60 protein-coding genes, 1 tRNA gene, 1 pseudogene and 1 riboswitch (1 of these 63 running past the window's edge) are annotated in these 57,671 nt (G+C 39.6%); of the genes and pseudogenes, 24 read left to right on the top strand and 38 right to left on the bottom strand.

Going from position 1 to position 57,671, the window contains the following annotated elements:
* Positions 1–189 carry the 3' end of an antibiotic biosynthesis monooxygenase family protein gene (locus tag IRB43_RS14205; RefSeq protein ID WP_203364148.1) on the top strand. It extends 327 nt beyond the left edge of the window, so 189 of the gene's 516 nt are visible here — the last part of the coding sequence; its start codon lies beyond the left edge, outside the window; the stop codon is at positions 187–189.
* A 35-nt stretch (positions 190–224) separates the two neighbouring features.
* Here the strand turns inward: IRB43_RS14205 and IRB43_RS14200 are convergent, their stop codons facing one another.
* Both IRB43_RS14200 and IRB43_RS14195 read right to left on the bottom strand, forming a co-directional pair.
* Entirely contained in the window at positions 225–1,448 is a 1,224-nt protein-coding gene (locus tag IRB43_RS14200) for an ABC transporter permease (protein ID WP_203364147.1), read from the bottom strand.
* On the bottom strand, positions 1,445–2,182 hold the full coding sequence (locus tag IRB43_RS14195) for an ABC transporter ATP-binding protein (protein WP_203364146.1): 738 nt from the start codon (positions 2,180–2,182) through the stop codon (positions 1,445–1,447). The genes IRB43_RS14200 and IRB43_RS14195 overlap by 4 nt, the downstream gene beginning before the upstream one ends.
* Before the next feature lie 148 nt (positions 2,183–2,330).
* Between IRB43_RS14195 and IRB43_RS14190 the strand changes: the two genes are divergently transcribed.
* Positions 2,331–2,756: an HIT family protein gene (locus IRB43_RS14190; protein WP_203364145.1), complete on the top strand. Its 426-nt coding sequence runs from the start codon at positions 2,331–2,333 to the stop codon at positions 2,754–2,756.
* A 63-nt stretch (positions 2,757–2,819) separates the two neighbouring features.
* Here IRB43_RS14190 and yhzF read toward each other — a convergent pair whose 3' ends face one another.
* The gene (yhzF, locus tag IRB43_RS18305) at positions 2,820–3,017 is read right to left on the bottom strand and encodes a membrane protein YhzF (RefSeq protein WP_481748156.1); all 198 of its coding nucleotides are present in this window, start codon (positions 3,015–3,017) and stop codon (positions 2,820–2,822) included.
* A 336-nt stretch (positions 3,018–3,353) separates the two neighbouring features.
* On the opposite strand from yhzF, the gene IRB43_RS14185 reads away from it, so the two are divergent.
* The 5 genes from IRB43_RS14185 (at position 3,354) to IRB43_RS14165 (ending at position 6,550) form a co-directional block, all read left to right on the top strand.
* Positions 3,354–3,728 carry a YtxH domain-containing protein gene (locus tag IRB43_RS14185; RefSeq protein WP_203364144.1) on the top strand — a complete coding sequence of 125 codons (375 nt, stop codon included), beginning with the start codon at positions 3,354–3,356 and terminating at the stop codon, positions 3,726–3,728.
* Positions 3,729–3,865: 137 nt separating this feature from the next.
* Positions 3,866–4,432 (top strand): HTH-type transcriptional regulator Hpr, encoded by a 567-nt coding sequence (locus tag IRB43_RS14180; protein WP_203364143.1) that lies wholly within the window; start codon positions 3,866–3,868, stop codon positions 4,430–4,432.
* 216 nt (positions 4,433–4,648) lie between these two features.
* Positions 4,649–5,185, top strand: a complete 537-nt coding sequence (locus IRB43_RS14175; RefSeq protein ID WP_203364142.1) for a DUF3267 domain-containing protein — start codon at positions 4,649–4,651, stop codon at positions 5,183–5,185.
* Positions 5,186–5,310: 125 nt separating this feature from the next.
* A complete protein-coding gene (locus IRB43_RS14170) occupies positions 5,311–5,490 on the top strand; it encodes a hypothetical protein (RefSeq protein ID WP_203364212.1) in 180 nt (59 codons plus the stop codon).
* A gap of 151 nt (positions 5,491–5,641) precedes the next feature.
* Positions 5,642–6,550 carry a peptidylprolyl isomerase gene (locus IRB43_RS14165; protein WP_203364141.1) on the top strand — a complete coding sequence of 303 codons (909 nt, stop codon included), beginning with the start codon at positions 5,642–5,644 and terminating at the stop codon, positions 6,548–6,550.
* Between the two features lie 47 nt (positions 6,551–6,597).
* Here IRB43_RS14165 and IRB43_RS14160 read toward each other — a convergent pair whose 3' ends face one another.
* The 5 genes from IRB43_RS14160 to IRB43_RS14140 all read right to left on the bottom strand — a co-directional run bounded on the left by IRB43_RS14160 (position 6,598) and on the right by IRB43_RS14140 (position 11,307).
* Positions 6,598–6,774, bottom strand: coding sequence for a sporulation YhaL family protein (locus IRB43_RS14160; protein WP_203364140.1), 177 nt, complete (start codon positions 6,772–6,774; stop codon positions 6,598–6,600).
* Between the two features lie 80 nt (positions 6,775–6,854).
* Positions 6,855–7,799, bottom strand: a complete 945-nt coding sequence (gene yhaM, locus IRB43_RS14155; RefSeq protein ID WP_203364139.1) for a 3'-5' exoribonuclease YhaM — start codon at positions 7,797–7,799, stop codon at positions 6,855–6,857.
* Positions 7,800–7,848: 49 nt separating this feature from the next.
* Positions 7,849–9,048 carry an MFS transporter gene (locus IRB43_RS14150; protein WP_203364138.1) on the bottom strand — a complete coding sequence of 400 codons (1,200 nt, stop codon included), beginning with the start codon at positions 9,046–9,048 and terminating at the stop codon, positions 7,849–7,851.
* 119 nt (positions 9,049–9,167) lie between these two features.
* The gene (locus IRB43_RS14145) at positions 9,168–10,415 is read right to left on the bottom strand and encodes an ABC transporter permease (protein ID WP_203364137.1); all 1,248 of its coding nucleotides are present in this window, start codon (positions 10,413–10,415) and stop codon (positions 9,168–9,170) included.
* A complete protein-coding gene (locus tag IRB43_RS14140; RefSeq protein ID WP_203364136.1) occupies positions 10,408–11,307 on the bottom strand; it encodes an ATP-binding cassette domain-containing protein in 900 nt (299 codons plus the stop codon). The genes IRB43_RS14145 and IRB43_RS14140 overlap by 8 nt, the downstream gene beginning before the upstream one ends.
* A 115-nt stretch (positions 11,308–11,422) precedes the next feature.
* Between IRB43_RS14140 and IRB43_RS14135 the strand changes: the two genes are divergently transcribed.
* The gene (locus IRB43_RS14135; protein ID WP_203364135.1) at positions 11,423–11,608 is read left to right on the top strand and encodes a YhzD family protein; all 186 of its coding nucleotides are present in this window, start codon (positions 11,423–11,425) and stop codon (positions 11,606–11,608) included.
* A gap of 83 nt (positions 11,609–11,691) precedes the next feature.
* On the opposite strand, the gene IRB43_RS14130 is transcribed toward IRB43_RS14135, so the two are convergent.
* Both IRB43_RS14130 and IRB43_RS14125 read right to left on the bottom strand, forming a co-directional pair.
* The gene (locus tag IRB43_RS14130; protein WP_481748157.1) at positions 11,692–12,468 is read right to left on the bottom strand and encodes an enoyl-CoA hydratase; all 777 of its coding nucleotides are present in this window, start codon (positions 12,466–12,468) and stop codon (positions 11,692–11,694) included.
* A 141-nt stretch (positions 12,469–12,609) separates the two neighbouring features.
* Entirely contained in the window at positions 12,610–14,100 is a 1,491-nt protein-coding gene (locus tag IRB43_RS14125; protein WP_203364211.1) for a coproporphyrinogen III oxidase, read from the bottom strand.
* 136 nt (positions 14,101–14,236) lie between these two features.
* Between IRB43_RS14125 and IRB43_RS14120 the strand changes: the two genes are divergently transcribed.
* Positions 14,237–14,494: a hypothetical protein gene (locus IRB43_RS14120; protein ID WP_203364133.1), complete on the top strand. Its 258-nt coding sequence runs from the start codon at positions 14,237–14,239 to the stop codon at positions 14,492–14,494.
* 172 nt (positions 14,495–14,666) lie between these two features.
* Here IRB43_RS14120 and IRB43_RS14115 read toward each other — a convergent pair whose 3' ends face one another.
* The 3 genes from IRB43_RS14115 to IRB43_RS14105 all read right to left on the bottom strand — a co-directional run bounded on the left by IRB43_RS14115 (position 14,667) and on the right by IRB43_RS14105 (position 17,169).
* On the bottom strand, positions 14,667–15,530 hold the full coding sequence (locus IRB43_RS14115; protein WP_203364132.1) for an HAD family hydrolase: 864 nt from the start codon (positions 15,528–15,530) through the stop codon (positions 14,667–14,669).
* 85 nt (positions 15,531–15,615) lie between these two features.
* Entirely contained in the window at positions 15,616–15,969 is a 354-nt protein-coding gene (locus tag IRB43_RS14110; RefSeq protein ID WP_203364131.1) for a YlbF/YmcA family competence regulator, read from the bottom strand.
* A 63-nt stretch (positions 15,970–16,032) separates the two neighbouring features.
* On the bottom strand, positions 16,033–17,169 hold the full coding sequence (locus IRB43_RS14105; RefSeq protein WP_343070884.1) for a DUF445 domain-containing protein: 1,137 nt from the start codon (positions 17,167–17,169) through the stop codon (positions 16,033–16,035).
* 153 nt (positions 17,170–17,322) lie between these two features.
* Here IRB43_RS14105 and IRB43_RS14100 point away from each other — a divergent pair, with 153 nt between their 5' ends.
* Positions 17,323–17,517: a hypothetical protein gene (locus IRB43_RS14100; protein ID WP_203364130.1), complete on the top strand. Its 195-nt coding sequence runs from the start codon at positions 17,323–17,325 to the stop codon at positions 17,515–17,517.
* A 64-nt stretch (positions 17,518–17,581) separates the two neighbouring features.
* Here the strand turns inward: IRB43_RS14100 and IRB43_RS14095 are convergent, their stop codons facing one another.
* On the bottom strand, positions 17,582–17,842 hold the full coding sequence (locus tag IRB43_RS14095; protein ID WP_095479911.1) for a metal-sensitive transcriptional regulator: 261 nt from the start codon (positions 17,840–17,842) through the stop codon (positions 17,582–17,584).
* A 274-nt stretch (positions 17,843–18,116) separates the two neighbouring features.
* On the opposite strand from IRB43_RS14095, the gene IRB43_RS14090 reads away from it, so the two are divergent.
* Positions 18,117–18,332 carry an alpha/beta-type small acid-soluble spore protein gene (locus IRB43_RS14090; RefSeq protein ID WP_203364129.1) on the top strand — a complete coding sequence of 72 codons (216 nt, stop codon included), beginning with the start codon at positions 18,117–18,119 and terminating at the stop codon, positions 18,330–18,332.
* A 184-nt stretch (positions 18,333–18,516) separates the two neighbouring features.
* Here the strand turns inward: IRB43_RS14090 and IRB43_RS17915 are convergent.
* From IRB43_RS17915 to IRB43_RS14040, 10 genes and pseudogenes are all read right to left on the bottom strand, one after another.
* Positions 18,517–18,641 (bottom strand): annotated as a pseudogene (locus IRB43_RS17915) (hypothetical protein); the annotation flags it as partial.
* Positions 18,642–18,851: 210 nt separating this feature from the next.
* Positions 18,852–19,433 carry a 3-isopropylmalate dehydratase small subunit gene (gene leuD / locus IRB43_RS14080; RefSeq protein WP_203364128.1) on the bottom strand — a complete coding sequence of 194 codons (582 nt, stop codon included), beginning with the start codon at positions 19,431–19,433 and terminating at the stop codon, positions 18,852–18,854.
* Positions 19,434–19,446: 13 nt separating this feature from the next.
* The gene (gene leuC, locus IRB43_RS14075; protein ID WP_203364127.1) at positions 19,447–20,859 is read right to left on the bottom strand and encodes a 3-isopropylmalate dehydratase large subunit; all 1,413 of its coding nucleotides are present in this window, start codon (positions 20,857–20,859) and stop codon (positions 19,447–19,449) included.
* Positions 20,860–20,943: 84 nt separating this feature from the next.
* Positions 20,944–22,053, bottom strand: coding sequence for a 3-isopropylmalate dehydrogenase (gene leuB, locus IRB43_RS14070; protein ID WP_203364126.1), 1,110 nt, complete (start codon positions 22,051–22,053; stop codon positions 20,944–20,946).
* Between the two features lie 18 nt (positions 22,054–22,071).
* Entirely contained in the window at positions 22,072–23,619 is a 1,548-nt protein-coding gene (locus tag IRB43_RS14065; RefSeq protein ID WP_203364125.1) for a 2-isopropylmalate synthase, read from the bottom strand.
* Positions 23,606–24,631 (bottom strand): ketol-acid reductoisomerase, encoded by a 1,026-nt coding sequence (gene ilvC, locus IRB43_RS14060; RefSeq protein ID WP_203364124.1) that lies wholly within the window; start codon positions 24,629–24,631, stop codon positions 23,606–23,608. The genes IRB43_RS14065 and ilvC overlap by 14 nt, the downstream gene beginning before the upstream one ends.
* A gap of 30 nt (positions 24,632–24,661) precedes the next feature.
* Entirely contained in the window at positions 24,662–25,183 is a 522-nt protein-coding gene (gene ilvN, locus IRB43_RS14055; RefSeq protein WP_203364123.1) for an acetolactate synthase small subunit, read from the bottom strand.
* Entirely contained in the window at positions 25,180–26,895 is a 1,716-nt protein-coding gene (gene ilvB / locus IRB43_RS14050; protein ID WP_203364122.1) for an acetolactate synthase large subunit, read from the bottom strand. Before ilvB ends, ilvN begins: the two co-directional genes overlap by 4 nt.
* A 370-nt stretch (positions 26,896–27,265) precedes the next feature.
* Positions 27,266–28,930 (bottom strand): dihydroxy-acid dehydratase, encoded by a 1,665-nt coding sequence (gene ilvD / locus IRB43_RS14045; RefSeq protein ID WP_203364121.1) that lies wholly within the window; start codon positions 28,928–28,930, stop codon positions 27,266–27,268.
* Positions 28,931–29,317: 387 nt separating this feature from the next.
* A complete protein-coding gene (locus IRB43_RS14040; protein WP_203364120.1) occupies positions 29,318–31,273 on the bottom strand; it encodes a transglycosylase domain-containing protein in 1,956 nt (651 codons plus the stop codon).
* Between the two features lie 159 nt (positions 31,274–31,432).
* On the opposite strand from IRB43_RS14040, the gene IRB43_RS14035 reads away from it, so the two are divergent.
* Positions 31,433–32,833: an FAD-binding domain-containing protein gene (locus IRB43_RS14035; RefSeq protein WP_203364119.1), complete on the top strand. Its 1,401-nt coding sequence runs from the start codon at positions 31,433–31,435 to the stop codon at positions 32,831–32,833.
* 139 nt (positions 32,834–32,972) lie between these two features.
* Here the strand turns inward: IRB43_RS14035 and IRB43_RS14030 are convergent, their stop codons facing one another.
* Positions 32,973–33,146 (bottom strand): twin-arginine translocase TatA/TatE family subunit, encoded by a 174-nt coding sequence (locus IRB43_RS14030; protein WP_203364118.1) that lies wholly within the window; start codon positions 33,144–33,146, stop codon positions 32,973–32,975.
* A gap of 279 nt (positions 33,147–33,425) precedes the next feature.
* On the opposite strand from IRB43_RS14030, the gene IRB43_RS14025 reads away from it, so the two are divergent.
* On the top strand, positions 33,426–33,731 hold the full coding sequence (locus tag IRB43_RS14025; protein WP_203364117.1) for an ArsR/SmtB family transcription factor: 306 nt from the start codon (positions 33,426–33,428) through the stop codon (positions 33,729–33,731).
* 235 nt (positions 33,732–33,966) lie between these two features.
* The gene (locus IRB43_RS14020) at positions 33,967–34,383 is read left to right on the top strand and encodes an arsenate-mycothiol transferase ArsC (protein WP_203364116.1); all 417 of its coding nucleotides are present in this window, start codon (positions 33,967–33,969) and stop codon (positions 34,381–34,383) included.
* Positions 34,384–34,439: 56 nt separating this feature from the next.
* On the opposite strand, the gene IRB43_RS14015 is transcribed toward IRB43_RS14020, so the two are convergent.
* Positions 34,440–35,849 (bottom strand): SpoVR family protein, encoded by a 1,410-nt coding sequence (locus IRB43_RS14015; RefSeq protein WP_203364115.1) that lies wholly within the window; start codon positions 35,847–35,849, stop codon positions 34,440–34,442.
* Between the two features lie 177 nt (positions 35,850–36,026).
* On the bottom strand, positions 36,027–37,331 hold the full coding sequence (locus IRB43_RS14010; RefSeq protein WP_203364209.1) for a Na+/H+ antiporter NhaC family protein: 1,305 nt from the start codon (positions 37,329–37,331) through the stop codon (positions 36,027–36,029).
* 62 nt (positions 37,332–37,393) lie between these two features.
* A riboswitch (SAM riboswitch) is annotated at positions 37,394–37,501 on the bottom strand.
* A gap of 213 nt (positions 37,502–37,714) precedes the next feature.
* On the opposite strand from IRB43_RS14010, the gene IRB43_RS14005 reads away from it, so the two are divergent.
* Positions 37,715–37,933 (top strand): YhdB family protein, encoded by a 219-nt coding sequence (locus IRB43_RS14005; RefSeq protein WP_203364114.1) that lies wholly within the window; start codon positions 37,715–37,717, stop codon positions 37,931–37,933.
* 46 nt (positions 37,934–37,979) lie between these two features.
* Here IRB43_RS14005 and IRB43_RS14000 read toward each other — a convergent pair whose 3' ends face one another.
* Positions 37,980–39,710 carry a phospho-sugar mutase gene (locus IRB43_RS14000; RefSeq protein ID WP_203364113.1) on the bottom strand — a complete coding sequence of 577 codons (1,731 nt, stop codon included), beginning with the start codon at positions 39,708–39,710 and terminating at the stop codon, positions 37,980–37,982.
* 155 nt (positions 39,711–39,865) lie between these two features.
* Between IRB43_RS14000 and IRB43_RS13995 the strand changes: the two genes are divergently transcribed.
* Positions 39,866–40,282: a disulfide formation protein C gene (locus IRB43_RS13995; RefSeq protein WP_203364112.1), complete on the top strand. Its 417-nt coding sequence runs from the start codon at positions 39,866–39,868 to the stop codon at positions 40,280–40,282.
* A 1-nt stretch (position 40,283) separates the two neighbouring features.
* On the top strand, positions 40,284–40,751 hold the full coding sequence (locus tag IRB43_RS13990; protein WP_203364111.1) for a thioredoxin family protein: 468 nt from the start codon (positions 40,284–40,286) through the stop codon (positions 40,749–40,751).
* 53 nt (positions 40,752–40,804) lie between these two features.
* Here the strand turns inward: IRB43_RS13990 and IRB43_RS13985 are convergent, their stop codons facing one another.
* On the bottom strand, positions 40,805–41,206 hold the full coding sequence (locus tag IRB43_RS13985) for a DUF5365 family protein (protein WP_203364110.1): 402 nt from the start codon (positions 41,204–41,206) through the stop codon (positions 40,805–40,807).
* A 115-nt stretch (positions 41,207–41,321) separates the two neighbouring features.
* Here IRB43_RS13985 and IRB43_RS13980 point away from each other — a divergent pair, with 115 nt between their 5' ends.
* Positions 41,322–42,233 carry an RluA family pseudouridine synthase gene (locus IRB43_RS13980; RefSeq protein ID WP_203364109.1) on the top strand — a complete coding sequence of 304 codons (912 nt, stop codon included), beginning with the start codon at positions 41,322–41,324 and terminating at the stop codon, positions 42,231–42,233.
* 71 nt (positions 42,234–42,304) lie between these two features.
* Here the strand turns inward: IRB43_RS13980 and IRB43_RS13975 are convergent, their stop codons facing one another.
* Positions 42,305–43,141 carry an aldo/keto reductase gene (locus IRB43_RS13975; protein ID WP_203364108.1) on the bottom strand — a complete coding sequence of 279 codons (837 nt, stop codon included), beginning with the start codon at positions 43,139–43,141 and terminating at the stop codon, positions 42,305–42,307.
* 211 nt (positions 43,142–43,352) lie between these two features.
* On the opposite strand from IRB43_RS13975, the gene IRB43_RS13970 reads away from it, so the two are divergent.
* The 4 genes from IRB43_RS13970 to IRB43_RS13955 all read left to right on the top strand — a co-directional run bounded on the left by IRB43_RS13970 (position 43,353) and on the right by IRB43_RS13955 (position 47,308).
* Complete coding sequence (locus IRB43_RS13970) at positions 43,353–43,973, top strand: DUF47 family protein (protein ID WP_203364208.1); 621 nt, start codon at positions 43,353–43,355, stop codon at positions 43,971–43,973.
* A gap of 14 nt (positions 43,974–43,987) precedes the next feature.
* Positions 43,988–44,986, top strand: coding sequence for an inorganic phosphate transporter (locus IRB43_RS13965; protein ID WP_203364107.1), 999 nt, complete (start codon positions 43,988–43,990; stop codon positions 44,984–44,986).
* Positions 44,987–45,226: 240 nt separating this feature from the next.
* Positions 45,227–45,838: a nitroreductase family protein gene (locus tag IRB43_RS13960; protein WP_203364106.1), complete on the top strand. Its 612-nt coding sequence runs from the start codon at positions 45,227–45,229 to the stop codon at positions 45,836–45,838.
* Between the two features lie 168 nt (positions 45,839–46,006).
* On the top strand, positions 46,007–47,308 hold the full coding sequence (locus IRB43_RS13955) for an NCS2 family permease (protein WP_203364105.1): 1,302 nt from the start codon (positions 46,007–46,009) through the stop codon (positions 47,306–47,308).
* A 35-nt stretch (positions 47,309–47,343) separates the two neighbouring features.
* Here IRB43_RS13955 and IRB43_RS13950 read toward each other — a convergent pair whose 3' ends face one another.
* On the bottom strand, positions 47,344–47,463 hold the full coding sequence (locus IRB43_RS13950) for a 3-methyladenine DNA glycosylase (RefSeq protein WP_203364104.1): 120 nt from the start codon (positions 47,461–47,463) through the stop codon (positions 47,344–47,346).
* Positions 47,464–47,535: 72 nt separating this feature from the next.
* A complete protein-coding gene (locus IRB43_RS13945) occupies positions 47,536–48,240 on the bottom strand; it encodes a pirin family protein (RefSeq protein WP_203364103.1) in 705 nt (234 codons plus the stop codon).
* A gap of 236 nt (positions 48,241–48,476) precedes the next feature.
* Between IRB43_RS13945 and IRB43_RS13940 the strand changes: the two genes are divergently transcribed.
* Positions 48,477–50,156 (top strand): thiamine pyrophosphate-dependent enzyme, encoded by a 1,680-nt coding sequence (locus IRB43_RS13940; RefSeq protein ID WP_203364102.1) that lies wholly within the window; start codon positions 48,477–48,479, stop codon positions 50,154–50,156.
* A 175-nt stretch (positions 50,157–50,331) separates the two neighbouring features.
* Here the strand turns inward: IRB43_RS13940 and yhbH are convergent, their stop codons facing one another.
* A complete protein-coding gene (gene yhbH, locus IRB43_RS13935) occupies positions 50,332–51,477 on the bottom strand; it encodes a sporulation protein YhbH (RefSeq protein WP_481748155.1) in 1,146 nt (381 codons plus the stop codon).
* Positions 51,478–51,561: 84 nt separating this feature from the next.
* On the opposite strand from yhbH, the gene IRB43_RS13930 reads away from it, so the two are divergent.
* Positions 51,562–51,735 (top strand): hypothetical protein, encoded by a 174-nt coding sequence (locus IRB43_RS13930; RefSeq protein WP_203364101.1) that lies wholly within the window; start codon positions 51,562–51,564, stop codon positions 51,733–51,735.
* Between the two features lie 70 nt (positions 51,736–51,805).
* Here the strand turns inward: IRB43_RS13930 and IRB43_RS13925 are convergent, their stop codons facing one another.
* The 5 genes from IRB43_RS13925 to IRB43_RS13905 all read right to left on the bottom strand — a co-directional run bounded on the left by IRB43_RS13925 (position 51,806) and on the right by IRB43_RS13905 (position 56,936).
* Positions 51,806–53,701, bottom strand: a complete 1,896-nt coding sequence (locus tag IRB43_RS13925; protein ID WP_203364100.1) for a PrkA family serine protein kinase — start codon at positions 53,699–53,701, stop codon at positions 51,806–51,808.
* Between the two features lie 442 nt (positions 53,702–54,143).
* Complete coding sequence (trmL, locus tag IRB43_RS13920) at positions 54,144–54,617, bottom strand: tRNA (uridine(34)/cytosine(34)/5-carboxymethylaminomethyluridine(34)-2'-O)-methyltransferase TrmL (protein ID WP_203364099.1); 474 nt, start codon at positions 54,615–54,617, stop codon at positions 54,144–54,146.
* 62 nt (positions 54,618–54,679) lie between these two features.
* Positions 54,680–55,543: an amidase domain-containing protein gene (locus tag IRB43_RS13915; RefSeq protein WP_203364098.1), complete on the bottom strand. Its 864-nt coding sequence runs from the start codon at positions 55,541–55,543 to the stop codon at positions 54,680–54,682.
* A 72-nt stretch (positions 55,544–55,615) separates the two neighbouring features.
* Positions 55,616–56,749 carry a tRNA epoxyqueuosine(34) reductase QueG gene (gene queG / locus IRB43_RS13910; RefSeq protein ID WP_203364097.1) on the bottom strand — a complete coding sequence of 378 codons (1,134 nt, stop codon included), beginning with the start codon at positions 56,747–56,749 and terminating at the stop codon, positions 55,616–55,618.
* Between the two features lie 113 nt (positions 56,750–56,862).
* Positions 56,863–56,936: transfer RNA gene (locus IRB43_RS13905), tRNA-Gly, on the bottom strand.
* Positions 56,937–57,671 lie beyond the last annotated feature (735 nt).

Genomic DNA, 57,671 nt, shown 5'->3' with positions numbered 1-57,671 from the left:
TCAAATACGTATATTATTATGACCCAATGGAAAGATCAGCAATCTTTTAAAGGCTGGCAAAACTCGCAAGCGTACAACAAAGCTCACGAAAAACGCGGTTCAGAAGAAGGAATTGATCAACAGCCAAAAATCTTCTCAAGCCCATCATATGTCACCACTTACAACGTGCCTAAAGAAGAGGAACAATAAATAAATGGCGACACCATCAGCGGTGCCGCCATTTTTTATAGTTCCTCCATCTTCTTTAAGCGTGATGGCGCGTATAGCTTAATAAACACAACTGCCCAAAACAGACCTGCTACTAAAACAACGCCTCCCTGCATCAGCGTTTGACTAATCACAGCTATTGCTCCAAAAATAATGGCTTGCATGATAAGTAAATTACTTAAAAGTCGCAACAAAGCCTTTCTTTTCTCCACAGACGGCACCGGATAAAGCGAGACCCATATTTTCATTTCATGACGCCGAATCATTGGTAACAGCTGAAAACCTGTTAAATAAATAAACAATAACGCAATAATCAGCTGCAATATCATTTGATCACTAAAACCAATCACCAGTGCGGCAATCACTGTCAAGCGAACAAATAAACCGAAGTATTCACTCATCCGGACAAATGTACGACGGAATAAAAAAGCGTAGGTAGATGTTTGGCTAAATGGTAGCCTACCTAGAGTTGGATCAAGCCATTGACGGCGCTTGACTGTTCCCTTTAGATGAGGAACATCGGTAAATAAATTGGCGAAGCGATAAAAGGCGGCCATTCTTTTCTCTTCAAGATCGACAAGTATCTCCCACTTTAATGTCATCCGTTCGGCTGCTTTTTTAAAATAAATGAAATAACCGATCATCATCACAGCTACAGCCACGACAAAGAAAAGATTTGAACTAGAAAATAAGAAATAAAGCAAGACGCCATTAAGAATAAAACGGATCGCTAAATCACTCCAATGGCTTTCTCGCTCTTGCTGTTTAAGTACGTACCAGCGAACATGTAAGTTCCATAGTTTCAAGGCTAATAAGACGAGCAAACCAAGGAAAAATGACTGAGCGGAACCCCCTTTCACTTGAGCATACATTGGCATAAAGAAAGCTAGGGCTGCAATCAGTACATAGATTTGCGAAAAGAAGCTTGTCCGAATCGCTTTTTGAAAATAACCATTCATCTTTTCCTCTAGCGGAAGTAAAAAGACGGTATCTGCACGCATTAAAAACGTATAAACTGGGCTCCAAGCCAACAGTCCCCCAAGCGTCACAGCCATAATGATTGGCGCTGGAAAGGTCTCATCGAGCGTCTTCACCCAGCCGCTATAATAATAAAGCAAGGCTCCGAGACCAAATACAAGCACAAATAAAAGATGATCATTTAGCATATAACGCAAGTATTTACGCAGTTCACCATAATAGGACTGTAGCCTATTTGTCCATAATTGCTCAATATTTTTCATGATTCTTCTTCCTTCGTCAACTGAATATAAATATCATCTAAAGAAGCATCAGGTAAATGAAATTGCTCACGAAGCTCATCAATCGTTCCTTGAGCACGAATCTCGCCATTATGCAAAATAATGAAAGAATCACAATATTTCTCGGCTGTCGCCAAAATATGTGTAGACATCAAAATTCCCGCTCCATTATCACGCATTTTATTCATCCACTCAAGCAAGGATTGAATGCCGAGCGGATCGAGTCCAACAAAAGGCTCATCAATAATATAAAGAGAAGGCTCTGTTAAAAAAGCGCTCATAATCATTACCTTTTGCTTCATCCCTTTGGAGAAATGAGCGGGGAACCAATTCATTTTCTCCTGCAGACGAAATTCTTTTAACAAAGGATCAATCCGCTGTTCATACTCCTTCTCACTCAATCCGTAAGCCATCGCTGTTAATTTCATATGCTCTTCTAACGTTAATTCCTCATATAAAATCGGTGTTTCTGGAATATACGAAAATTGCTGGCGATACTTTTCCGGACCTTCTTGCAAGGTTTGTCCGTTAATTCGCACACTTCCTTGCTTCGGCTCCATCAAGCCGATGATATGCTTAATCGTTGTACTTTTTCCAGCTCCATTTAACCCAATCAACCCGACGATGCTCTCTTTTTCAACCGAAAACGAGATATTTTTTAATACTGGTTTGCGCGTGTATCCGCCAACCAAATCGTCTACTTTCAATAAAGACATAGACAACTTCCCTTCTCATAATGTGATTATCCCTATTTTAGCAAATCTTTTCATAAAACTCATGGATTGTCTTATAGCTTGTCTATTTCATAATCCTTGGTTATGTGATAAAATTTTGACAATTATATAATTAGAAAGGATGAAAGAAATGAGCGACTGCATTTTCTGTAAAATTATTAATGGAGACATTCTTTCCGCTAAGGTGTATGAAGATGAACATGTGTATGCATTTTTAGATATTAGCCAAGTCACGAAAGGACATACTCTCGTTATTCCGAAAGTTCATAAGGAAAATGTCTTTGAATTAACATCTGAGCAAGCCGCTCATCTTTTTGAAGTTGTACCGAAAATCGCTAATGCTATCAAAAAAGAATTCCAAGCAGAGGGATTAAACATTTTAAATAATAACGGTGCAGTAGCTGGACAAACCGTTTTCCATTTCCACATGCACTTAATTCCGCGTTACGGAAAAAATGATGGATTTCATCCAATCTTTCAAGACCACAGCGGCGAATATTCTAAAGAGGAGTTTCAACAAATCGCTCAAAGTATTGCTCAGCATCTTCCAAACTAATCGATAGTCTCTATTTAGGGTCAGGCTCACTGCTTGAGCGCTGACCCTTTTTCAGCCAACTGACTATCCATTCCACATGTACGTAAAAAAAATAGACAAGGCTAGAAAAACGATACCTGCTATTCCTAAAAGTTTGATTCTTTGTTTCATGACATGCCTTGTCATAGAGATTCCAGGTTTGCACATTTCTCGAATGCAATGAATCATGCTCATTAGAAAGACAAAACTAATTGCATAGCACGCAAAAATAACGCCTTCCATTCCTGTCACTCCTCTACTTCTTTCCTTAATTATTGCTTTCCCATGATGATAACAATTACAATAAAGTGAAACTTCAATCAGTGAGGAGCTTCATAGCCCACTGATTGTTAGTTGAACCAATCGGGCGTTTATGGGCTGTTGATCCCCGCCTACACGTCTGCGCTTCTTTCTGCCATGTTGTTGAGGTGGAGGTCTTACAGCCCGTTAATGCGGGATAAAGGATGAAGTTTCTTACATACTATGCAAACAAAGAGACACAATGAACCTGTCCTTGCCCGGAAGTGAAGGAATTTTACAATGGATGAAGAATTAAATAAATGAATGAGGTGATTACATATGGACAAAAAAGCACTACTATTCGGATTAATCACTGGTGCCTTAGCTGGAATGACTACAACTTTGTTTAATGCACCGTTATCTGGTAAGGAAACGCGAGAAAAGATGAAAACTTCCCTAAACTGTGCTAAAAATTCTATCAACACCATTGGCAATGATTTTATTGAAGTGAAAAATTCCGTAAAAACTCTCTCTGAAATTAGTAAAGAGACATTCAGCGACGTTACGGGCGGCTTAAAAACGAGTGTATCTGTATGGCAGGAAAGTACAAAGCCAAGCATTCAAAAGCTGCAGCAAGAACTAGTAGAGATGCAATCGACAGTGGAAGAATTAACTGAATTACAAAATCAATTACCTAAAAAACAAGGAGTCTAAAATAGGCTTCTTGTTTTTTTCGAAAATTTAGTAAATTTATATCTTTATTATTTTTTATTTTATTGGCATAATAATATTAACTATATTCATATTTTTTGTTTATTGGGAGTGAATAATTTAAAAAAGAAGGTGCACATATGGCTAATCATCAATACTCTATGAAAGAAGCGCTCATATTCAGTCAGCGGATGGCACAGTTAAGCAAGGCTTTATGGAAAGCTGTCGAAAAGGATTGGCAGCAATGGATTAAACCATACGATTTAAATATTAACGAGCATCATATTTTATGGATTGCTTATCATTTGCGAGGAGCCTCTATCTCCGATGTTGCTAAGTTTGGCGTCATGCACGTCTCAACAGCTTTTAATTTTTCAAAAAAATTAGAAGAGAGAGGTTATTTAAAGTTTTCTAAGAAAGAAAATGATAAACGAAATACGTATGTAGAAATCACTGAAACAGGCGAACAAGTCTTACTTGATCTCATGGAAAGCTATGACCCTCACCACAACTCTGTCTTTGAAGGCTCAGCTCCACTACGTGAACTTTTCGGTAAATTCCCTGATTTAGTGGAAATTATGACGATCGTCAAAAACATTTACGGAGAAGATTTCATGGATATTTTTGAGACATCGATCCATAATATCGATAAGGACTTTTTTGAAAATGACGGAAAACTCGTCAAAACAACCACTCACCCAAGATAACCACTCCCAATAGTTCCGTGGTACGGAAGAAGCTTCTTCCGTGCTTTATTCCATTCAACTTTGTTCATTTCTTCACATATGTTTACCCCATTTTTAATCATCTTGATTCATATTGCTCTTATACTCTCATAAAAATATATATTGATTTTTCCTTGCAATCATCGTAAATTAGTGAAACAGTTAACTCACTTTTCGTCAATTGGAGGGACGATTCCTATGAAGTGTTGGCGGACATTTGATTTTGAAAGAAGGTACGGTTTCAATAAAATCATGATCTTTTCATTCATTCTCATGATGATATTTTTTAGTTTCAGTTTTGCACTTATGCAATCCATGTATTCTGAAACCTTGTATTCTTCTTATTTTGAATTATTTTTGATGGGATTGCTCGCTGTTTATCCACTCCATAAATTGATTCATATGTTGCCAATTTTGCGGTATTTCCCGCACATTGCGTTCAAATATAGTTTAAAATTAGGCTGTCTTCCGATTATTTTTATTTCAATTAAAAAGCCCGTGCCAAAGAAAAGGTTTATGCTAAGCTTAGCGCTGCCCTTTTTTACACTTAACCCTATTTTACTACTAAGCGGTGTGCTATTCCCAAATTATTTGCATTATTTCACAATGCTCTCAGCTTATCACACCGGAATCTGTGTCATGGATTTTATTTATTTAAAAGCGTTAGTTACCTCTCCGAAGTCAGCTGTTATTGAAGAACATGACCGGGGATACGAAATTTTAATTCCTCAATAGATCAAGCAAACAGTTTAGTAATGAGAGGAAACACTCTCGTACTAACTGTTTTTCTATCTTTTTGGAGCACTTTTTGGTATGTTATTTACATATAACTAAAAAAGGAGGGAAAGCATTTGATTAGCATTATCGTTGTATTCGTGATATTTTCTGCACTCATCTTGTTTAACATTAACCGATTAACGAACATTCTTTGTATTCAAAAAGAGATTCCGGAAGAGAAACACCCGAAGATCTTCCGTACAATAAATATTTATATCACCATTTTATTGATTTCCTCTTATGTAGAGATACTTTATACATAAAGCGAGCCTTCTTTCCAACCTTGGCTCGCTTTTATTAGTGCAAATTTTTGGCTACTTCATGAAAATATGTTATAGTATGTCCTAGAATAAAATTGCAGAAGCCGCAGCTTACCAAAAAGCCGGCTAACTTACCAGGGAGTTGTTAATAAGAATGAAAAAATGGTTACTATCTATTTCTTTAGCAGCAGGGGCAGTCGGCCTTGCTGGATGCGGTGCAAGTGACGATGTCGTTGTCACAACAAAAGCAGGCGATGTGACAAAAGACGAGCTTTATGATGCCATGAAACAAAACAACAAACAGCAAATGGAACAAACTCTTCAAGAGCTTGTGTACGACAAAGTCCTTTCAGAAAAATATTCTGTATCCGATAAAGAATTAGATAAAGAATTAAAGAAAGCAAAAGAGCAACTAGGGAGTCAATACGAAATGTTCCTAGCTCAATACGGTATAGATGAAAAAGGCTTTAAAAAATTAATTAAATCACAGTTGCTACGTGAAAAAGCAGCTACGGAAGATATGAAAATTTCCGACAAGGAATTAAAAGCATACTACGACAAGTGGGAGGCACCAGTCGAAGTTAGCCATATTTTAGTAGAAGATGAAAAGAAAGCGAAAGACATTAAGGCACAACTAGATAAAGGGGCAAAGTTCGAGAAATTAGCTGAAGAGCACTCTGAAGATCCAGGCTCAGCTGCAAACGGAGGAAGTGTAGGTTGGATTGATAACCAAACACGCCAACAATTCGCTCCTGAATTTGCTGCGGCACTGCCTAAATTAAAAGTCGGACAAATTAGCGAGCCAGTAAAAACTGATTTTGGCTACCATATTATTAAAATTACTGACAAAAAAGAGAAAAAATCATTTGAAGATATGAAGGCGCAATTAACGGACGAACTCAAATCTGCCAAAATAGATCCTGCTAAGCTTCAGAAGAAACTAGATAAGGAATTAAAAGCAGCAGACGTTAAAGTAAAAGATACTGACTTAAAAGGCGCTTTCGAAAGCAAATCAGCTCCTGCTGAAGGCGGACCGAAAGAAGAAAACAAAGAAGAAAAATAAGCCACAAAAAGAGATGGTTCCTTTTACACATGGAACCATCTCTTTTATCATTCATTTTTCATTTTCAAGGCTCTCTCTTTTTCCATCCTTTGAATATATACTTGCCCTTCTTGCTCAATATAATCCATCTCAGCCTTTCTTTCAGCCTTCGATGTCTTCACTGTCATAAATGCGCTGAAAAAAATTCCTGCTACTACGACATACATCCATAATGGAAATGTCATGGCTCTCTCCCCTTTCTTGGACTCGCATTCGTTACTATATATATTAGGAATAAAAAAAAACATGTCCCATTCAGGACATGTTAGGAAGAAAAATTCGGTTTATAGAAAGATCGATTATCTAAAGCAAATACTCGCTCTGAAAACTCCCCTGGCTTCGTTCGCTCTAATACCCGATCTAGCATATTCATTTTCGCATCTAAATTATCGATATAATGAAGAATTTCCGCTTCTTTCACCATTGGCGGTTTCGGACTACCCCATTCTGCTTTTCCATGATGAGAGAGAACAATATGCTGTAAAATCATGATCTCTTCCCCTTCAATATCAAGCTCTTCTGCCGCCTTGCCAATTTCATTCACCATAATCGTAATATGCCCAAGCAAGTTTCCTTCTACCGTATAAGCCGTCGCTACAGGACCAGAGAGCTCGATCACTTTTCCTAAATCATGCAAAATCACACCGGCATATAATAAATCGCGATCTAATGACGGGTAGAGATCTGCGATAGACTTTGCTAGCTTTAGCATAGACACAACATGAAAAGCAAGACCTGAGACAAATTCATGATGATTTTTCGTCGCAGCTGGAAATTCAAGAAACGCCGCATGATGCTTTTTTAATAGAAAACGCGTCATGCGCTGAATATGCGGATTTTTCATTTCAAAAATAAATTGCGTAATAATATCTGTCATTTCCTCTTGTGTCATCGGAGCTGTTTCAATAAACTCACTGACTTTCACGCCATCCTGCGGATTAGCAGGACGAATTTGGCGAATTTTCAATTGCATTCTTCCGCGGTAATTTTGAATCTCCCCTGTTACTTTTACAATCGTTTGAGGCTGATATTGTTTTTCCGTCTCTTCTTTCGCATCCCATAATTTCGCTTCAATTTCTCCGCTTTTATCTTGCAGGATCAGCGTTAAATACGGATTGCCGTTGACTGCAATGCTTTTCATAGAAGATTTAATAAGTAAATAACAATCCACACTTTGTCCAGCTTCATAATGTGTAATTCCTTGAGACATGCCTGCTTTTCCCTCCTTCAACTCGATAAGTAAATGATAACATAGAATGTTATCTTGCTTCTTGTACTTTATGTTTCATTGCAAAACGATACGTCAATATGAATCCAACCAACATCACCGCTCCACCAAATAAATAAGGCAAGTGGATATTCCATTCAAATAACATACCGGCCACAAGCGGACCAGCGACATTGCCAAGACTTAAAAATGAATTATTTAATCCCATAATATACCCTTGGTTCGAACCGGCGTATTTGGAAAGCAAAGAATTAACGGATGGCCGCAGCATCGAGTTTCCGATAAAAAACACTCCCGTTGTGATGATGACACCGACAAAATTGGTAGCCGTTGTCATCATCACAAAACCAATTGCACTCAGCATTAATGAGCCAAGCACCGTATTGCGATCGCCAAATTTTTTTGTTACTTTTCCAACCCCATATCCTTGCACAAATGTGCCGATTAACCCAATGATTAACATAATCAGACCTACATCTTTCGGTCCATAGTTATAACGCTCCCATGAATAATAACTAAAGATCGATTGGAAATTAGCAAGACCAAAACTTAATAAGAAAACAAGAAATAGCAGAAATCCAGCAGGGCTCCATATCGTCTGTTTAAATTGTTCCCATTGGTTGACCGATGGTTCATTTGCTTTTTTCTGTGCATCTTGCGTCCGCTGTTCTTTCGAATACGATTCCGGCAAAACAAGCACAGATACAACGGCCGCAACAATGGCTGCGATTCCAGCGAAAATAAACGGATATGATAAATCATATTCAGCGAGCCAGCCGCCAATACCAGGACCGATGACAATTCCAAGTCCCATAGATGCCCCCAAAATCCCCATCCCTTTACCGCGCTCTTCAGGCGTGGTCACATCGGAGACATAAGCCATCGCAGTTGGCATTAAGGCTGAGCCAAATATTCCGGCTAATATTCGCGCAATAAATAACATCCATATTCCCGCAGCAAAGGCAAACAGAAACTCTGCAGCCGCAAACCCAAGCAAACCAGCTGTAATTAATGGTTTTCGCCCAATTTTATCGGATAGCTTGCCCCATACTGGCGCGAACAGAAATTGCATAAAAGAATACACAGCAATCAATGCCCCAAGTGTTCTTGCCCCCGCTCCAAACTTCTCCACATAAAACGGCAAAATCGGAATGACAAGACCGATTCCAACCATGATGATAAATAAATTAAAGCTGAGCAATAATAATGGACCTTTTTTCTTTTTTTCCATAATAGCTTCCCCTCTTACTTATAGCAGTATTGTTATTTTAACCAATTATTACTTTATGTGCGAGTGGTTACATAGAAAAAAGACAGAAAAGAGGCCCTTTATAGCAGGCCCCTTTCTAATCATTGATGTTTCGATAATTGAATTGCTTTTTTGATATCTTTCAATGAACTAGATTTTCCGTATATTAACACGCCACCCCGGTAAATTCTTGCCCCAATCACGCCTAATACGATAATGGAGACGAGTAAAATCCCAATTCCTGTCGCAACCTCCCACGTCGGAATGTTTAACATGCCTACACGGACAAACATAATCATCGGTGTAAAGAATGGGATAAAGGAGCTAATCGTAATAAACGAAGACTCTGGATTTCCAAGGCCATACATCGACAGAAAGAAACCAATCATTACCGAGAAAGTCAACGGCATCATCATTTGCTGAACATCTTCTAACCGGCTAACGAGCGAGCCTAATAATGCCGAAATTGTAGCATATAAAAAATAGCCAAGAAGGAAAAATACAGCCGCATAAATGAGCAGCGGAGCGGAAAGCGTTGTTAACCCTAATAAACTGACAACAGAATCCTCTGATTGACTGGAGAATGCATAATAAGCAACTCCAAGCCAAACGGCCATTTGTGTCATCCCAAGCAAACCAATGCCGATGATCTTAGCAAACATTTGCTTCACCGGGGACACGCTTGAAATCAAAATTTCCATCACTCTTGACGACTTTTCAATCGCTACTTCAGAAGCAATCATATTTGCGTAAATAATCACCGATAGATAAATAAAGAACAATAAAACATATACAAGTGCTTGAGCTTGCATCATTTCTTCTTCTGATTTTGCTTCTTTAGCTAGTGCTACTTTTTCGACATCTACAGGAGCATTCCAAAGAGCCATTTCTTCTGGCGATAACTTTAACTTACTCGCCATCTCTTGACCTTTAATCATTTGTAAGGCTTGACTAATCTCGTTAACTAGCGTACTATTTGCCACACTTAATGCTTTATATGTAGCTGTAGGTAAACCTTGTTCATTTCTTTTTAAAAGGATATATCCCTCATATTTTTCGTTCTCTACATCCTTTTTTAATTGAGCCTCCGTTTGCTTTGGCGCTTTCGTTAATTCGATCTCACTCTTTTGCATCGCAAGCTGTTGCTTAAGCGGTTGAAAAAGTGTTCCATACTCATCAACTACCGCAATCTTCGTCTGTTCATTTTCCCCCTCAAACAGATCAACTATTTTTTCAAAGTTTGCACCCGCCATAATAACGATCGCAACGATGATCGTCGTTAGTAGAAAGGCTTTCGTTTTAAATTTATTTATATACGATTGAGACAGCATTAACCAAAAACTATTCATACGAAGCACCTACCTTTTCAATAAAGATATCGTTTAAAGAAGGCTCTTCTAATTCAAATTTCTGTACGAAACCTTTCCCTTGCAGCTCAGAAAAAATTCGCTGTGAGATCTCTTCCTCAGCAATTTGCAAAATGATCCCTTCAGCTGTCTTTTTCGATTTCAACACTCCTGGAGCGCTCGCTAAAAAGCTCACATCAAAATCCGCATGCACTTTCACATTCTTCTTGCCAAACGAACGTTTAATTTCACTCAAGTTCCCATGCACCACTGGTCGACCGTGATGCATAATGCATAAATGCTCACATAGCTCCTCCACATGCTCCATTCGGTGACTAGAAAAAACAATCGTCGTCCCGTTCTCCTTTAATTCAATGACCGCTTGTTTCAATAATTCAACATTGATCGGGTCTAAACCGCTGAAAGGCTCATCAAGAATCAATAGCTGCGGTTGATGAACAACTGACGCTATAAACTGTATTTTTTGCTGATTCCCCTTCGACAGCTCTTCTACTTTTTTATTCGCATAATCTGGCACATTGAACCTTTCTAGCCATTGATCCGTTTCGCTCGCTGCTTTTTTCTTATCCATTCCACGCAATCTTGCTAAATAAACAATTTGTTCCTTCACTTTCATTTTTGGATACAGTCCTCTTTCTTCAGGCAAATAGCCAATATGAGCACTCATATCGTAATTAATTGATTGGTCTTTCCAAGTAATACGACCATCCGTTTGCTGCATCAACCCTAAAATCATGCGGAAAGTTGTCGTCTTCCCTGCCCCATTTGCTCCTAAAAAGCCGAAAATATCCTTCTCCGGAATGTTTAGTGACAGTTGATTGACCGCTATGAAATCTCCAAATTTTTTTGTTACATGATCCAAAACTAGCATCACTTAATCACCTCCTTATGTTCTACGAATCAAATGCCAAAAAGTTCCGCAAAGATTATTTTTAAAATTTTCTAAATTCATGTAAAATAAATATATACAACGATAAGGGGGAAACCGTATGCAAACTTACAAACTAACAGTCTTTGAAAAAAACGGAGAAAAATTATTAGACGAAGCCTTTGAAGCCAAAAACGATGAAGAAGCAAAAACAATCGGGCAAGAAATCCTTCATCGTCATGCTTACGAAGAACACACCCATCGCTGCACCTCACCTCTGGGAAAACTAGTACTATTTCATGTGTAATGACTAAATTGGAAGTGCCCTTTTGATCTAAAGAAAAGCATCCATTTTGATCAACTATCAAAATGGATGCTTTTTATTCCATATTAACGCCCTGTAAACACCGGTTTACGCTTTTCGATAAACGCTTGAATCCCCTCTTGATGATCTTCTGTTTGTCTCATATCAAGCTGAGCTTGTTTTTCTAATTGCAATGATTGGATTAGTTTGTCCTCTTGAAGCTCTACATATATTTTCTTTGTGGCAATCATCGCTTTTAGAGGCTTTTGCTTAATATAGTTAATCAACTGCTCCACTTTTGTAGCCAATTGGCTATCTTCTGCCGTTTGGTCCACCAGTCCAATTGCTTCCGCTTCTAAGCCGCTCATAACTTTCCCTTCCCAAATGAGCTGTTTCGCCTTCACTTCCCCTACTCGCCTTTCCATCATAAAGTGGCCGGCTCCGTCAGGAATCAAACCTATACCGATAAAATTCATCGCAATCTTGGCTTGATCCCCACAAATGACATAATCAGCGGCAAGTGCTAAGCTCAAGCCTAATCCTGCTGCGGCACCATGAATCGCTGCAATTGTTACTTTCGGCATTTTGTACAACGTCATAACCAAGGCTGAAATAGTATCCATGACTTTAAAGAATTGCCGCTCATCTAAGCCCGTGAGCATTTGCTTAATATCTCCTCCTGAAGAAAACGCATGTCCTTCTCCTGACAGCACGACCACCTTTACATGCTCTTTTTGGCTAACTTCTTGTAAACAAGTAAGCAATTCTTCCATCATTTGCACATTGAGTGCATTCATTGATTGTGGACGACTCAAAATGATTCGTGCCACTCCCCCAGTAATATCATATTTAACCGTTTCCAATTCACTCATTTTACTAATCCCCTCCTTAATATTAAGGATACAAAAAATGAAGCATCATTCATAGGTTATTTTTTAAAAATTTAGAATTTTTATAATAAAAAACTTACTTCTTTAAAGAAAGAAGTAAGAAAAAGTTTTCCTTTATTTGAATAACTCATTTAAAATGGCAATTTTTTTATTCGTATACTCTTCAAACCGTTCGTTATATGTTTTCGGATCTTTCGGGTTAGCAAAATGCTCAATTTTTCCCGTATTCGGATCAATAAATTTACTTGCTGCTCCACAGCCAATGCCGATAATCGTTTGTACTTCTTCCATAATTACAATATTATAAATGCTCTCTTGTCCAGGCATACAATAGCCGACATTTTCTAAATTTCCAAGGATGTTTTTCTGACGGTACAAGTAATAAGGTACATATCCATGATCTTTTGTCCACTGTTCTGCCATGCTCATCATTTGTTCGACCTCTGAGCGATCCGCTACTTTATACTTTTCTTTATTTTGCGTCATTTCTGAAGCTCTTTTAAATGAAAGCGTATGAACTGTTAACGACTCCGGCATCAGCTTTTCCGTCTCATCCAACGAATGCTTAAACTCCTCGCATCCTTCACCCGGCAAACCGATAATTAAATCCATATTAATATTATTCATGCCGTTCGCTCTAGCTAGCTGATACTTATCAATCGTTTCTTCCACTGTATGATGACGCCCGATTGCTTTCAACGTTTCTTGGGTATACGATTGCGGATTAATACTAATCCGATCAATCTTCCACTTCTTTAATACGTCTAGCTTTGCTTGCGTAATTGTATCTGGTCGCCCAGCTTCAACCGTAATTTCACGAATGTTCTCTACATCAGGAAACACTTGATACATGAGCTCATAAAGCTCATCCATTTCCTCGGCAGTGATAGCCGTCGGTGTTCCTCCTCCGTAATAAACCGTCGTAATACGTACACCTTTTTCTTTCAACCAGCGGCCAATCGCTTCCATTTCAAAATGCAATCCGCTTAAAAAGGAGGACACACGCTCTTGCTTTCCTTGAATAGCAAAGGCTGGGAATGTACAATACGCACACTTCGTCGGGCAAAACGGAATTCCGATATAAATACTGACTTCCTTCTTTAAATCATATAGATCAGGAACGATCGCTAATTGCCGTTCTAAAATTCGTTGCATTAACTCCGTTTTCTCTGTTGTCATTAAATAATCTTCCTGCAACTTTTGATGAGCAATCTCAGCTGGAACACCCGCTTGATTTTGACGATGCAATAGCTTCGTTGGGCGAACGCCCGTTAAAATGCCCCATTTTTGTACAATCCCCGTATATTCCTGCAACACATGTAAATACACGCGCGACACAACATTTTTTAATTCCTTAAAATACTCCTTTTCATGATCAGCAGTGATTCGTTTCTCATATTGAGCAACGAATTGTTCTCCGCTTTCCTTTATCGTTAAAACAGCCTCCGCTTTCACATCTGTTTCTCCAGTCACGGTAAAAGCTACTTCAAGAGAGCCGTCCATTCCACTCATATCAATCTCTGTTTCCTCAAAAAATAAATTGGCAATCAGCCGCAACGGCCGTTCATACCGCTCATCATCTAAACCTTTCACACTAATTAACAAATCCAATCACCCTTCTACACAATTTGCTCCATCTAGCATACTGAAAACCAAACAACAAGGTCAAGTCTAGAAAAGCGGAGGGCACCGATGAGCGACGTATGAACTGGAGCCAGCCGTATGAGATAAAGGAAACACGATGAACGTTAGTGAATCGATGTTGACTTATCGTAAGGAGGATGGCGGAAGCACACTAGTCGCTGGTGCCTACAGCTGGACAAGAAAAGCGGAGACGACTGTTCAGACACGACAAGCAAATGACAGAATGACGGAATGGCGTTCTTCAGCCATGCAGTCAGGCTGGCATTTGACTCGAGTGTCTAGGAGGCGGAGCTGGACAACAAGAAAAGCGGAAGGCGCTCGATCATCGGCGACAAGCAAAAGACAAGTCGGCTGAAAGGTTGCTTTTTAACCTTTTGGCCGGCTTGGCTTTTGACCTCGAGCCGATAGCGCCTGGAGCTGGACAATACGAAAAGCGGAAGGCACCGATGAGCGACGTATGGACTGAAACCAGCCGTATGAGATAAAGGAAACACGTTAAACGAAAAAAAGCGGCTTGTTCGCACCGCTTAATCCACTTTATTCATTTCTTCAGCTGTATTTTTACGCTGATGTCGTAAAAGTTCTTTCACTACGTAGGCAATGCCCTCTTGTCTATTCGTTCTTGTAATCCAGTCGGCTGCTTCCTTTACTTCTGGATCGGCATTCCCCATAGCAATGCCCATTCCTGCTTGTTGAACTGCTTGCTGATCATCCGTGCTGACACCAATTACGGCAATTTCTGATCTTGAAATGCCAAGCTGTTCTGCTATATATACAATACTGTTCCATTTCGAAACACCAGCCGCTACAATTTCAATTTTATTATGATCTCTGCTCATAAACTGAACATCAGCAAACATATTGATTAATGCTTGTAACGCTTCATCTCTCTCTTCTCTATTTTGAAAAGTTGCTTGGATAGATAACGGCGAAATTCGTTCATCTAATAAATGGTCTTCTAAAGAGTCGACAAAGTATTGTGAGTAAAGAAACTTTTGAGTTCGCTGCCACAAGGTCCTTTTCACTAATGTCGCTGGCAGTCTTCCTTTATTACTTACAGAAAAATTTTCACTTTCTAACGTCACTTGGCAATCAAACGATTCCAAAAATTGTATTAAATCAAATGTATCCTCTTCAGAAATCCTCTGAATATACATTGGTTTATTTTCACTTGAAATAACATATGCGCCATTATGGGCAACAAGGTGACTTTCTGACTGTAAAGCTTTCGCTATTTTTTTAACAAATGGGTACTGTCGCTCAGAAAATAATAAAATCGACACCTTCTTCTTATTTGCATATTCAATCGCCTCTTTCGTCGCTCTGCTCACACGCCCATTGTCTTGTGAGAAAACTCCGACTACATTTATTGCTAGTAACCGATAAGCCATCTTCGTTCCCCCTTCATGTTGTCTTACGTTAAAAATATGAAGCACAAAATAAAAAAAGAACACCCAATTGGGTGCTCTTCTCTACTTAATCAACAACAGGACCGTACATTTCCTCAAGCGGCTTTAAAATAATTTTGTTTAAATCCGCAATCACCATGCTCATTCGCTGTTCCGCTTCCATTAATTTAGCAATTTTCTCATGTTGCTGAATAAGTGCAACAGATTGTTGTGCCTGTTGAACTTCTGCTTCAGTAATGTCTTGTCCTGTCATTTGCTTTTCCTGTAATTTCATTTGAATATCCCGGAAATCAGAAAAGACTTTATTTGCTTCTGGATCATTATTTACTTCTGCATATAATTGCTTTAACTGCAAGTACTCTGGGCTTTGACGTACACCTTTCTCTAATTCATAAGCTAAATCATATAAATTGATTGCCATTGCTGTTCCTCCTCATATTTTGTGAATTCACTTTAACAGACTGTATCATGATTATGCGGGACTTTAAGAAAATAGTCCAACAATTATCCCTTGAAGCAATCCGATGACTCCCCCTAACAATCCGCCAAGGAAAGTGATCATTTTCAATTCTCGTCTCGCGATTTCTAGCACCATTTCTTCTAACCGCTCTAATGAGAAGGTTTCCACTTGTTGACGCACAATTTCAGCAATGTGAAGTTTTTCCATCATCGCTGGAATACGTGCCGCCACAAAATGACCGCCTTTTGCCACTACAGTTGGAATGATGTCAGAGATAATTTTCTCTTCAAATGGCTTCATGACATCTGACACAGATTTCTCAAATAAAGCATGAAGGTTCAGCTGTCGAAGGACAAACGCTTTTCCTTTTTGTAATGCTTTTTCATCAGAAAATTGAGTCAGAACATAAGACCATTTCCAATCGATAATTTTTTCCCATTCATTTCTTAGCAGTGTATCCATTAATTCTTTTGTGCCAGGGCTTCTTAAAAACTTTAATATTTCTGGCTGAATTTTGTCTTCTAGCGTCGTATTGCCAAGAATCATTTGTAGCATGCTACCAAGCTTGCCCCACTCGGCCAGAAAATCATCCGTCATTTTTTTGATTCGTTGACGCCCTTCTAAGCTAGAGAAATAATCGATGCCTTTATGAATGATGTAATCGGATACTTGTGGAATTTTCACTTCCATTTTATCTAACCATTCAGAAGGAAGTGATTCTCTAACGGTTTGATCGATATAAAAATCTTTTATGTAACGATATTTTTTATCAATCCATTGCTCTACCCATTGTTCTGCTTTTTGTTCTGGTTCATCGATATGCACCTTCTCCAGCACTTCGGCGATCGTCTTATCTGAAGCAAGAAATGGCCTTGCTTCTTGCTGTAAAAGAGAGACGATATCTTTTTGAAAATCGGGGTGACTTAACTTCCGCTCAATACTTTCTGGCGTTAGTAAATATTCCGAAACCATCTTTCCAAGCTGCTCTGCCAATTCGCCCCGCCTTTTCGGAATCAATCCAGGTGTAAATGGCAGTTGCCACTTTCCAATATAGTACGGACGATACGGATGAAACAGCATTCTAATCGCAATGGAGTTCGTCACCGCTCCAATAGCTGCCCCAATGACAACCATAAATACAAGAACCCAAAAGAAATTCACTTCCTATTCACCTGCCAACATGTTCATCACCGATCATAATCGGCTCTTCCATTATAAGTTTTTTTAGTGAATCTTAGCAAATTTTGTCCTCTATAAGACGACTGCATAAAAACTTTGATTATGCACAAATTAATGGTAAAGGAGGTTGTTTTAATGAAGAAAAAAGATACGGAATTTTCCTTTCTTCCAGATACTCAATTTGAAGGAAAGGATAAAGCCTTTTTAGACGTCGATCGCATGATTAATGAGGGACTTTCTGGAGGGTCTGTTCATATGAGAGAAGACGAAATCACTTCTAATATTGAAGAGGCACATATTTTCGTTGATGAAACGCTTCCTGGAGAATAAAAAAAGCTGTCCTGTAAGTGCTTGATACCTACAGAGGATGTCAGGCACTTACTTGTTGGACAACTTATCTACTTTTAACAATCATATTGACTGCTTCTTGAATCGCTTCTTCGGCATTTTGACCTTTTTCATTTGCCTCACGAATACAACTTTCAAGATTTTTAGCAACGATTAACCCAATCGAGCGGTCAACTGCTGATCGAATAGCAGATAATTGAGTCACGACTTCTTTGCAGTGCTTCTCTTCTTCCATCATTTTAATCACGCCGCGAATTTGGCCTTCAATCCGTCGCAATCTATTTGTTACTTCACGATTATGATCCATCTTTCCCCACCTCGTTCAAATTACTCTGTAATCGATAGTTTCTGTAACAACAGTATAGCATAGAGCTGAAAAAAACGCTTTTCTCAGCAAAACAAAAAAAGGAATAAATTACCACAAGTTATCAGTGAATAAACAGTAAAAAAGAAAACATAATAGTAATACAAGCAGCAAGTCACTCATATTAATGGGCTTACCAGATAGTCTGGCCTCTTAAAAAAGGACTGGTGCAATTCCAGTGGCCCAACCAAAAATCATACAACAGGAGATGACAAACATGACAAATTCAAATCGCAGCAACAACAGCAATCAATTACTAGTTGCAGGTGCACAACAAGCTATCGACCAAATGAAGTATGAAATCGCTTCTGAGTTTGGCGTAAATCTTGGACCAGATTCGACTTCACGTTCTAACGGTTCTGTTGGTGGAGAAATCACAAAACGCTTAGTAGCAATGGCTCAACAACAAATGAGCGGCTTCCAACAAAAATAACATCTTCACAACTTCATATTTATGGCTAGAGCCCTTGAATCTTTTCAAGGGCTCATCTTATTTTTTCAAATGAACCATCTCTATTGGATTGACCCAGCTGTCAGTTTGTTTTTTGATTTGCTCTGTCACTTTAGGGTCGAAAGAAGGATCCGTATTAATCCCCTTTACATCATCATTTGGATGAATCCAGTGGCATTTTTTCAATCCCAATTTGAAAATTTTCTTTGCTGCGCTGCGTTTGCGCTCCCCAATATTTATCAGTTTCAACCTGTACTTACCTAAAGTAGCTCTTTCTATTCGATATTGCACATCAATTCTCCCTCTTTGTAAACTTTACCTCTATCACTTTTCCCTCTTTTCCCATAAAACATTCATTAAAAAAAGAAAAGAGCTCATTATTTTTATGTAATAAAATCTATCAGCATTGTGAAGAAATTAGTCGTTTTTCTAAATAAACAGCTGCCCCATCCTATCTGTAAAAGAAAAAGAAGGCATCCCTCTGGACACCTTCTTTCCTCTTTATTGCTGCTGTTCATATGCAGCAATTTCTGCTTCTAAATTCAACGTAACAGCAATTTCATCCCAGCCGTTTAATAACATCTCTTTCCAATAAGGATTAATATCAAATGAAGCCTCAAAGCCATTTTGATCAGTAATATGCTGCTCTTTCAAATCAATGAACAAACGGTACTCTGGCTCCTCTGCCTTTTTCATAATCGTTTGAACTTCATCCTCCGTTAAACGAATCGCTAAAATGCCGTTCTTCACACAGTTGTTATAAAAGATGTCAGCAAAGCTTGGGGCAATGACGACGCGGAATCCGTAATCTAACAATGCCCAAGGTGCATGCTCACGCGATGATCCACAGCCAAAATTCTCACCGGCTACTAATATTTCTGCCTGCTCATATTGCGGTTGATTCATGACAAAGTCAGCTTTTTTTACACCTTCATCATTAAAACGCCAATGATAGAAGACAAATTGACCAAAACCTTGACGCTCAATTCTCTTTAAAAACTGCTTCGGAATAATTTGATCCGTGTCGACATTGGTACGATTGAGAGGGCAGACAACACCATTAAATTGATTAATTGCTTTCATTTCATTCTCCCCCTTATTGTTGCACGCCTACTAATTGGCGAACATCTGTAAATTTACCAGTCACTGCAGCCGCAGCCGCCATAGCTGGACTCACAAGATGTGTTTTCGCTCCATTTCCTTGGCGTCCTTCAAAGTTACGATTAGATGTCGATGCACACCGCTTACCTGAAGGAACGATATCATCATTCATCGCTAAACACATGCTACAACCCGACTCGCGCCATTCAAAGCCCGCTTCAGTAAAAATCTGATCTAAACCTTCTGACTCTGCTACTTGTTTCACCGCTTGCGAACCTGGTACAACAATCGCCGTTACACCTGGCTGTACCTTTCGCCCTTTTGCCACTTCTGCAGCTGCTCGCAAATCACTGATACGTGAATTCGTACAAGAACCGATAAATACATAGTCGATTGGAATATCTGCTAATTTCGTTCCCGCTTCTAGACCCATATATTCCAATGCTCTTGCTACTGACTCTTGATCCGCTTCCCGGTCAAAATCATTAGGGTTTGGAACCGTAGCGCTAATTCCGCTACCCATAGAAGGATTAGTTCCCCATGTTACTTGTGGTTCAATCTCTTCCCCTTCAATTTCAAGGGTTTGATCATATTGTGCCCCTTCATCAGTAGCAAGGGCTAACCACTGCTCAGCTAGTTGCTCAAATGCTTCGCCTTCAGGAACGTGACGACGACCTCTTAAGTATTCTACTGTTTTTTCATCTGGGCTAATTAATCCAGCCCGTGCGCCAGCTTCAATTGACATATTACACACCGTCATGCGCTCTTCCATTGATAAACCACGAATCGCTTCGCCCGTATATTCAACAATGTAACCTGTACCAGCGTTCACCCCGTATTTGGCAATAACCGCTAAAATTAAATCTTTTGCTGTCACGCCAAATCCCAGTTTGCCATTAACTTTAATTTGCAATGTTTTCGGCCTAGCTTGCCACAATGTTTGCGTCGCCAGTACATGTTCTACTTCACTTGTACCGATTCCAAAGGCTAATGCCCCAAAAGCTCCATGAGTCGAAGTATGACTGTCTCCGCAAACGATCGTCTTCCCTGGCTGCGTCAAACCTAACTCCGGACCGATTACATGGACGATCCCTTGGTCTGGATGATCGATATCTGACAGTTCAACTCCAAACTCTTGGCAATTTAGCTTTAATGTTTCCATCTGTGTCTTTGAAACAGGATCTTTCACAATATGACGATTGACGGTTGGTACGTTGTGATCCATCGTAGCATACGTTAAATCAGGACGCCTTACTTTGCGATTGTTCATGCGCAACCCTTCAAAGGCTTGTGGAGAAGTTACTTCATGAACTAAATGAAGATCAATGTATAAAAGATCCGGCTTTCCTTCTTCTCTATGTACGACATGTTTCTCCCAAATTTTTTCAATAATTGTTTTCGGTGTCATAAACAGCCCCCCCACTAGCTTTTTTTAAAAAAGAGGGATTCCTGCTTCCTTCAAGGAAGCGAGGAATCCACCTATGTTTCTTTATTACATATAAGCACCCATAATCGAAGAAATAGCGGACCCTTCTTCTACTCTTTGAACAATTAATTCAATCATTTGATCAGTGCCAACAACCGTTCCGCCCTCCATCTGCAAATCGCTCGTACGATAACCGGCATTTAATACTTCTTGTACCGCTTGTTCAATGGATTCTGCCTCTTCACGAAGGTTAAACGAATATTTCAACATCAATGCCGCTGATAAAATCATCGCCATTGGGTTTGCTTTGTTTTGTCCCGCAATATCAGGTGCCGACCCATGCACAGGCTCATACAAGCCGAAGCCGTCTGCACGTAAGCTAGCGGATGGAAGCATGCCTAGTGAACCAGTGATCATCGATGCTTCATCACTCAAAATATCTCCAAATAAGTTTTCAGTCACAACAACATCAAAATCTTTCGGATGGCTCACAAGCTTCATCGCCGCCGCATCGACATACATATGCTCCACGTCAACTTGCGGATATAATTTTGCCTTCTCATTCACAATTTCACGCCACATTCGGCTTGATTCTAATACATTCGCTTTATCCACAGATGTCAGTTTCTTTTGACGCACAACAGCTAATTCAAACGCCTTATCCACAATTCGTTCAATTTCTTTTCTTGTATATTGAAGAGTATCAACAACCACATCTTGCTGTTCTCCCCTACGTTCACTCGGCTTTCCGAAATATAAGCCACCTGTTAGCTCTCGCACAATCATTAGATTCACATCTTCTGCAATTTCAGGCTTAAGCGGAGAAGATTGCAGCAAAGTTTGAAAAGCAATGACTGGACGTAAATTAGCGAAAAGGCCAAGTTCTTTACGAATAGCTAGTAGCCCTCGCTCCGGACGGATATGAGATGGCAAGTGGTCCCATTTCGGTCCGCCTACTGCTCCCAGCAACACAGCGTCACTTCTTTTACAAAGCTCCAGCGTTTCTGTTGGAAGAGGTGTATTAGAAGAGTCAATAGCGGCTCCTCCAATTTCACCATACTCAATCTCGAATTCATGACCAAAGCGTTGTCCGATCGCTGCTAAAACGGAAGTGGCTCCTTTCACAATCTCTCGGCCAACTCCATCTCCCGGTAATACTGCAATTTTCTTTTTCACGTTAACCCCTCCGTTACATCAAATGTGAGCTTTTTGAACATCCTGTTGCTGCGCTTCAATCGTTAAGACACGATTCACTGCGTTTAAGTAAGCACGCGCCGACGCTTCTAGAACATCTTGTGCTGTGCCGCGACCGCTTGAATCCATTCCGTTATAATTGACACGCACATACACTTCAGCTAAGGCATCACGTCCGCCACTGACTGAATTGATTTTGTAGTCGTGCAATTTCACTGGACCTTTTAACAAACGCTCTAGTGTGTTGTAAATCGCTTCTACACTTCCTGAACCTGTTGCGGCTTCGGTGACATTTTGACCATCCGGAAGAGTGGCTGAAATCGTTGCCGTTGGAATATTTTCTGTCCCATACTGAACTTGGATCGTATTTAAAATATAGTGGCTTACATCAACAGCTTCCGTCTGTTTGTCAGCCAAAATGGAGAATAAATCTTCATCGGTAATTTCTTTCTTCTTATCCGCTAAATCTTTAAATGTTTGAAAAGCTTCATTTAATTTGTCATCCGTTAATTCAAAGCCCAACTCGATCGCTTTATTTTTGAACGCATGTCGACCAGAGTGTTTGCCAAGTACCAATTTATTTGATTTCACACCGATAAGCTCTGGCGTAATAATTTCATACGTTGTTTTTTCTTTTAATACGCCATCTTGATGAATGCCGGATTCATGAGCAAAAGCATTGTCGCCAATGACCGCTTTATTAGCTGGGACGATCATGCCCGTTAATTTGCTCACAAGATTACTTGTACGCTTAATTTCATCTAGCTTCATATTTGTTGAAGCTTTGTAAAAATCATTGCGAATATGAAGAGCAACGGCCACTTCTTCAAGAGCCACATTTCCTGCACGCTCACCGATTCCATTGATTGTTCCTTCCACTTGCCCTGCCCCAGCTTCAATTGCTGCTAATGAATTGGCTGTTGCCATTCCTAAATCGTCATGACAATGTGTGGATAAAATTGCTTTATCAATATTTGATACGTTTTCTCGTAAATACGTAAAAATTTCTTTAATTTCTTGCGGAGTGATGTAACCAACAGTATCTGGAATATTTACCACTGTAGCTCCAGCATCAATCACCGCTTCTGTGACACGAGCTAGAAAATCAAGCTCAGTTCGACATGCATCTTCTGCAGAAAATTGCACTTTAGCAAATTTTTGTTTCGCATATTTGACGGCTTCAACCGCACGTTCGACTACTTCATCTTTGCTCATCTTCAACTTAAATTCGCGGTGAATCGGCGAAGTAGCAAGGAAGACATGAATTCTTGGCTCAGCTGATTGCTTTAACGCTTCCCAAGTGGCATCAATGTCTTTTTGATGCGAGCGGGCAAGTCCTGTGACCGAACTATTTTTGATGGTATTGGCAATTAATTGAACGGCTTCTAGATCGCCTCTTGAAGCGGCAGGAAAGCCCGCTTCAATGACGTCTACTCCGAGTCGTTCTAGCTGTTTTGCGATCTCTAACTTTTCAATGGTATTTAAGTTGACACCCGCTGATTGTTCCCCATCTCTTAACGTTGTGTCAAAGATCTCAATCTTGCGCACCAGCCTTCACTTCCTTCTTCGATTGTTGTTTAACAAATGGCATCATTTCACGAAGTTCGCGTCCTACCACTTCAATTGGATGTTGTTTTTCACGTTCGTTAATCGCTGTAAATTCAGGACGATTTAATTGGTTTTCTAACAACCAGCCTTTTGCGAATTTCCCTGTTTGAATGTCAGTTAAGACATCTTTCATACGCGCTTTCGTTTCAGCTGTAATCACACGAGGACCTGATACGAAATCTCCCCATTGTGCTGTATCAGAGATTGAATATCTCATTCTTTCAAGTCCACCTTCGTACATTAGGTCAACGATTAATTTTAATTCATGTAAACACTCGAAGTAAGCAACTTCCGGTTGGTATCCTGCTTCAATTAATGTTTCAAATCCAGCTTTCACCAGTTCAGATGCCCCGCCACAAAGTACCGCTTGCTCACCGAATAGATCCGTTTCTGTTTCTTCTTGGAATGTTGTTTCGATAATTCCTGCACGTCCTGCTCCCACGCCTCTCGCGTAAGCAAGAGCGATCTCTTTTGCTTGACCCGTTACATCTTGATAAATGCCGATTAACGCTGGAACACCAGCACCTTCTGTATACGTGCGGCGAACTAAATGACCTGGTCCTTTTGGTGCCGCTAAGAATACGTCAACATCAGTTGGCGGAACAATTTGATTGAAATGGACATTAAATCCATGAGCGAATGCTAAAGCTTTTCCTGCTGTTAACTCAGGCTCGATTTCATTTTTGTATACCGCTGTTTGGTACTCATCTGGAAGTAAGATCATGATTAAATCCGCTTCTGCACTCGCTTCACGCACAGATTTTACATCGAAACCATCTTTTTCTGCTTGATCCCAAGACTTCCCTGGTCTTAAACCAACTACTACATCTACGCCGCTTTCGCGAAGGTTTTGTGCATGTGCGTGACCTTGAGATCCATAACCGATGATTGCTACCTTTTTGTTTGCTAATACCGCTTCGTTAATATCTCCGTTATAATATACTTTTGCCATTTTTCATCATCCTCCGAAAATTTAGTTAATTTATTTTAAAATAGAGTACTGCTTCATTTCATTGACTTGCTTTTGTGAACCACGTGTGAGTGCTGTTTGCCCCGTTCGTGACAGATCTTTAATGCCATATGGACGAAGCAGCTCAATCATCGATTCAATTTTTTCAAAATTCCCTACTACTTGAATCGTGACACTGTCCCTGGCGACATCAATAATTGTCGCCCGGAAAGGCTCGATAATGACGTTAATTTCAGCGCGAGTTTGCGGAGTTGTCATTACCTTAATAAGAGCAAGCTCACGGGATACAATCGCTAAATCTGTAATGTCAGTAACCTTTAATACATCAATTTGCTTATTTAACTGCTTTAGCACTTGTTCAATAGTACGTTGATCTTCTACATGAACGATGACCGTCATCTTGGAGATCCCATCTGTTTCTGTTGGGCCTACAGTAATACTTTCAATGTTGAATTGCCTTTTTGTAAATAAGCCAGTAATCCTGTTCAAAACACCGCTTTGATTCAGAACGGTAACAGTTACGATGCGTTTCATGGTCTCACCCCAATCATTTCATGAAGTCCTTTTCCAGGTGCAATCATTGGATATACTTTTTCTTTCGACTTAATGCGAAAATCGATAAGTACCGCTTGACGGTCATTTAATGTTTCTTGTAAAACTTTTTCTGCTTCTGCTTCCGTTGAAACAGAGTATCCTCGAATGCCGTAAGACTCTGCTAACTTAACAAAATCAGGCTGACAAGGAAGAAGGGATTGAGAGTATCTTTCCTCGTAAAATGTTTCTTGCCATTGTCTTACCATTCCTAATGCTTGATTGTTAAAAATCATAATTTTCACAGGTAAGTTTAATTCAGCAACGAGCGCTAGTTCCTGCAATGTCATTTGGAAGCCAGCATCTCCAGCAACAGCTACCACCGTATCGTCTGGATGAGCAATTTGAGCGCCAATGGCAGCTGGGAAGCCGAAGCCCATTGTTCCTAATCCACCTGATGTAATCCAGCGGTTCGGTTTATTGAAACCATAATACTGCGCTGTCCACATTTGATGCTGCCCTACATCCGTTGTGACAATGGCATCCCCATTTGTGATTTTATGGATCATTTCTGTTAAACGCTGAGGAGAAATGCCTTCTTCATTATCCGAATTCCATAACGGATATTCCCGTTTATTCTCTTCTAACTTGCTAAGCCACTCTTTTGCATTAGGAGCAGTTAACTCTAGTGAAAGCAATTTTTTCAATGCTTCTTTCGTATCAGCAACAATCGGAATTTGTGTCTCCACATTTTTACCGATTTCTGCAGGGTCGATATCGATATGAGCTACCGTTGCATACTTGGCAAAGTGCTGTAAATTTCCTGTTAAGCGATCATCAAATCTGGCACCGATGTTAATTAACAAGTCGCTTTCATACATTGCCATGTTGGCTGTGTATGTTCCATGCATGCCCCCCATTCCTAAAAACAATCGATGATCAGATGGGAAGGAACCTAACCCTAACAATGTGTTGACTACAGGAATGTTCATTTCCTCAGCGAATGTTAATAGCTCTTCTGTTGCACCGCCATGTAAAACACCAGCCCCAGCTAGGATAACAGGTTTTTTCGACTCTGCTAGAGCATCCGCTAATTTTTTCACTTGTAGCACATTCGGAATGAGATTTGGCTGATAGCCCGGCAGATTTACCTCTGTGACAAACTCAGGGTTTGTAATAGTTGTAGCAATATCCTTAGGGATATCAATTAGTACCGGTCCAGGCCGTCCTGTAGTAGCAATATGAAAAGCTTCCCGAATAATTCTTGGCAGTTCTTTTAAATCCCTTACTTGGTAGTTATGTTTTGTGATCGGCATCGTAATTCCAATAACATCAGCTTCTTGGAAAGCATCGGATCCAATCACGGTAGTGGCTACTTGCCCAGTGAAAATCACTAGCGGTAAAGAATCCATTAATGCATCGGTAATTCCTGTCACAAGATTCGTTGCCCCAGGACCAGATGTAGCAATAACAACTCCAGGTTTTCCTGAGACTCTTGCATATCCTTCCGCAGCATGGATAGCAGCCTGTTCATGTCTAGCTAAAATATGACGAATTGGATTTCTGTATAAAGCATCATAGAGAGGAAGGACTGCTCCTCCTGGATAACCAAATACGACTTCTACCCCTTCCTGCTTCAATGTTTCAATGAAAAGCTCTGCTCCACTCATCGTTTGATTCAACGGTTTGGTCTCCGTCTTTACTTTTGGGCTCATTTATTTCCCCTCCAAATTGTTGTTTTCTCCTTAATTTGTAAGAGTGACTGGGTTTATTTAAATGAAAACAAAAAGAAAAGCCCCTTCACCCTCACGCCTACTAATCCTATAAGCGCAGGGGTGAAAAGAGCTTATCTTTCCACGGTACCACCCTGGTTTATGATATTTTTTCAAATACCACCTCATGGACAATCATTTATTGTCCTTTTTGATAACGAGTAGTAACTACTCGACCAATCCTACTAGCGAACGTTCAGATCAGCACTCAGAGGGGATGTCGTTGTAAGAGGCATTACCGGGTCTCAGCTCTAACCGGCTCTCTGTGAAATACGGATTCTAACAACTTTTTCCTCGTCAACATTTTACACTATTATATTTTCATAATTCCGCCTGTACTAGCGGAAGTTACTAATTTAGAGTATCTAGCTAAATAGCCTTTTTTAATTTTTGGCTCCGGCTGTACGAAATTTTTCTTTCTTTCAGCCAATTCTTCTTCGGTAATGACCACGTTTAATGTTCGATTCGGAAGGTCGATAATGATTTGATCACCATTTTCAATAAAAGCAATTGGTCCTCCTTCAGCTGCCTCAGGAGAGACGTGACCGATGGAAATTCCTCTTGATGCCCCTGAAAATCTTCCATCTGTCATTAAAGCGACTTTCTTCTCTAATCCACGACCAGCAATAGCAGCCGTTGGAGCGAGCATTTCCGGCATCCCTGGACCGCCTTTAGGGCCTTCATATCGAATCACAACTACATGACCTTCTGTCACGGTACCGTTATTGATTCCTTCTAGCGCTTCGTCTTGTGATTCAAATACAATTGCTTCACCCACGAAGGTTTTAATGGAAGGATCAACTGCTCCTACTTTAATCACTCCACCGTCTGGAGCCAAATTTCCGTATAGGATGGACAGTCCACCCACAGGGCTATAAGGATTTTCGCTTCGGCGAATGACCTTATCATTTTTAATCTCAGCGTCTTTTACATTTTCGTATACTGATTTTCCTGTGATGGTGATGCGATCCTTATTTAATGCACCAATCTTGCATAATTCATTTATAATTGCACTAATTCCGCCAGCCTCATGAACATCCTGCATCGTATAGTCGGATGCTGGGCTTATTTTTGATAAATACGGAACTCTTTTAGCAATTTCATTAATTCGATTGAGGTCGTATTCAATTTCCGCTTCGTTCGCTATAGCTAATGTATGAAGAACCGTATTTGTTGATCCTCCCATTGCCATATCAAGAGCGAATGCATCGTCAATCGCCTCTTTCGTAACAATATCTCTTGGTTTCACATCGTTTTTGATCATATCCATGAGATGGTTGACTGCTTGTTTAATTAAGTTATGCCGTTCATTGGATGTTGCCACGATGGTTGCATTTCCCGGCGGTGTGACACCGAGTATTTCCATTAAGGAATTCATCGAGTTGGCTGTAAACATCCCTGAACAAGAGCCGCATGTTGGACAAGCACTAGACTCAATTTCTAACAACTCTTCTGCTGACATCTTGCCAGATAAATGGGCACCTACTCCTTCAAAAACAGAAACGAGCGAGAGCGGCTTTCCAGCTTTCGTTTTTCCGCCTTCCATCGGTCCGCCTGAAACGAAAACGGAAGGGACATTCGTTCTGACAGCAGACATTAGCATGCCCGGCGTAATCTTATCGCAGTTTGGAATATAAAATACTCCATCAAACCAGTGAGCATTGATGACCGTTTCGGCTGCATCAGCAATCAACTCCCTGCTCGGAAGCGAATATCTCATACCAATGTGCCCCATAGCAATACCATCATCTACTCCGATGGTATTGAATTCAAAAGGTACACCTCCTGCTTCACGAATGGCTTCTTTCACTACTTCAGCAAATTTGTTTAAGTGAACGTGTCCAGGAATAATATCAATGTACGAGTTACATACGCCAATAAATGGTTTGTGTAAGTCCTCTGTCTTAACCCCCGCTGCATAAAGCAAGCTGCGGTGCGGTGCTCGATCAATTCCTTTCTTTATCATGTCACTGCGCATGGTATCTCCTCCAGATGTCATAAAGCTGCATGTACATTACAAACAAATTGAAAATTAGCTTGTTTATTTCGAGTAAAACAATTTATCTAGCTAATCTGAAAATTAAGTTTATGTTGAGGTCAATCATATCTTGCTTTTCCCTATTGGTCAACACCTTTTATTAAATTTTTCGACTATTTTAACTATTGGAGGATTATTCATAAAAAATGGAATCGCTTACAAGATTGAGGGCATAAGCTTTATGCTTTTTTCTAAAAATGAAATTTTTTTTACAGTGATGTGAAAGCGGGGTTTGGATTCATTGCAGACAAATGAAAAATGATTGAAATCCACATCATTGTTTGTAACCTATTATTTGATAGAAAAAAGCGCCATTCATTTGGCGCTTTAAAACAGTTCATTCCACTTTTCAATCAGTTGATCTATTAAGTTTTTCTTCTTTTCTTTCTTTGGCATTTCTTCGATCTCTTGAATATCAAAAGAAGATTGTTCAATATACGGAGAAATTTCCTTCATAATTTCTTTAAACAGCGGTGCAGCCCCTTCTGAACTGTTTGCTGTCAAGTAATGCTCCTTACTAACCGTTTCTACCCCTACCCAAATAGTTCCTACTATACTCGGAGTATAGCCAACAAACCATTGATCTTTTGTACCATCAATGCCTTCAATCGGCACTTGAGTAGAGCCTGTTTTACCACCAATATCCATACCTGGCACACCTGCGTTCTGACCCGATCCGCGTTCAACGACATTTAAAAGTATAGCCGTCATTTCATCTGTCACTTCTTTAGAAGTGACTTTCACTTCTTTTGGTTCCCATTTCGGTGTTACTTGTCCATCTGGACCGATAATCTTGCGGATGAAAAATGTTTCCTTACGAACCCCATTATTCGGGAACGTCGTGTAAGCTTCAGCAAGATTTAATGGAGAGATCCCTTTCGTCATACCGCCTAGTGCAATACTTAAATTTTTATCTTCTTTCTCAATAGGAATACCAAAACGTTTTAACGCACTTAAACCTTTCGATAAACCAATTTGATCTAATAGCCAAACAGATGGCACATTTAAAGATTTTTCAACCGCGCGATACATCGGTACTTCTCCGCGGTAGTTTCCATCGTAATTTTTAGGCTCATAATCACCAAATTTCATCGGCTCATCTTTCAGCATCGAATATCGATCATAGCCTTGTTCTATCGCTGGAGTAAACACTGCTAGCGGTTTAATTGTAGAGCCCGGTGAAGTCTTCATTTGAGTTGCGTAGTTAAACCCCCGAAACACATGCTCTCCTCGTCTGCCCACAATTGCGGTCACACCGCCCGTTTTTGGATCAACAAACACAGCCGAACTTTGCGATGGATCGCCGCTCACATCATCAGGAAAGATCCAATCTTGTTTATATACCTTTTCGAGACTTGCTTGCACGTTTTGATCCATTGCTGTATAAATTTTATATCCTTTTGTTAACAGTTCGTCTTGAGTGAGCCCGAACCGTTGAATCGCTTCGTTAATCACCGCATCGGCGTAATGCGGATACTTCCCTTTTAACGGGTCTCCGCTTTTATCTTCTAAAATAATTTCTTCATATTTCGCTTGCTGCGCTTGTTCATCTGTAATAAATCCGTACTTCGCCATTTGATCAAGGACAACATTTCTTCTGGCAATCGCTTTATCCATATTCTTGTATGGATCCAATGCAGATGGAGCTTTAATAATACCTGCTAACATCGCCGATTCACTTAATGTTAATTCACTTACATCATTGCCGAAATATTTCTTAGAGGCATTTTGAACTCCCCATGAACCACTGCCGAAATAGATCGTATTTAAGTACATTTCTAAAATTTCTTTTTTTGTATATACTTTTTCTATTTCTATTGCTAAAAATAGCTCTTCAATTTTACGCTTATATGTTCTTTCCGGTGAAAGCATGGCGTTTTTCGTTAATTGCTGAGTAATCGTGCTCCCGCCTTGGACCGTTCCGCTTGAGACTAAATTTTTAAAGAAAGCCCGGCCCATTCCTCTTAAATCAAAGCCGTTATGTTCATAGAAACGGTGATCCTCTATCGAAATAACCGCTTCTTGCAAATGTTCAGGCATTTGTTTAATCGGTACGCTGTCCGATCGATTCGCAGATAGCTTGCTCGCTTTATCTCCGTCGACATCATATAAAATAGTGGATTGGGATAATCCGCGTTTTAATGATTCCACATCAGCTGATTTCATAAAATATACAACAAACCCAAGAAAAAATAACACCGATACTGCTACTAATAAAATTGATATTTGTGTTAAATGAAATTTTTTCCATTTATCTCCTATAAATCTAATTACTTTCTTCATTACCTTATTCATTTCCTCCTGGAAAATAAAATGCTTCTTTTGCATAAGATTATTGTAAAGATAATCACAAAGATTGCAATGAAAATGCATATCCAAACTTGAACTAGTATAGCATTCTTTTTAAAGTAATAATAACTTTACGATGAAAGGATGTTCCTTGTGGCAACAACCATTGTACTTCTTAGACAACGAGACTTAAGATTGCATGATAATCCAGCCTTGTATCATGCAGCCAAAAAAGGAGAAGTGCTTCCTCTATTCGTGCTCGATGACACAATAGCAAGCCAACAGAGCAGTGCCCAACATTGGTGGCTTCACCGCTCGTTAGAACAATTTATAGCTAATTTACATGCAATTGGCGGAGAACTGATCATCCGCCGAGGCAATACAGAAACTATCATTTTAGACGTATTAAAGCAAACATCATCCAGCGCTGTTTTTTGGAACCGATGCTATGAACCGGCCGTCTACATAAAGGATCAACAACTAGCAAAGCAGTTAGATAAAATGGGGGTAACCGTTCAAACATTTGAAAACCAATTACTGCTCCCTCCTTGGAAAACAAAAAAAATGGATGGAACGCCTTATAAAGTATTCACTTCCTTTTATAAAAATTTACAAAAACAGGATATCCCTGAACCCCTTCCATCTGTCTCGCATATTGCAATAGCAAACGTGCACACTCAAAGTTTGACTGTTTCCGAATTAGAACTTTTACCAACGATTCAGTGGACAGAAAAATTAAAGCCGTATTGGGATATGAATGAACAAGCAGCCTTAGCAAAACTACAGCAATTTACTGAACAATCCTTGATTCATTATCAAGAAAAACGCGATTATCCATCCGCTGCTAAGCACTCTGCTCTTTCTCCTTATTTGGCTACAGGATTATTATCGGCTCGAATGGTCTATCATTATATTCTTCAGTCTGGTATGTATGGAGAAGCGTTCCTTCGCCAGCTGGCTTGGCGGGAATTTTCATGGCATGTGTTGTTTCATTCCCCCGAATCTACCCAACATCCTTTGAACGCCAAATTCGAGCATTTTCGTTGGGAAAACGACGAAGCCTTCTTGCATTTATGGAAAAGAGGACAAACAGGTTACCCTCTTGTTGATGCGGGTATGAGGGAATTATGGGAAACCGGCTTTATGCATAACCGCATTCGTATGGTTGTCGCTAGCTTTTTAACGAAACATCTACTCATTCATTGGAGCAAAGGAGCAGATTGGTTTTTCGATACACTGGTTGATGCAGACTTAGGCAATAATACGATGGGCTGGCAATGGGCAGCTGGTACAGGTGCGGATGCCGCTCCATATTTCCGTATTTTCAATCCAGTCCTCCAAGGAAAAAAATTCGACGAAGAGGGAGAATATATTAAACGTTGGGTGCCGGAACTACAATCGCTGCCTGCGAAGTATATTCATGAGCCTCATAAAGCGCCACAATCTGTGTTGAGATCCGCTCATATCACAATTGGCAAGGATTATCCTGCCCCGATTGTCGATCATCAAACAGCCAGAGCACGAGCATTGGAGCGGTATGAAGAAATAAAGTGATACTTCATACTTCCATCCGTGAGGATTTCTTGATCCCCCACCGACATGTCTGCGTTTCTTCTCATATGTTGAAATAAGAGATAAAAATCAAACACAAAAAAACCGGCGATCTCTCCCCGCCGGTTTTTTTATTAAAAAATCAATTGGTTTTCTTTGTTTGATCGTCTTCGTCTTCCATAATTCCCTTCATACCGCGCTTAAACTCGTGAAGTGTTTGCCCTGCCGCTTTTCCAAGCTGAGGAAGCTTTGAAGGTCCAAAAAGCAATAAAGCCACAATAACAATAATAGCAACTTCTCCAAAACCGAGATTCATCTTTTTTATCCCCTTTTGCTGAAAATGAAGTTTAACATAATAATTATACACAAAAATAAGCATTTTGAAAATGAAGGAGAATGAAAAGTACTTATTTCGTTATACTTAGCATGCCTTTAATTCATGCTCACATTATGGTGATACTTATTGATTCATCATATAACGATCATGGATTCCCACTTAGCTGTTTGTTACTATTATAGTACGCTTTATTTCAATGAATCCAAAATGAACAGTACATCTCCACATAATTACTATATAACAAAGGCGGGATTGGTTATGGAGAAGAAACATGAAGAATTAGATGAAGAAACATTATTTATCGTTTCTCAAACGTTTAAAGCTCTATCGGACCCAACGAGATTAAGAATTTTAAATTTGCTGTTTAAAGGGGAACATTCAGTCAATGAAATTGCCGAAAATTTATCTTTGCTACAGTCGACTGTTTCCCATCAGTTAAGATTTTTAAAAAATTTACGGCTCGTAAAGTATCGGCGAGAAGGAACGACATTGTATTATTCACATGATGATGAACATGTCATTGACCTGCTCCGGCAAGCCATTGAGCATGCGAATCATCACTGATTTTCAAATGTAAACACGGTGTGTCACCCATTGATAAAGTGAAACTTCAATCAGTGGGGGTGATTCCTTCCCCACCTACACATCCGCACTTCTTTCTACCATGTTGAAGTGGGGATCTTACAGCCCGTTCATGCGGGATAAATAGAACCTTTCAAAATATACTCTTCGTTTAATGGTTACTTTTTCGCAAAAAGGGTAAAAAAGAAATAGCATGATGTCAAAGGGGTTTATTTTTATGCACATACACCGTATACTTTTTCTTTCACCCATCAATCACTTGAGTATCATGGCTGAAGGCTGGGCATCTAAATTAGGTGCCCCAACATTAACGTTTGCTAGCGCGGCTTACTTTCAGGAAAGTGAGGATCACCTCCCCATTTCAGCAATGAAAGAAGTGAATATCGATATTACTCATTTACAAGCGAAACATGTGACCCCTCAATTATTAAAGGAAGCAGATGTCATCATATTCATTTACGACTTTATCCAAGATGAGCAGCCAAATATCACTTCTTTCCATCAAAAAAAAATACTTCTATGGAATATACCCAATCCTTTATATATTCAAGACCCTATCGAGAAATGGGCTGCTTATCAAATCGCTTGTGATCAACTAGCCGACTATGTCAAGAGATTAAAATCATCCATATAGGAATATATATGAATATAAAGATAGAGAAGGCTCGTATAAATGAGCCTTCTCTATCTTTACAAATATTTGCGCTGTATTTTACTTCCGCTGTAACAAAATACAACTTCCCGATCCTCGATCACGGTTTCTAAATGAACCGATCTTCCCCAAAGAGTATATATATAAGGCAACACTTTCTCCAAATACTTCAGATCAAGCTCAATCCCCTCATACCAATGTTTTAAATACAGCTCACCTGATTTCATATAGTCTCCGTCATTCACTGTAATGTACGGAAATCCTCCATTGACTCTCATACTAACAAGCTGGTCTCGGACGTTTGTCCATTCTTTATCCGTTATTTTATAATCTTTTCCTTTTTTTTCAAACAAGTACATATCTTCTCTCATCACAAGATCCTTTGTTAAATAATTACGTAAAAAGGAAATATCTGATTCAATCTCACGGACTTCGAACATCTTCTCTCGCCCGCTTCCTGGTTTCACTCCATTTTTGATCATTTCCTCTGTCGGATTATTATACCTCTCCTCAATATCCTCAAACATTTTCAGACCTAAATAATAAGGGTTGATTGTCGTTCGTGAAGGCTGAATGACCCCCGCATTCAACTTAGCGAATTCAATCGCTTCACCGGATGTGAGCTCCAGCTCTCGAATAATTCGCTGATGCCAATAAGAAGCCCATCCTTCATTCATTATTTTCGTTTCTAACTGCGGCCAAAAATACAGCATTTCTTCTCGCACCATCGTCATAATATCCCGCTGCCAATCCTCTAATTCCCGACTGTATTGCTCAATAAATAGCATGACATCTTTTTCTGGTTGCGGAGGCAGTTTCTTTTTCATCTTTTTAGGAGAATTCTCTTGTTTTTCTTGTGAATCTAACGACCATAAATCGTCATAAGGGCTGACTCTTATCAGTTCTTCTTTTTCCTCTTCTTCGTTTTGCCAAGTTAATTGGTGACGGAGTAAAGAGGGATCGATATGTTCCTCAATCGCCAGTACCGCATCTAAAAATTGTTCAACCGTTTCCTTGCCGTAATCTTTTTCATATTGATGAATTCGATCTGCTGTGGCAGCCATGCTTTCCACCATGTGCCGATTTGTTTGACTGAAACGGACATTATTTTTGAAGAAATCACAATGAGCAAGCACATGGGCAACAATTAATTTATTTTGAATTAAAGTATTGGTATCGAGCAAAAAAGCATAACAAGGATTAGAATTAATCACCAATTCATATATCTTGCTCAATCCAAGATCATATTGGAGCTTCATTTTAAAAAATTGCTTCCCAAAGCTCCAATGAGAAAATCTCGTAGGCATTCCATAGGCACCAAATGTATAAATAATTTCCGCTGGACAAATTTCATACCTCATTGGGTAAAAATCGAGACCAAATCCGGAAGCCACTTCTGTAATCTCATCAATGGCATACTGAAGCTTCCTCATCTCTACCGCATTCATCTCCACTCCTCCTTTTTTCCTTTACCAATACTTATGAAACAAAACAACAAGACATACCACTATAAAGCGATTCTTCAATCAGTGAAGGTTTTCCTCATACTCCATTGATTGAAGCAGAACCCGTAAGAAAATTGGCTGACGAAAAAGGCTGACCCATCTCAAGGCCAGCCTTACATTTTATTGATTTTCTTTTAATCGAGGAAGATTAAACCATATCGCTACGATTCCACAAATTCCGATCAACAACGGATAAATGGAATAACCCATAATACTGATCGGCGAGATTTCCGCCAATCCAGCAGCTGCTAGCATCTGCGCCCCATAAGGAATAACCCCTTGAATAAAGCAGGAAAACACATCAAGCACACTGGCTGATTTCCGCGGATCGATCCCATACTCATCAGCAATATTTTTAGCAAGCGGTCCGGCAATGATAATGGCAATAGTATTATTTGCCGTTGATAAGTTGGTTAAACTAACGAGGGACGCAATCCCAAACTCGGCTCCTTTTTTTGTGCGAATTTTCTTCATGACAAATTGTAAAATAAACTCAATACCGCCATTGTAACGAATCACTTCAATCATTCCACCAATAATCATCGCAACCATTGCCATTTCTAGCATACTGCCGATCCCTTCTGATATCGCTTCAATAAAAGAAAAGAAGGTATAGCTGCCGTCCCACAGTCCGATCATTCCTGCAAGAAGAATACCACCGCTTAATACGACTAGCACATTCATACCGGCTAAAGCGGCCACTAATACCGTGATATACGGAATAATTTTAATCATTGTATACGAATCCGCCGTCATCGAACTTTGCTGTCCGACAGTAATGACTCCTAATAGCACCGCTGTGAGCACTGCTGCTGGCAACACAATTAAAAAGTTGGTGCGAAACTTATCCGCCATTCTTGTTCCTTGTGTACGTACAGCTGCAATGGTTGTGTCTGAAATGATGGATAAATTATCACCAAACATCGCCCCGCCGATAACCGTGGCCATTGTTAATGCTAACGAAATGCCCGTTTCATCCGCAATCGCCACTCCGATAGGCGCCAATGCAACAATCGTTCCAGTAGATGTTCCCATCGATAAGGAAATAAAACAAGCAATAATAAATAAACCGACCATCAATAAATTTTGTGGCAAAATAGATAGGGCTAAATTAACGGTTGAATCCACTGCTCCCATTCCTTTGGCTGTAGAAGCAAATGCTCCTGCCAACAAGAAGATGAAGGCCATTAACATAATATTCGGATGTCCTGCTCCCTTGGAAAAAACATCAACTTTCTCCATCAATGGCAGCTTTCGATTCATCATTAACGCCACTGCTGACGTAATAAATAACGCAACGATAACCGGCATCTTATAAAAATCGCCGGTTGCCACACCACTTCCAATAAAAATCAATAAAAAAATCAACAGCGGAAACAGCGCCCAGCCGTTTGCTTTGTTACTCAATCTTTCCACCTCTTCCATAAAATCGCCAAAATAAAAGACCTTTCTATCAGCAAGAAGAGGTCTCAATGTAAAAAACACCCTTCTTATCTTTCAAGCATCTACTTGCTGGATTTGGCACAGCACTCCCATCTTTAGAGTCCGCTGCCGAGACGTCTTAGGGCCAGTCCCTCAGTCTCTCGCGATAAGAATTGTTTCGTATCTTATTGTCAAAAAATTATGACCTTAACAAGTAAACATTCACTTACGTTTTGTTTAAATAGCCACTTCGATTATTATACATAATTCTTCTTAATCGGCAACCTTTTTTTCGCGATGACAGTGTACCCAATATTTGCAGAGAGAACTTTTAGCAAACAAACATATAATAAAATCAATTCCTCTTAATTAAGGAGGGACTTGATATGGAATACACAGATTACGACCGGGCCCTGCATTATGTCCACCGGTCAGATTGGAACAACTTACTAATTTTAATGGTCAGGACAAACGACCATTTTCTGTCAAAAAAAATCGAGCATTTTCTCCATGCCCGCCGATTCCCTGCTTCTTATTCTAAAGTGGAACAAACCTTTTATACACTGTTTCACTACATCGAGCATGCCAATTCATTGAATGCGTAAAGAATTCCACCAGAAAGGCGACTTTCCAAAGAAAGTCGCCTTATTTTTATAACATTTGCTGGATGGCTTCCATCACTCTCTGCTCTACTTCTTGAAGCTTTTGATCGCTGCTCTCTAACGTGTCGCCTACTACACCAAAATAAAATTTAATTTTGGGCTCTGTTCCAGAAGGACGCATGCATACCCACGTTTCATCATCTAGGAAATATTTCAATACATTAGAAGCTGGCAGTTCAATAGTGGCTGTCTCCCCTGTTTCAGCAATTGTCTTCATACTGGTTAAATAATCCTCCACCACTGCTACACGTCTCCCAGCCATTTCCTTAGGAGGATTTTTCCTAAATGAAGATAAAATCGCTTGTATTTTATTCGCTCCTTCAATTCCTTTTAACGTGAGAGAAGTTAACCCTTCACGATAATAGCCATGGCGTTCATAAAGATCAAGCAGCACTTCATATAATGTTTTCCCTTGCTTTTTGTAGTAAGCACAAGCTTCCACCGCTATAATAGCTGCTTGAACTGCATCTTTATCACGAGCAAAATCAGCCACTAAATAACCGTAACTTTCCTCATAACCAAATAAAAATTCATATTCACCGTTTTGATGATAAGTTTCAATCTTTTCTCCGATAAATTTAAACCCAGTTAAGACATCTTCACAAGAGACGCCGTACGATTCAGCGATCTTTCGTCCTAACTCCGATGTCACAATCGTTTTAAATACTCGTCCATTTTTCGGAAGTTGTTCCTTCTCCTGCTTTTGTGAAAGAATATAATCCATTAATAAAGCACCTGTTTGATTTCCCGTTAGTAAAATGTATTCACCATCTAAATCCTTCACTGCGATGCCAAGTCGGTCAGCGTCAGGATCAGTAGCAATTAATAAATCTGCTTGCTGCGCTTTTCCATCGCGAATGGCTAATTCAAATGCGGCTTTTTCTTCTGGATTAGGAGATTCAACAGTAGAAAAATTAGGGTCAGGCTGTTCTTGTTCGGCAACAACCGTCACGTGCTGATAGCCAAGTGCTTCTAACCCTTTTCTCACAGGCATATTTCCCGTTCCATGAAGGGGTGTGAACACTACTTTCACATCCGATTCCATTGCCAGCTGTGGCTGTTCACATATCATTTTTAAATGTTCAATATAAGAGCGGTCTACTTCTTCACCGATCATTTTCAATAAGCCTTTTGCTTGTAACGCTTCTATCTCTTCTACTTGTATATATAATTCATCATGGATGCTATTGACTTTTTCAATTACGCGGTCCGCTTCTTTCGGTGCAAGTTGCGCTCCGTCTGGCCCATACACTTTATATCCATTGTACTCAGGGGGGTTGTGACTAGCTGTGATTACAATTCCGGCAAATGCCTGTAAATGGCGCACAGCAAACGAAAGCTCAGGAGTGGGGCGTAATTCTTCAAACACATACGTTTGTATACCGTAAGTCGCAAAGGTTTTGGCACTTTCAAGAGCAAATTCAAATGATTTATGTCTTGAATCAAAGGCAATCGCTACACCGCGTTGCTTTGCTTCCTCTCCATGCTCAAGAATATACTTAGCTAAACCGGCAGATGCTTTGCGAACTGTATATATGTTCATTCGATTCGTCCCAGCACCAATGATGCCTCGCATTCCGCCAGTACCGAATTCTAAATTTTTATAAAAAGCTTCTTCGATACTTGGCTCATCCATTTCAATTTCAGCAAGCAGAGTGTGCATTTCTTCGTCTAAGCCTTGAAACTCTTTCCAACGTGTAAATTCAGCCTTCCAACTCATCCGCCATCTCCCCTAACTCATCAAAAATAGATTTCTTTTTCTAGTTTACCACATCATTGGTTAACCTTGACAATTTTACACATTGCATATTGGTTTACATTCTCCCCGTTTAAATAATATACTCAAGTCGAATGAACTTTGAATAAGGAGAAGTTATGAAAAAAGAAAATTTACTATTCACTGCATGGGGTACTTCCTTCGTGGCAATGCTTGGTAGCTTATACTTTTCAGAAGTCATGAAATATGAGCCTTGCGAGCTATGCTGGTATCAGCGCATCTTTATGTACCCCATCGTTATCATTCTTGGACTAGCTGTTATCAAAAAAGAAGTAACTGCGGCGAAATATTCTTTATTGCTTTCTATCATTGGCGGTAGTATTTCTCTGTATCACTATGCTATTCAAAAATTAGATTTTTTAGCCGACAGCGCACCAGCTTGTGGCAGAGTGCCTTGTACAGGGATGTATATTAATGTGTTTGGATTTATTACGATCCCTTTTTTAGCCCTGACAGCATTTATTATTATTTTCGTGATCAGTCTTATGATTATAAAAGGAAAGGATAACGCATAACATGAAAAAGGTTATTATTTTTTCTTCTATTATTCTGATTCTATTTGGTGGTATTGTTTTTCTAACGAAGTATCAGCAAAATGAAGCGTCAAAGGATAATCCCTATGGAAAAGACGATCTTCATCCTGAAACGATTAAACAACTAGACGACCCGAACTATCAAAATTTAATTATGCCAGACGAATTAGAAAAGAAACTAGCCGATGGTGAAGATGTAACCGTGTATTTCTTTAGCCCAACATGCTCTCACTGTGTAGCGACCACACCCATTTTAATGCCGCTCGCTAAAGAACAGAAAGTCGATGTGAAACAATACAACGTTCTTGAGTTTGAACAAGGCTGGGATGAATTTGCGATTGAAGCAACTCCTACCCTTATTCACTTCGAAAACGGAAAGGAAAAAGCTCGTCTAGAAGGCAGCCACTCTAAAGCGGAATATAAGCAATTCTTTAAGGAAAATATCAAGTAAAAAAAGAAGCTGTTTTCACTTGATACGAGTGAAAACAGCTTCTTTTTATTGTTTTAAATAAGGAGTTTATTAACTGGCGTGACATGTACCATATTTACAACATGATCTTTCTTTTCATGAAATTGACTGAGCAGATAAGGAAAGTGAAGATCAAACCCTTTCAAAATGTCAACGTTTCGCTGGAACATTTCTTCATAGTATGCAGAAAGCTGGCTAGGATCTTTCGTTTCAAGAATAGAGATAATGGTTTGTAAACTAGCTATGACTTTAAATGCATCACGCAAAAGATGGAACGATTGATTATGTACCTTTGTTATATTAAGCACATCTAATTTGTGCATTTGCTGAAGTTCTTCATCCGCGAAAAAGCGCGGAAGAATCCGTTCTTTAATATCACAAACAAGCTCAGCAATTTTTTCCTCCTGCTCTTTCGTAGAAGCCATAAAAACCTTCATAAGAACACCTGCTTTACTTCATCATTTTTTCTACTACTGATAGAATAACATATTATTACACTTATTCATTTGGTAATTACAGGGAATTGGAATTTTTTAAAAGGAGCGATCGACCATGTACATTACAAACCGGAAAGGATCTTTGTTTGAAGTAATCATTCCAAAAGAGTGGGATGGAAAAACAGTAGATGCGATATTAAGGAATGTTTGGAAACTTCCTAAAAAAATGATTCATACGTGGAGAATGAATCAAGAAGTACTAGTGAATAATGCCAAAGCCAATTGGCATCTTCCACTAGCTCAAGGAATGAGACTGCAAGTACCTTTTTTCGCTAAAACTGAACAAAGTGTAACAGCCACGAAAATGAAAATCGACATTTTATTGGAAGATGACCACATGTTAGTAGTGAATAAGCCAGCGGCGATGAAAACACACCCAAATGAGGAGGCAGAAACAGACACACTATTAAATGCGGTTGCTTTTCATTTACAATCAGCAGGTGAGGAATGCGACGTTCGCCACGTTCATCGCCTGGATGTCGGCACATCAGGAGTCATTCTTTTCGCTAAACATCCAGCTGCCTATGCCGTTCTCTCACGTTTATTAGAAGAGCGCCACATTAAACGGACTTATCGAGCAGTTGTACATGGACTGTTGTCGCGTCCAAGCGGAACAATTAACAAACCAATAGGAAAAGATAGGCATCACCCAACAAGAAAAAGAGTGTCTCCATCGGGTCAAACAGCGATCACCCACTATCAAGTGATTAGCAGCGATCCGAAAAGAAATGTATCTCTCGTTCAATGCCAGCTTGATACCGGCAGAACGCACCAAATTCGTGTTCATTTTTCAGCGATAGGACATCCGCTTGTTGGCGATCGTTTATACGGAGGAAAACCTCTTGTGCACCGTCAAGCTCTTCATGCGCACGCCATAAACATTCCTCATCCGTTCACAGGTGAAAGAATTTATTGCGAAGCAGAAACACCGAACGATCTTATCCATTTATTTGAATTTCACCATTAATACTTCACTACTTCGCTGAAGATGAAGAGAATGAAAAGAAAACATATTTCTTTTCATTCTCTTTACAAACATCAAAAATCAAAATTATCCGGGTCCGCACCGAATCGCTTATTTTTATTTAAAGCATTGATTTGTCTCATGTCTTCAGTTGTCAGTTCAAAATCAAAAAGATCTGCATTCTCTTTAATCCGCTCTGGATGAACAGACTTAGGAATAATCACGGTATTATTTTGCAAATGCCAGCGCAAAATAATTTGTGAAACCGTTTTTCCATGCTTGGCGGCCAAATGGTTCAAAACAGGTTCATCCGCTAGACGGTTACGTGCGATCGGCGACCAAGCTTCTATAGCGATGTGATTCGTTTGACAATAATTTCTCAATTCGACTTGGCTTAAGTAAGGGTGCAGCTCTACTTGATTAACGACTGGCTTTTCTTGACTATGAGCGAGTAAATCTTCCAAGTGATGAATGTGAAAGTTGCTTACCCCAATCGCCCGTACCGTTCCTTCTTTATACAAACGCTCAAGCGCACGCCATGTTTCTTTATATTTTCCTTTCACCGGCCAATGTACTAAATATAAGTCCATATAATCCGTATGTAATTGCTTTAATGATTTTTCAAAGGCACGAAGCGTTTCATCAAATCCTTGATCGCTGTTCCAAACTTTAGAGGTAATGAATACGTCTTTGCGATCCATTTGACTATCTTGAATCGCTTTCCCTACAATATGTTCATTATTGTAAAAAGCCGCTGTATCGATTAGTCGATACCCTGTTTCAATCGCAGACGTAATGGCTTTGTATGCTTCTTCTTCATCCGTCATTTTATACACACCGAGACCTACATACGGTATCTCGACACCGTTATGTAAAGCACATACAGCTTGTAAGTTCTTGATTCGATTCATTTCGATATTCCCCCTTTGAGCTTATTGTATCGATAAAATGATCAGAGAGCGAATCAAAAGCCTTTTGGAACAAGATAGAAAACCTACTAAAATTCAACAAACATTTACAAAATCTCAATAAATTTTTTACTTTTCTCAACAGACTCTTTTGTATTTAGACAAATTCGAGTAAAATACGAATGTTGAGTATTCTTAAATTTAGGAGGACTTTATTTTGTTTAAAACTAAAAAAGATAAATTTTCTGTTTTGCTTCATTCGATCGCAGTCAATTTAAAGGAAAGTGCAGATTTTTATGCAGATTACAAACTTGGCAATGCAGGTGATTTAAAGAACTTTTATGAAGAAATGAAGAAATTAGAATCAAAAGGCGACACATTCATGCACAAGGTGATCACTGAATTAAACCAATCATTTATCACTCCGATTGAGCGCGAAGATATTTTGGCTTTAGCGATCAGCATGGATGACGTGTTAGATGGTTTAGAAGAAACAGCTGCTATGCTAGAAATGTACTCTGTTGTAAAGCCGGATGAGTATATGCTGAAGTTTGTAGAAGCCATTCGCGGTTGTGCTATTGAAATTGAACAATCAATCAATTTACTTCCAACCAAAAAACTACTGTCTATCCGTGAACATGTCATTAAAATTAAAGATTACGAAACAGCTTGTGATGGGATTTTAAGACAGTCCATCAAGCATTTATTTGCAACAGAGAAAGACCCGATCCAGCTGATAAAAACAAAAGCAATTTATGAGAATTTAGAAAAAGTAGCGGACTACTGTCAAGATGTAGCCAATACTCTTGAAACAATTATTATGAAAAACGCTTAAGGAGCCGCATATTTATGGATTCTCTCTTTATCATTACGATATTAATTGTCTTTTGTGCCTTAGCTTTTGATTTTATTAACGGATTTCATGATACAGCCAATGCCATTGCTACTTCTGTTTCTACGAAAGCGTTAAAACCTCGCCATGCGATTATTTTAGCTGCTGTGATGAACTTTTTAGGAGCGATGACCTTTACAGGTGTAGCGAAAACGATCACGAAGGATATCGTGGATCCATTTATGCTTGAAAACGGATCTATCGTTATTTTAGCCGCTTTAATCGCTGCTATTTTTTGGAATTTAGTTACTTGGTATTACGGGATTCCTAGCAGCTCTTCTCATGCGATCATCGGTTCCATCGCTGGTGCGGCCATCGCGGCTGCTGGATTTGGGATTCTAAACTACAGCGGGTTTCTGAAAATTTTGCAAGCATTAATTATTTCTCCTCTTATCGCTTTTGCTGGAGGATTTATTGTTTACAGCTTATTTAAGGTACTCTTTAAAAACAATAATTTAACAAAAACAAATAGACGTTTTCGTTATTTCCAAATATTCACTGCTGCCTTACAGTCATATACACATGGAACAAACGATGCTCAAAAAGCGATGGGGATTATTACGATGGCTTTAATTGCTAATAATTACCAATCATCAACAGAAGTACAATCTTGGGTACAGCTTTCTTGTGCCCTTGCAATGGGTCTCGGTACATCTGTAGGGGGTTGGAAAATTATCAAAACGGTTGGCGGAAAAATTATGAAAATCCGTCCGGTCAATGGCGTGGCAGCGGATTTAACTTCTGCTATGATCATTTTCGGGGCAACAACGATTCACCTTCCGGTCAGTACGACACATGTTATCTCCTCATCCATTTTGGGGGTAGGTGCTTCTCACCGTATACGAGGCGTGAAATGGGGAACAGCTCAGCGCATGCTGATTACTTGGGTCATTACACTGCCTATTTCAGCGACAATTGCTGGTTTAACCTATTTACTTTTAGATGTATTCTTATAAAAAAATGAGCGGGAAATCCGCTCGTTTTTTATTTATCAAGCTTTTTTCCAACTAAACGACGCATAATACAGTAAGGTACCGTTCTTTTTCAATGTGCTTTGTTGAATATCTAATCCTTGACCTTTGATCATTTTTTTATTAAGGTTGATAATTGTTAGCACTTACGAAAAGTGCTTAAGGAATATAATTATATCTTTTCATTTTTATTTACTTAACATAGGGAAACTAGGAGGAAGAAAGATGTCAGATTTTTTTGAGTTAGCAGCTAGTCGTCATTCGACAAAAATATATGATCCAACGATTGTCATTTCAGAAGATGAATTAAAACAATTGCTAGAAGTTGCTGGTAAGGCTCCTTCTGCATGGAACTTGCAACAATGGCATTTCTTAGTATTCAATAAGAAAGAAACACAACAAAAACTGCTTCCGATTGCCTATAACCAACAGCAAGTAGCTGACGCTTCTGCCGTTATTTGTATTCTTGGTGACTTAGAAGGAAATAAAAATATCGATCCAGTCTTTGATCCTGCCGTAGCCGCTGGAGCGATGACACCAGAACTAAAAGAAATTCTAGCTGGGCAAATTAATGGTGCTTATAACCGTCCAGAATATCCGCGAGATGCCGCTATTTTAAACTCCTCTTTAGCCGCTATGCAGTTTATGCTTGCAGCTAAAGCAACAGGATGGGATACTTGCCCAATTGGTGGCTTTAATGCAGATGCCTTAAAAACAGAATTCCAAATCTCTGATCGCTATTTACCAACTATGCTTATTACAATCGGTAAACCATTACAAGAAGCCCGTCCATCAGATCGTCTACCACTTAATCAGTTAATCACTTTTGTGGAATAAACAACATCAGCCAATGAAAAGGTTCAACACTTTTCATTGGCTTATTTTTATGGCTGCGAAAGTAGCTATTCAATATGAAGGAATTTTTAAAATTATAGTTGCAACTCAAGCTTAAAACGAATATTATATTAAGTGTGAATTTTAATGTTCGTATTTTGGAGGTTCCTTATGTTTAATTTACAGGAAAATGGAACGAGTATCAGAAAAGAAGTGATTGCTGGAATCACAACATTTTTCACAATGGTCTACATTATTGTCGTCAACCCGATGATTTTGCAATCGGCTGGAGTTCCATTTGAACAAGTGTTTACAGCTACGATTATTGCGACAATCATTGGAACATTGTGGATGGGTCTATTTGCAAATTATCCTATCGCTATTGCACCAGGCATGGGGTTAAACGTTTACTTTACTATTTCAGTAGTGGGCGCCCATGATGATATTACTTATGTCACCGCTTTCTCAGCTGTTTTTGTTGCTGGATTACTATTTGTCGCTTTATCACTGACTTCATTCCGTGAAAAGTTAATCGAAGCTATTCCGAGCAACTTAAAACATGGGATTACAGCAGGAATTGGCTTATTTATTGCTTTCATCGGCTTGCGTATGACGGGGCTGATTGCTGATCATCCAGATAACTTAGTCCAGCTCGGTGATCTTCATAGCCCAAACGCCATCCTTGCTTTAATCGGTCTAGCTGTAACAATTGTGCTAATGGTATTAAAAGTGAATGGCGCTTTGTTCATCGGAATGGTCATTACAGGAACGATTGCTTACTTTACAGGTCAGCTTCAATTTACAAATGAACTGCTATCAGTTCCGTCGCTTCCTGAAGGACTGATCATTAGCAATCCGATTACGGCATTTAGCGATGTCTTTGAACATGGATTATATGCCGTTGTCTTTTCATTTTTATTAGTCACGCTTTTTGATACGACAGGTACGATGATCGCTGTCGCTCAACAAGCTGGTTTAATGAAAGGAAATACAATGCCGCGTGCACGTCAAGCACTGCTCGCTGATTCAGTTGCTGCTTCTGCTGGAGCTGTCTTTGGAACAAGCCCAACAAGTGCTTACATTGAATCCTCAACGGGAGTTGCGGCTGGAGGACGTACTGGTTTAACAGCCGTGGTCGTCGCTTTATTATTTGGAATTTCAGCCTTTTTTGGTCCGGTAGTCAGTGCTGTTTCTGGCTTATCAGCGATTACCGCTCCCGCTTTAATTATCGTTGGCTGCCTTATGATGGAAAGCGTGGCGAAAATTGATTGGCATAGCTTAGATGAAGCGTTCCCTGCCTTTTTAATTATTCTCAGCATGCCACTTACATCTAGTATTGCAACAGGGATTGCCCTTGGATTTATCTCTTATCCTCTATTAAAGGTCGTACAAGGAAAATTCCGCCAAGTTCACCCACTTGTCTATATCTTTGCCGTACTGTTCTTTTATCAAATCGTCTTTTTGCCTCATTAATAAAAAAGCTAGGATGCCTCAGGCACCCTAGCTTTTTACATTTGATTTGGTTTTTCTGGTTCGCGTTGGGGCTCAATATCGATCCCTTGCTCTACTTTCTCTTTTTGCTCCAATGATAAATTCTCTTCCTCTTGCCTTTGTTCATCTTTTTTCATCGTTCCATTCCACTCCTTACGTTACATCTACAGCTATTATAGCCAGTAACATAGGGAAATAACCGTTCACTTTTAAGGAAGATCGATTAACATCAATTGAACATTTTCCTTTGCTTCAATTGTTAATGCCGGCACATTCGTGATTCGAGCGGAGTCTCTTGTCCCTAACTCGTATTGACCATTGACTTGTACATTTCCTTCAAGCACCATTAAAAATACTCTCCGACCAGCTGGCTGTTCAAATTGAACCGTCTTTCCTTTATCTATTTCTGATAAATAAATCATTAAATCTTGATGAATATGAGCGATTTCATTGGATGTTGGATTTTTAGCAACCACTGGTAGTAGGTTATTTTTCAGCTTCTTAAGATCATACTTTGTTTGTTCATAAGAAGGCGTCAATCCAGCTTCGTCCGGCATAAACCACAGCTGCAATAAATTGACTTCTTCATCCGCAGATGGATTCATTTCAGAATGAAAAATACCTGTTCCAGCTGACATTCGCTGTATTTCGCCATAAGTCGTAACTGCTGAATGCCCCTTGCTATCTTTATGCTCTAAAAAGCCTTTCAATACAATTGAAACAATCTCCATCTCTGAATGAGGATGCATGCCAAATCCTCTCTTAGGAGCTACCCAATCATCATTAAGTACTCTCATCGGACCAAACTGCATGTTGGCTGGGTCATAATACTCCGCAAAAGAAAAACTAAAATTTGATTTTAACCAGCCATGATTAGCTGAATATCTTGAACTAGCAGGATAAATCTCGATCATTATTATCCATCCCCTTTTATTTTAAAATTATCTCGAATTCAAGATAATTTTAAAACTTTACGTTGGAAAGGTCAAATCTTTTAACTTCTCCGTTAATTTTCCGATTATTATAAAAATATATTAGAAATATTAAATAGATAAGAGAAGGCTTCATTCGAATGTCGATGTCCGTTCCTACTCATCGTCTAAATGAAGGGGTAAAAAGAATAGCTACTTTGAAAGTGAGGAAATAATATATGGTCAATGAGCAAACGATTGAAACAAAAACATTAACAGGAGGCCAAGGGGTTGTCGAATGTCTAAAGAAAGAAGGTGTGACGAAAGTATTTTGTGTACCAGGCGAAAGTTACTTGCCTGTTATGGATGCCATTTACGATACACCTTCAATTGAATTAATTTCTTGCCGTCACGAAGGCGGAGCTTCATTTATGGCAGAAGGATATGCCAAAGCCACAGGTGAGCCGGGCGTCGTCATGGCTACTCGGGCCGTTGGGGGTACAAACTTAGCGATCGGGGTCCATACGGCTTATCAAGATTCTACCCCAATGGTTGTTTTTTTAGGCCAAGTTCATACAGCATTCAGAGGACGCGAGGGCTTTCAAGAGGTAGAGCTTGATCAATTTTTTAGCCATATCGCCAAATGGACCGTTGAAATCAAGGAGGCAAAGAGAGTTCCAGAATTCGTGAGCCGCGCCTTTAAAGTAGCAAAATCAGGCAGACCTGGTCCTGTCGTTGTTTCATTACCAGAAGATATGTTGAGAGATACAGCAATAATGAAGTTTATGCCTACCCCTCCCCGTTCTAAGCCGGCTCCTTCTGTTTCTGAAATCGAAAAGGCCCTCGCTTTATTAAAAGAAGCCGATAAACCACTGATGATCGCTGGAGGTGGAGTCACAAGAGCGAATGCCGAAGCAGAGCTGTTAACATTTGTCCATTCTGCTGGCATACCAGTGATGGCTTCCTTTAGACGTCATGACGTATTTCCAAATAATCATGACTTATATGTTGGACATTTAGGATTAGGTACTCCAAAGGCGATCATAGAAACAGCAGAGCAAGCGGATCTAATTTTAGTGCTCGGTTCAAGATTATCTGAAATTACTTCTCAAGATTACTCTTTATTTAATGACAAGCAAACACTCATTCATATTGATATTAGCGAAGAGATCATCGGAAAAGTATTTATACCAGCCATCGGCATACTGGCTGATGCGAAAGAAGCATTAAAAGCGATGTCCAACCTGTCGCTTACATTAAAACCAGAATCGGTTCAATGGGCGAAAGAGCGCCGGGATATCTTCGTTAAACACTCCGAACTTCATATAGAGGAAAAGACAAATGAATCGGTTACATACCAACAATCGATTCATATTTTGCAAACTGAACTTCCGCAAGAAACGATCTTTACAAATGATGCAGGGAACTTTGCTACTTGGCTCCATAATTACTTTACCTTTACAAAGGAAAAAACTTATATTGGGCCGACGTCTGGTGCGATGGGCTATGGTATTCCAGCAGCAATTGGTGCCAAATGTGCCAACCCTAATATTCCCGTTGTTTCCTTGTCTGGTGATGGTGGTGCAATGATGACGATTCAGGAACTAGAAACAGCGGTACGTTATCAAATTCCTATCATTTCAATTATTTATAATAATCAAGTGTACGGAACGATTCGTATGCATCAAGAGATAAATTTTCCTGAAAGAGTGATTGGTACGACTCTTGGAAATGTCAATTTTGTCTTGCTTGCTCAAGCAATGGGGGCTTCTGCCGAATTCATTAACACTGCTGACCAATTGAAACGAGCGCTACAAAAAGCAGTAAGCAACCCGCTCCCAACATTACTTGAACTAAGAATGGATCCAGAGCAAATTTCTGTCTCAAAAACCATTCGTGATTTAAGAAAAAATCGTTAATTCCTAGCACATCCAAAAAAGCTGTTGACACGTTGTCACAGCTTTTTTACTTATTCGATATAACTAAGCTCCTTAGAGATATGTAAACGTGATTATATCACTAATTCTTTTTTTCCTTACTTGGAAAACAACTCAAAAAAATATCTCCACCCAAGAATGAGGCGGAGATTCTATCTTATAACTCCTCTTTAGCAAAAAACTTCTTCATCGCATAAAAGACATCTGCTTTTTGCCGCAAAATGTAATAGTGGAATTTTTCATTTTTAATATTTTTATAGGCAGTCATTAACGTGCTATTGCGGTTATATTGATTGACTTCACCATAACCGAATATATTAGCTTTGTTCATTAGCTCTTCAACCAGCTTGACACAGCGAGCATTGTCAGAAGAAAGATTGTCACCATCTGAGAAATGGAACGGATAAATATTGTAGCGGTTCGGATCATATTTTTCGTCAATCAACTCCAGCGCTTTCCGGTACACGGAAGAGCAAATCGTCCCACCGCTTTCACCTTTCGAAAAAAAGTGCTCTTCATCCACAACTTTGGCTTCCGTATGATGCGCAATGAATTCAATTTCCACCGTTTCATACTTAGTTCTCAAAAAGCGAACCATCCAAAAAAAGAAGCTTCTCGCCATATACTTTTCCCATACTCCCATCGAGCCGCTTGTATCCATCATCGCTAACACGACAGCTCGTGAATCTGGCTTTTCAATTTCATTCCACGTTCGAAACTTCAAATCTTCAGGAAAAATCGGATGAAATTTCGGTTCGCCTGTAAGGGCATTTCGTTTGAATGCACTCATTAAAGTTTTCTTTTTATCGACATTGCCCATCAGACCTGTTTTCCGAATATCATTGAATTCGATATCCTCTACTGTAAATGGAGCTTGTTCTTTTTGCATTAAGTTCGGAAGGGCTAGCTCGCTAAAAAAGGCCTTTTCAAGCTCCATAAACGATACTTCTGCTTCGTAATAGTCCTGCCCTGCTTGATCGCCTGCTCCGCTTCCTTTTCCCGGACCTTCTGCCGAACTGCCATCCCGAGCCACAACATCCCCAATTTGACTGTCTCCGTCCCCTTGGCCGACATGTTTATTCTTATCATAATTGTAGCGGATTTTGTACTCATCCAATGATCGAATGGGAATTTTAATCATCTCTTCTCCATTGGACATAATAATACTTTCTTCTGTCACTAAATCAGGGAGGTTTTTGCGAATTGCTTCTTGTACTTTATCCTTATGTCTCTTCTGATCATCATAGCCTTTACGATGAAGAGACCAATTTTCCCGGGAAATATGGTAATTTTCACTCATCATAAATCTCCCTTCTTACAAGTACTCTATCCATTGGTTTAATTCATTGATAATAGGGTATGACATAAATAAACGAGGTGACACTTAATGACTAATAAAAAAGACTTAAATACAATGAATGGTTCGATGGCTACTGATTTAGAAGAAATGAAGTTGCTCGGTAAACAGATGGAACGCCAGCGTACCAATCAACAACTCAAGCAAAATAAAAGACAGCCTGATCCAGTTCAGTTTAAAAAACAAGATCAGAACAAAGAATGAACTAACGATCAAAGCTATTCAATAAAAAGGAAAAAAGAGGGCGGCCAATCGTTGGCTGCCTCTTTCTTTCCTATCTGTTTAACAGACTGCCAACATATCGTAAAAGTTCATTCGCCGAGACTGAATTGTAGCCGTGATCATCAATTAAGCGAGCAACGACTTCATTAATTTTCTTTAATTGCTGCTCATCTGGCGTTTTCGTTGAAGTTGTAATTTTTACGATGTCTTTTAAGTCGGCAAATAATTTCTTCTGGATCGCTTCACGTAAGCGATCATGGGAATGGTAGTCAAACCTCTTTCCTTTTCTCGCAAAGGCAGAAATGCGAATCAAAATTTCTTCACGGAACGCTTTTTTGGCATTTTCCGATATGCCAATTTGTTCTTCAATAGAACGCATCAGTTTTTCATCCGGGCTGATTTCTTCTCCTGTTAATTGATCATGAAGCTTTGACTTATTGCAATAAGCCTCGACATTATCTAAATAATTATCCATTAGCGTCTTAGCCGACTCTTCATACGAGTAGACAAATGCTTTCTGCACTTCTTTTTTGGCAATACTGTCATATTCTTTACGCGCGACTGAAATGAAGTTTAAATATTTTTCTCTCAGTTCATTCGTAATCGACGGGTGCTGATCCAGGCCTTCTTTCAATGAGCGCAATACATCAAGCGCATTAATCGATGGCACTTCCTTGCGAATGATGGTAGAAGAAATTCGGTTGATGACATAACGAGGATCAATACCGCTCATTCCTTCATCTTGATACTCTTTTTTCAATTGCTCGACATCAGCTGTATTAAACCCTTCGACGCTCTCTCCATCATATAGCCGCATTTTCTTAATTAAGTCAATGTCTCCTCGTTTAGGTTCCTTCAAACGAGTCAAAATCGTAAACATCGCAGCTACCTTCAACGTATGCGGGGCAATATGCACATCAGCTACATCACTTTCCCGAATCATTTTTTCATAAATTCTTTCTTCTTGAGATAGTTTCAAATTATAAGGAATTGGCATCACGATAATCCGTGAATGAAGCGCTTCATTCTTCTTATTCGCAATAAATGAACGATATTCTGTTTCATTCGTGTGAGCGACAATCATTTCATCCGCACTAATTAAAGCAAATCGCCCAGCTTTAAAGTTTCCTTCTTGCGTTAGCGAAAGCAGATGCCAAAGAAATTTCTCATCGCACTTTAACATCTCCTGAAACTCCATTAATCCCCGATTGGCTTTATTCAGCTCTCCATCGAAACGGTACGCCCTAGGATCCGATTCTGATCCATACTCGGCAATCGTTGAAAAGTCAATACTCCCCGTTAAATCAGCAATATCTTGAGACTTCGGATCAGATGGACTGAACGTGCCCACCCCTACCCGCTTATCCTCAGAGAAAAAGATTCTTTCCACAAGGACATCCTCAATTCGACCACCGTATTCCTCTTGTAATCTCATTGTGTTTAATGGCGACAGACTTCCTTCCACGCGAATTCCGAATTCACGATAGAAATCTTCTCTTAAATGCTTTGGAATAAGATGCAGCGGATCTTCATGCATCGGACAGCCTTTAATGGCATACACGGCGCCTCTCTCCGTTCGCGAATAAGCCTCCAACCCTTTTTTCAGCATAGCAACTAAGGTCGATTTCCCTCCACTAACCGGCCCCATCAATAACAAAATACGTTTACGAACATCAAGTCTTTTCGCAGCTGGATGAAAATATTCTTCTACAAGCCGCTCTAGCGCTTCTTCTAATCCATACAGTTCATTGCTGAAAAAACTGTACCGCCTTGCATCATTCTCTTCTTCTACACCTTGATCTTTAATCATATGATACACTCGTGAATGAGCAGACTGAGCAACCCACGGCTTTTTCTTGACAATATTTAAATATTCTTCAAAAGTGCCTTCCCACTTTAGCTGCTCCTCTTCTTCCCGGTATTGTTCAATTTTCTTTAAAATATCCATATTGACCCCCCGTTTAGTGTGATTAGAGAACGATTAATAAAGCTTATGCTCGTACATGCTTGAACATGCTAAGGAAAAGCCCTGACACAGAGATATCAATAAATTGAAAAAAGTTCGGTTTCCATCAGCTTTACTTTAAGATATAATAAAGATACTGTGTATGAAATAAATGATTGAAAGGGGTACATAACGATGAGACTATTACTAATTTTAGGTGTTATGGGAGCTTTCCTTAGCGCAATCTTTACTGCCGGATACAATGACAAACCTGGGGTAAAATAATAAAAAAGGGCTGTCCAGAAAATCAGTAAATACTGATCTTTGGACAGCCCTTGCTCGTTATAGAACTTTGCTAATTAAGTGCATTCTTTTTTACAAAAGAAAACAGAAAGAAAATGATATTCTCTTTCATTTTCTTTCCGTTTCCTAAATGAACATTAGATTATTTCAAATGTAAAAACTGCTGTTGACGCAGAGCTTCGTATACGAGAATGGCTGCTGTATTCGATAAATTTAACGAGCGCACGTTATCATTCATCGGAATGCGTAAACAACGTTCTTTATTGACAGCAATCACATCTTTCGGCAGGCCGGTTGTCTCTTTTCCAAAAATGAAAAAGTGATCTTTTTCTTGATCGCTATAATCGAAAGAAGCATGATGTTTTTCACCGAACTTCGTTAAATAATAAAACTCTCCGTTCGCATTTTTCTCAAAAAATTCTTCTAGCGAATCGTAATAAACGACATTCACAAACTGCCAGTAATCAAGCCCTGCTCTTCTAAGCATCTTATCATCTGTAGAAAATCCGAGCGGGCGAATTAAATGAAGGGTTGTATCGGTAGCTGCGCAAGTTCTCGCAATATTACCTGTATTCGCTGGAATTTCAGGTTGGTATAGCACGACATTAATAGACAAAATTCTTCAACTCCTATTTAAACTGTAACCAATAGTTTATTATACCACTGATTGATCAATTATTAAGCTTGATCATCGAGGATCTTCATAAATTTATATTGAATATTCTCCGTGTAAGCCGTGGAATCTTCATAACTCCAATAACGCATTCGGCTATTGGCCGTATGAGCGTTAACAAGCGGCATCCCTTCACGATCTTGGGCGATGACAAACACAGTATGATCAAATCGTCCATCTCCTTGAAAATCAATACAAATGACATCACCAGGCTGAAGCTGATCTGGACTGCTGACTTCCGTTGCTCTTAAACCGATTGTCGATGAAGGTAAAAACCAGCGAAGAGCATGGGCGACAGACCAGCTATAGCTCCAGCTTTTCCCCCCTATCCACCATCCCTTTCCTTGATGAGGATGGCCGCGCATCGGTGCGCCTCCAGCCCGCAAACATTGCGAAATATAATTCGTACAATCCACAGAAAACTTCGGATAAGCCGGATTATAGCTATTCCACCAGCGCTCTGCATATTGTACTGCTTGTATTCGATCATACTGAAAAGACGCCCCTCTTTCCTCCTCGTAGCGACCATCTACTACTAATTGTTCTATAGGGATCACTTCAGAAAGGAACGGCTTCTCTCGGTCGTCGATCACTTCTTTTTTATCTTTTACAGCGACGCGATGCTCCACTTCTTCCTCTATATATACATAATCGTTTTGCTTCATTAAATATTTCAAATGGACTTTATATTGAATTTCATCCTGATCTTCAAACAGCACTTTACCTGACGCTTTCACTTTTAAAAGCTGACAATGCCGTGCCTGTAACAACTGCTTCTTTCGCACAATCTTTTCATCCTTGCAAGAAATTCGATCGTCTAAAAGATAATTCAAGCGCTGTTCTAGTCTATATTGAAGCTGTTGATACATATATAGCGCCTCCCTTTTTCAAGCACGTTTTCCGCTGTTAGTATAAGCATATGCATGAAAGAGGGATGGTTATTATTGATTCATGAAAGCTAAGCCCTGCTCGATTTCTTTCATTACTTCCCAATCCGTTTCTTTTTCTTTGGCTGTTAAGAGCGCTTCTTTTGCCTCAAGCCCTCCTATTTTCGCAATTGTCCAAGCCGCTGTTCCTCTCATCACTGGACGCACGTCTTTCATCAACACTTGAATTAAACTAGGCAAGGCTGATGCTTCTTTAAAGTGAGCTAAAGCAATCACCGCATTTCGCTGTATCGGCTTTTTCCCTCGCCACGAACCAGACATATAACCAAAACGCGCCTGAAACTCTTTATTGCTTATTTGAAGTAATGGCTCAAGCAACGGCTTTACTTCCTCACTTGCAGGCTCCATTTCCTCATGAAAATGAAAATCCATTCCTTTATTTTCTGGACAAACCGCCTGACATGTATCGCAGCCGTATAAACGGTTTCCTAAATGATCCCGAAATTCCTCAGGCAGAAAATCCTTCGTTTGTGTTAAAAATGCAATACAACGCTTTGAATTTAACTGCCCTCCCTGCACTAGCGCTCCCGTCGGACAAGCATCTATACATTTCGTACAACTTCCGCATCGCTCTTCGATGGGCTGATCTGGCTTCAATGGCAAGTTCGTGATCATCTCTCCTAAATAAACATACGATCCAAATTCAGGCGTAATAATCGAACAATTCTTCCCGCTCCAGCCAATCCCTGCCCGCTCAGCCACCGCTCGATCGACTAATTCTCCCGTATCCACCATTGAACGAAAACGAGCTTCCGGCACTTTAGATAAGATAAAAGCTTCTAATTTACTAAGGCGATCACGCAAAACAGTGTGATAATCCTCTCCCCAAGACGCCCGGCAAAACACTCCTCGTCTTTCTCCCCTCTTTCCCTTCACAACCTCCTTCATTTTAGAAGGATACGCTAAAGCAATGGCAATAATGGAACGAGGCTGATCAAAAATTTTCGCAGGATCGACTCGTTTGTCAATATCCTTCTCTTCAAACCCGGAAGCATAATCCAACTCCTGCTGGCGGATTAACCGATCCTTTAACTCCACAAATGGCTCAGCAGATGTAAATCCAATTTTATCTATACCAATCTCTCGACTATAATCAATAATTTCTTGTTTTAATACATCGTAATTCATATTGTTTCTCCTTTCAGAGAAGGATTAATTTGCTAAGGCATTATTCCACACAACAGTAAAAAACGCAACATTTTATTCTACAGAATAAAATATTGCGTTAGCAACAATATGTATGGAGCGGGTGATGAGAATCGAACTCACGACATCAGCTTGGAAGGCTGAGGTTTTACCATTAAACTACACCCGCTTAAAACTTATTTCTCTTAACTGAACATTTAATATTATACAATAAAAATCATTTAAGATCAATAGTTTTTTAATTTAAAAAAGTTTTTTTGAAAGCTGGTTGATGTCTATCATTTAATTCATGAATGAATTTATTTATTCAATTAAAGCACCCATTACCTTGAGATCAGCAAATCACTAGTATTTAACGAATGTGGTAATGCTTCGTTTTGATGCAATAGTACGTCTCGAAAGCTCTTCTTTCCATTTCGTTGAGTCTAATTGATATTCACCGTATTGATCTTTATAAGTTTTTTTAAAAAGATTTATCGTTCTAGCCTCTTCTGGATAATTATATGATAAAGGATAACCGTGTCGTCCTTCTTCAAATATATATAGTTCTACAACGTCCCCTATTCCCATAAACGAATCCAAAAGAGTTATTTACTTAATTGCTTATCCAGTAACGATTTAAAGCCTTTTGAGCATATGAACCTCCCCCACCTATTGCTTCGCACTTTGAGGTGGGGGTTTCTTGTCGATCCCCAAGACATCAGAAGCTGGACGATGTCCATAGGCGTATACAACACCCTCGTCTGTCTTGGGGACTGACGCTCCCATACGGAAGCAGTGGTCTTGACGCAAGAAGTCTCTCAACGGCTTGCTGCCACCGTAAGCAACAGAGGGAGAATCGAACTCCCTCTGGGGCGGTTCTGCCCATCTACTACGCCTGTACAGGACGTAGATACGTGATGTT

Origin of the sequence: Bacillus sp. REN10 (assembly GCF_016820555.1) — a bacterium.
Taxonomy (GTDB): Bacteria; Bacillota; Bacilli; order Bacillales; family Domibacillaceae; genus Bacillus_CE.
The sequence above is the reverse complement of the archived record's forward strand: the minus strand, read 5'-3'. Positions and strand labels throughout refer to the sequence as shown.

Coding starts and splice junctions, on each gene's coding strand:
- IRB43_RS13965 (WP_203364107.1), top strand. CDS start 43,988: ATGGATTCTCTCTTTATCATTACGATATTAATTGTCTTTTGTGCCTTA.
- IRB43_RS14100 (WP_203364130.1), top strand. CDS start 17,323: ATGAAGAAAAAAGATACGGAATTTTCCTTTCTTCCAGATACTCAATTT.
- IRB43_RS13945 (WP_203364103.1), bottom strand. CDS start 48,240: ATGATCGAGATTTATCCTGCTAGTTCAAGATATTCAGCTAATCATGGC.
- IRB43_RS14010 (WP_203364209.1), bottom strand. CDS start 37,331: ATGGAAGAGGTGGAAAGATTGAGTAACAAAGCAAACGGCTGGGCGCTG.
- IRB43_RS14030 (WP_203364118.1), bottom strand. CDS start 33,146: ATGAATCTCGGTTTTGGAGAAGTTGCTATTATTGTTATTGTGGCTTTA.
- IRB43_RS14025 (WP_203364117.1), top strand. CDS start 33,426: ATGGAGAAGAAACATGAAGAATTAGATGAAGAAACATTATTTATCGTT.
- IRB43_RS14150 (WP_203364138.1), bottom strand. CDS start 9,048: ATGGAAAAAAAGAAAAAAGGTCCATTATTATTGCTCAGCTTTAATTTA.
- IRB43_RS14200 (WP_203364147.1), bottom strand. CDS start 1,448: ATGAAAAATATTGAGCAATTATGGACAAATAGGCTACAGTCCTATTAT.
- IRB43_RS14145 (WP_203364137.1), bottom strand. CDS start 10,415: ATGAATAGTTTTTGGTTAATGCTGTCTCAATCGTATATAAATAAATTT.
- IRB43_RS14110 (WP_203364131.1), bottom strand. CDS start 15,969: ATGGCAATCAATTTATATGATTTAGCTTATGAATTAGAGAAAGGTGTA.
- IRB43_RS14180 (WP_203364143.1), top strand. CDS start 3,866: ATGGCTAATCATCAATACTCTATGAAAGAAGCGCTCATATTCAGTCAG.
- IRB43_RS13985 (WP_203364110.1), bottom strand. CDS start 41,206: ATGAAGGTTTTTATGGCTTCTACGAAAGAGCAGGAGGAAAAAATTGCT.
- IRB43_RS13980 (WP_203364109.1), top strand. CDS start 41,322: ATGTACATTACAAACCGGAAAGGATCTTTGTTTGAAGTAATCATTCCA.
- IRB43_RS13925 (WP_203364100.1), bottom strand. CDS start 53,701: ATGGATATTTTAAAGAAAATTGAACAATACCGGGAAGAAGAGGAGCAG.
- IRB43_RS13955 (WP_203364105.1), top strand. CDS start 46,007: ATGTTTAATTTACAGGAAAATGGAACGAGTATCAGAAAAGAAGTGATT.
- IRB43_RS13915 (WP_203364098.1), bottom strand. CDS start 55,543: ATGTATCAACAGCTTCAATATAGACTAGAACAGCGCTTGAATTATCTT.
- IRB43_RS14095 (WP_095479911.1), bottom strand. CDS start 17,842: ATGGATCATAATCGTGAAGTAACAAATAGATTGCGACGGATTGAAGGC.
- ilvD (WP_203364121.1), bottom strand. CDS start 28,930: ATGCGCAGTGACATGATAAAGAAAGGAATTGATCGAGCACCGCACCGC.
- IRB43_RS13975 (WP_203364108.1), bottom strand. CDS start 43,141: ATGAATCGAATCAAGAACTTACAAGCTGTATGTGCTTTACATAACGGT.
- leuD (WP_203364128.1), bottom strand. CDS start 19,433: ATGAAAGCAATTAATCAATTTAATGGTGTTGTCTGCCCTCTCAATCGT.
- IRB43_RS14160 (WP_203364140.1), bottom strand. CDS start 6,774: ATGACATTTCCATTATGGATGTATGTCGTAGTAGCAGGAATTTTTTTC.
- IRB43_RS14185 (WP_203364144.1), top strand. CDS start 3,354: ATGGACAAAAAAGCACTACTATTCGGATTAATCACTGGTGCCTTAGCT.
- IRB43_RS14115 (WP_203364132.1), bottom strand. CDS start 15,530: ATGGCTTATCGGTTACTAGCAATAAATGTAGTCGGAGTTTTCTCACAA.
- IRB43_RS14165 (WP_203364141.1), top strand. CDS start 5,642: ATGAAAAAATGGTTACTATCTATTTCTTTAGCAGCAGGGGCAGTCGGC.
- IRB43_RS13950 (WP_203364104.1), bottom strand. CDS start 47,463: ATGAAAAAAGATGAACAAAGGCAAGAGGAAGAGAATTTATCATTGGAG.
- yhaM (WP_203364139.1), bottom strand. CDS start 7,799: ATGTCTCAAGGAATTACACATTATGAAGCTGGACAAAGTGTGGATTGT.
- IRB43_RS14190 (WP_203364145.1), top strand. CDS start 2,331: ATGAGCGACTGCATTTTCTGTAAAATTATTAATGGAGACATTCTTTCC.
- yhzF (WP_481748156.1), bottom strand. CDS start 3,017: ATGGAAGGCGTTATTTTTGCGTGCTATGCAATTAGTTTTGTCTTTCTA.
- IRB43_RS14000 (WP_203364113.1), bottom strand. CDS start 39,710: ATGAGTTGGAAGGCTGAATTTACACGTTGGAAAGAGTTTCAAGGCTTA.
- ilvB (WP_203364122.1), bottom strand. CDS start 26,895: ATGAGCCCAAAAGTAAAGACGGAGACCAAACCGTTGAATCAAACGATG.
- IRB43_RS14195 (WP_203364146.1), bottom strand. CDS start 2,182: ATGTCTTTATTGAAAGTAGACGATTTGGTTGGCGGATACACGCGCAAA.
- IRB43_RS13930 (WP_203364101.1), top strand. CDS start 51,562: ATGACTAATAAAAAAGACTTAAATACAATGAATGGTTCGATGGCTACT.
- IRB43_RS14090 (WP_203364129.1), top strand. CDS start 18,117: ATGACAAATTCAAATCGCAGCAACAACAGCAATCAATTACTAGTTGCA.
- queG (WP_203364097.1), bottom strand. CDS start 56,749: ATGAATTACGATGTATTAAAACAAGAAATTATTGATTATAGTCGAGAG.
- IRB43_RS14020 (WP_203364116.1), top strand. CDS start 33,967: ATGCACATACACCGTATACTTTTTCTTTCACCCATCAATCACTTGAGT.
- IRB43_RS13960 (WP_203364106.1), top strand. CDS start 45,227: ATGTCAGATTTTTTTGAGTTAGCAGCTAGTCGTCATTCGACAAAAATA.
- IRB43_RS13990 (WP_203364111.1), top strand. CDS start 40,284: ATGAAAAAGGTTATTATTTTTTCTTCTATTATTCTGATTCTATTTGGT.
- IRB43_RS14040 (WP_203364120.1), bottom strand. CDS start 31,273: ATGAAGAAAGTAATTAGATTTATAGGAGATAAATGGAAAAAATTTCAT.
- ilvC (WP_203364124.1), bottom strand. CDS start 24,631: ATGGCAAAAGTATATTATAACGGAGATATTAACGAAGCGGTATTAGCA.
- IRB43_RS13995 (WP_203364112.1), top strand. CDS start 39,866: ATGAAAAAAGAAAATTTACTATTCACTGCATGGGGTACTTCCTTCGTG.
- IRB43_RS14015 (WP_203364115.1), bottom strand. CDS start 35,849: ATGAATGCGGTAGAGATGAGGAAGCTTCAGTATGCCATTGATGAGATT.
- IRB43_RS14175 (WP_203364142.1), top strand. CDS start 4,649: ATGAAGTGTTGGCGGACATTTGATTTTGAAAGAAGGTACGGTTTCAAT.
- yhbH (WP_481748155.1), bottom strand. CDS start 51,477: ATGATGAGTGAAAATTACCATATTTCCCGGGAAAATTGGTCTCTTCAT.
- IRB43_RS13940 (WP_203364102.1), top strand. CDS start 48,477: ATGGTCAATGAGCAAACGATTGAAACAAAAACATTAACAGGAGGCCAA.
- IRB43_RS14005 (WP_203364114.1), top strand. CDS start 37,715: ATGGAATACACAGATTACGACCGGGCCCTGCATTATGTCCACCGGTCA.
- IRB43_RS14135 (WP_203364135.1), top strand. CDS start 11,423: ATGCAAACTTACAAACTAACAGTCTTTGAAAAAAACGGAGAAAAATTA.
- IRB43_RS14120 (WP_203364133.1), top strand. CDS start 14,237: ATGAACGTTAGTGAATCGATGTTGACTTATCGTAAGGAGGATGGCGGA.
- leuC (WP_203364127.1), bottom strand. CDS start 20,859: ATGACACCGAAAACAATTATTGAAAAAATTTGGGAGAAACATGTCGTA.
- ilvN (WP_203364123.1), bottom strand. CDS start 25,183: ATGAAACGCATCGTAACTGTTACCGTTCTGAATCAAAGCGGTGTTTTG.